General features: G+C 72.6%; 49 protein-coding genes and 1 pseudogene (1 of these 50 cut by a window edge). 30 read left to right on the top strand and 20 right to left on the bottom strand.

Annotation, left to right across the window (positions count from 1 at the left end; all coding sequences use genetic code 11):
* Positions 1-700, bottom strand: partial view of a LysR family transcriptional regulator gene (locus tag ACZ6Q9_RS20460; RefSeq protein WP_393262302.1) — the 5' portion only. The gene continues 296 nt to the left of window position 1, outside the view; only the first 700 of its 996 coding nucleotides appear in the window; it begins with the start codon at positions 698-700; the stop codon falls past the left edge of the window.
* Positions 701-809: 109 nt separating this feature from the next.
* Positions 810-1418 (bottom strand): hemerythrin domain-containing protein, encoded by a 609-nt coding sequence (locus ACZ6Q9_RS20455; protein WP_393449667.1) that lies wholly within the window; start codon positions 1416-1418, stop codon positions 810-812.
* A gap of 182 nt (positions 1419-1600) precedes the next feature.
* On the opposite strand from ACZ6Q9_RS20455, the gene ACZ6Q9_RS20450 reads away from it, so the two are divergent.
* The gene (locus ACZ6Q9_RS20450; protein ID WP_393262296.1) at positions 1601-2929 is read left to right on the top strand and encodes a M20/M25/M40 family metallo-hydrolase; all 1329 of its coding nucleotides are present in this window, start codon (positions 1601-1603) and stop codon (positions 2927-2929) included.
* Positions 2930-2991: 62 nt separating this feature from the next.
* Positions 2992-3642 carry a hypothetical protein gene (locus tag ACZ6Q9_RS20445; RefSeq protein WP_396829458.1) on the top strand — a complete coding sequence of 217 codons (651 nt, stop codon included), beginning with the start codon at positions 2992-2994 and terminating at the stop codon, positions 3640-3642.
* Positions 3643-3714: 72 nt separating this feature from the next.
* Here the strand turns inward: ACZ6Q9_RS20445 and ACZ6Q9_RS20440 are convergent, their stop codons facing one another.
* The 3 genes from ACZ6Q9_RS20440 to ACZ6Q9_RS20430 form a co-directional block, all read right to left on the bottom strand.
* Complete coding sequence (locus ACZ6Q9_RS20440; RefSeq protein ID WP_053655860.1) at positions 3715-3906, bottom strand: DUF5703 family protein; 192 nt, start codon at positions 3904-3906, stop codon at positions 3715-3717.
* 181 nt (positions 3907-4087) lie between these two features.
* A complete protein-coding gene (locus ACZ6Q9_RS20435) occupies positions 4088-5242 on the bottom strand; it encodes an SseB family protein (protein ID WP_396829371.1) in 1155 nt (384 codons plus the stop codon).
* Positions 5239-5709, bottom strand: coding sequence for a YbaB/EbfC family nucleoid-associated protein (locus ACZ6Q9_RS20430; protein WP_393262292.1), 471 nt, complete (start codon positions 5707-5709; stop codon positions 5239-5241). The genes ACZ6Q9_RS20435 and ACZ6Q9_RS20430 overlap by 4 nt, the downstream gene beginning before the upstream one ends.
* A gap of 41 nt (positions 5710-5750) precedes the next feature.
* Between ACZ6Q9_RS20430 and ACZ6Q9_RS20425 the strand changes: the two genes are divergently transcribed.
* Positions 5751-6311, top strand: a complete 561-nt coding sequence (locus tag ACZ6Q9_RS20425) for a hypothetical protein (RefSeq protein ID WP_396829370.1) — start codon at positions 5751-5753, stop codon at positions 6309-6311.
* Positions 6312-6360: 49 nt separating this feature from the next.
* Positions 6361-7263, top strand: coding sequence for a hypothetical protein (locus ACZ6Q9_RS20420; protein WP_396829369.1), 903 nt, complete (start codon positions 6361-6363; stop codon positions 7261-7263).
* 153 nt (positions 7264-7416) lie between these two features.
* Here ACZ6Q9_RS20420 and ACZ6Q9_RS20415 read toward each other — a convergent pair whose 3' ends face one another.
* The 3 genes from ACZ6Q9_RS20415 to ACZ6Q9_RS20405 form a co-directional block, all read right to left on the bottom strand.
* Positions 7417-7830 carry an SRPBCC domain-containing protein gene (locus ACZ6Q9_RS20415; RefSeq protein ID WP_396829368.1) on the bottom strand — a complete coding sequence of 138 codons (414 nt, stop codon included), beginning with the start codon at positions 7828-7830 and terminating at the stop codon, positions 7417-7419.
* On the bottom strand, positions 7827-8138 hold the full coding sequence (locus ACZ6Q9_RS20410) for an ArsR/SmtB family transcription factor (protein ID WP_393262285.1): 312 nt from the start codon (positions 8136-8138) through the stop codon (positions 7827-7829). Before ACZ6Q9_RS20410 ends, ACZ6Q9_RS20415 begins: the two co-directional genes overlap by 4 nt.
* Before the next feature lie 74 nt (positions 8139-8212).
* Complete coding sequence (locus tag ACZ6Q9_RS20405; RefSeq protein WP_357696938.1) at positions 8213-9184, bottom strand: aldo/keto reductase; 972 nt, start codon at positions 9182-9184, stop codon at positions 8213-8215.
* Positions 9185-9363: 179 nt separating this feature from the next.
* On the opposite strand from ACZ6Q9_RS20405, the gene ACZ6Q9_RS20400 reads away from it, so the two are divergent.
* Both ACZ6Q9_RS20400 and ACZ6Q9_RS20395 read left to right on the top strand, forming a co-directional pair.
* A complete protein-coding gene (locus tag ACZ6Q9_RS20400; protein WP_396829367.1) occupies positions 9364-10416 on the top strand; it encodes an LLM class F420-dependent oxidoreductase in 1053 nt (350 codons plus the stop codon).
* A complete protein-coding gene (locus ACZ6Q9_RS20395) occupies positions 10413-11249 on the top strand; it encodes an undecaprenyl-diphosphate phosphatase (protein ID WP_396829366.1) in 837 nt (278 codons plus the stop codon). The genes ACZ6Q9_RS20400 and ACZ6Q9_RS20395 overlap by 4 nt, the downstream gene beginning before the upstream one ends.
* Before the next feature lie 92 nt (positions 11250-11341).
* Here the strand turns inward: ACZ6Q9_RS20395 and ACZ6Q9_RS20390 are convergent, their stop codons facing one another.
* A complete protein-coding gene (locus tag ACZ6Q9_RS20390; RefSeq protein WP_396829365.1) occupies positions 11342-11950 on the bottom strand; it encodes a helix-turn-helix domain-containing protein in 609 nt (202 codons plus the stop codon).
* 121 nt (positions 11951-12071) lie between these two features.
* On the opposite strand from ACZ6Q9_RS20390, the gene ACZ6Q9_RS20385 reads away from it, so the two are divergent.
* The 4 genes from ACZ6Q9_RS20385 to mshC all read left to right on the top strand — a co-directional run bounded on the left by ACZ6Q9_RS20385 (position 12072) and on the right by mshC (position 15627).
* Positions 12072-12785 (top strand): histidine phosphatase family protein, encoded by a 714-nt coding sequence (locus tag ACZ6Q9_RS20385; RefSeq protein WP_396829364.1) that lies wholly within the window; start codon positions 12072-12074, stop codon positions 12783-12785.
* Positions 12786-12909: 124 nt separating this feature from the next.
* Positions 12910-13485, top strand: a complete 576-nt coding sequence (locus ACZ6Q9_RS20380) for a DUF3090 domain-containing protein (RefSeq protein WP_393262275.1) — start codon at positions 12910-12912, stop codon at positions 13483-13485.
* Positions 13482-14300, top strand: coding sequence for an SCO1664 family protein (locus ACZ6Q9_RS20375; RefSeq protein ID WP_393449695.1), 819 nt, complete (start codon positions 13482-13484; stop codon positions 14298-14300). Before ACZ6Q9_RS20380 ends, ACZ6Q9_RS20375 begins: the two co-directional genes overlap by 4 nt.
* An 88-nt stretch (positions 14301-14388) precedes the next feature.
* Positions 14389-15627, top strand: coding sequence for a cysteine--1-D-myo-inosityl 2-amino-2-deoxy-alpha-D-glucopyranoside ligase (gene mshC / locus ACZ6Q9_RS20370; protein WP_396829363.1), 1239 nt, complete (start codon positions 14389-14391; stop codon positions 15625-15627).
* 131 nt (positions 15628-15758) lie between these two features.
* Here mshC and ACZ6Q9_RS20365 read toward each other — a convergent pair whose 3' ends face one another.
* Together ACZ6Q9_RS20365 and ACZ6Q9_RS20360 are read right to left on the bottom strand one after the other, a co-directional pair.
* A complete protein-coding gene (locus ACZ6Q9_RS20365) occupies positions 15759-16550 on the bottom strand; it encodes a GntR family transcriptional regulator (protein WP_393262267.1) in 792 nt (263 codons plus the stop codon).
* A gap of 128 nt (positions 16551-16678) precedes the next feature.
* Positions 16679-17548, bottom strand: coding sequence for a PAC2 family protein (locus ACZ6Q9_RS20360; protein ID WP_357093678.1), 870 nt, complete (start codon positions 17546-17548; stop codon positions 16679-16681).
* A gap of 262 nt (positions 17549-17810) precedes the next feature.
* Here ACZ6Q9_RS20360 and metH point away from each other — a divergent pair, with 262 nt between their 5' ends.
* Positions 17811-21326, top strand: coding sequence for a methionine synthase (gene metH / locus ACZ6Q9_RS20355; protein ID WP_393449701.1), 3516 nt, complete (start codon positions 17811-17813; stop codon positions 21324-21326).
* A 53-nt stretch (positions 21327-21379) separates the two neighbouring features.
* Positions 21380-21535 (top strand): hypothetical protein, encoded by a 156-nt coding sequence (locus tag ACZ6Q9_RS20350; protein WP_396829362.1) that lies wholly within the window; start codon positions 21380-21382, stop codon positions 21533-21535.
* Here ACZ6Q9_RS20350 and ACZ6Q9_RS20345 read toward each other — a convergent pair whose 3' ends face one another.
* Positions 21536-21994, bottom strand: coding sequence for a GNAT family N-acetyltransferase (locus ACZ6Q9_RS20345; protein WP_396829361.1), 459 nt, complete (start codon positions 21992-21994; stop codon positions 21536-21538).
* A gap of 309 nt (positions 21995-22303) precedes the next feature.
* Between ACZ6Q9_RS20345 and ACZ6Q9_RS20340 the strand changes: the two genes are divergently transcribed.
* The 6 genes from ACZ6Q9_RS20340 (at position 22304) to ACZ6Q9_RS20315 (ending at position 29756) form a co-directional block, all read left to right on the top strand.
* On the top strand, positions 22304-22744 hold the full coding sequence (locus tag ACZ6Q9_RS20340; RefSeq protein ID WP_396829360.1) for a phage holin family protein: 441 nt from the start codon (positions 22304-22306) through the stop codon (positions 22742-22744).
* A 70-nt stretch (positions 22745-22814) separates the two neighbouring features.
* Entirely contained in the window at positions 22815-22994 is a 180-nt protein-coding gene (locus ACZ6Q9_RS20335) for a hypothetical protein (protein ID WP_396829359.1), read from the top strand.
* A 202-nt stretch (positions 22995-23196) separates the two neighbouring features.
* Positions 23197-24966 (top strand): thiamine pyrophosphate-dependent enzyme, encoded by a 1770-nt coding sequence (locus tag ACZ6Q9_RS20330; RefSeq protein ID WP_396829358.1) that lies wholly within the window; start codon positions 23197-23199, stop codon positions 24964-24966.
* A complete protein-coding gene (locus ACZ6Q9_RS20325; protein ID WP_396829357.1) occupies positions 24963-28091 on the top strand; it encodes an FAD-binding and (Fe-S)-binding domain-containing protein in 3129 nt (1042 codons plus the stop codon). The genes ACZ6Q9_RS20330 and ACZ6Q9_RS20325 overlap by 4 nt, the downstream gene beginning before the upstream one ends.
* A gap of 5 nt (positions 28092-28096) precedes the next feature.
* The gene (locus ACZ6Q9_RS20320; protein WP_396829356.1) at positions 28097-29176 is read left to right on the top strand and encodes an enolase C-terminal domain-like protein; all 1080 of its coding nucleotides are present in this window, start codon (positions 28097-28099) and stop codon (positions 29174-29176) included.
* A 136-nt stretch (positions 29177-29312) separates the two neighbouring features.
* Entirely contained in the window at positions 29313-29756 is a 444-nt protein-coding gene (locus ACZ6Q9_RS20315; protein WP_396829355.1) for a PPC domain-containing DNA-binding protein, read from the top strand.
* Between the two features lie 5 nt (positions 29757-29761).
* Here ACZ6Q9_RS20315 and ACZ6Q9_RS20310 read toward each other — a convergent pair whose 3' ends face one another.
* Positions 29762-31558: a glycoside hydrolase family 15 protein gene (locus ACZ6Q9_RS20310; protein WP_396829354.1), complete on the bottom strand. Its 1797-nt coding sequence runs from the start codon at positions 31556-31558 to the stop codon at positions 29762-29764.
* Positions 31559-31981: 423 nt separating this feature from the next.
* On the opposite strand from ACZ6Q9_RS20310, the gene ACZ6Q9_RS20305 reads away from it, so the two are divergent.
* Both ACZ6Q9_RS20305 and ACZ6Q9_RS20300 read left to right on the top strand, forming a co-directional pair.
* Positions 31982-32293: a hypothetical protein gene (locus ACZ6Q9_RS20305; RefSeq protein ID WP_396829353.1), complete on the top strand. Its 312-nt coding sequence runs from the start codon at positions 31982-31984 to the stop codon at positions 32291-32293.
* Positions 32294-33100: 807 nt separating this feature from the next.
* The gene (locus ACZ6Q9_RS20300) at positions 33101-33430 is read left to right on the top strand and encodes a hypothetical protein (protein WP_396829352.1); all 330 of its coding nucleotides are present in this window, start codon (positions 33101-33103) and stop codon (positions 33428-33430) included.
* Positions 33431-33582: 152 nt separating this feature from the next.
* On the opposite strand, the gene ACZ6Q9_RS20295 is transcribed toward ACZ6Q9_RS20300, so the two are convergent.
* Both ACZ6Q9_RS20295 and ACZ6Q9_RS20290 read right to left on the bottom strand, forming a co-directional pair.
* Complete coding sequence (locus ACZ6Q9_RS20295; protein WP_357696978.1) at positions 33583-33996, bottom strand: nuclear transport factor 2 family protein; 414 nt, start codon at positions 33994-33996, stop codon at positions 33583-33585.
* Between the two features lie 61 nt (positions 33997-34057).
* Positions 34058-35029 (bottom strand): NADP-dependent oxidoreductase, encoded by a 972-nt coding sequence (locus tag ACZ6Q9_RS20290; RefSeq protein WP_396829351.1) that lies wholly within the window; start codon positions 35027-35029, stop codon positions 34058-34060.
* Between the two features lie 95 nt (positions 35030-35124).
* Between ACZ6Q9_RS20290 and ACZ6Q9_RS20285 the strand changes: the two genes are divergently transcribed.
* Positions 35125-36150, top strand: coding sequence for a GlxA family transcriptional regulator (locus ACZ6Q9_RS20285; RefSeq protein ID WP_396829350.1), 1026 nt, complete (start codon positions 35125-35127; stop codon positions 36148-36150).
* On the opposite strand, the pseudogene ACZ6Q9_RS20280 reads toward ACZ6Q9_RS20285, so the two are convergent.
* Positions 36134-36923: pseudogene (locus tag ACZ6Q9_RS20280) on the bottom strand (IS5 family transposase); the annotation flags it as partial. The gene ACZ6Q9_RS20285 and the pseudogene ACZ6Q9_RS20280 sit on opposite strands and share 17 nt — an antisense overlap.
* A gap of 125 nt (positions 36924-37048) precedes the next feature.
* On the opposite strand from ACZ6Q9_RS20280, the gene ACZ6Q9_RS20275 reads away from it, so the two are divergent.
* Genes ACZ6Q9_RS20275 through ACZ6Q9_RS20260 form a run of 4 tightly spaced genes read left to right on the top strand, consistent with a single transcriptional unit; the run spans position 37049 to position 39322 of the window.
* Positions 37049-37228, top strand: a complete 180-nt coding sequence (locus tag ACZ6Q9_RS20275; protein ID WP_396829349.1) for a DUF4158 domain-containing protein — start codon at positions 37049-37051, stop codon at positions 37226-37228.
* The gene (locus tag ACZ6Q9_RS20270) at positions 37225-37596 is read left to right on the top strand and encodes a DUF4158 domain-containing protein (RefSeq protein WP_396829348.1); all 372 of its coding nucleotides are present in this window, start codon (positions 37225-37227) and stop codon (positions 37594-37596) included. The genes ACZ6Q9_RS20275 and ACZ6Q9_RS20270 overlap by 4 nt, the downstream gene beginning before the upstream one ends.
* A 14-nt stretch (positions 37597-37610) precedes the next feature.
* Entirely contained in the window at positions 37611-38855 is a 1245-nt protein-coding gene (locus ACZ6Q9_RS20265; RefSeq protein ID WP_396829457.1) for an SLC13 family permease, read from the top strand.
* A 5-nt stretch (positions 38856-38860) separates the two neighbouring features.
* Positions 38861-39322 carry a universal stress protein gene (locus ACZ6Q9_RS20260; RefSeq protein WP_393262223.1) on the top strand — a complete coding sequence of 154 codons (462 nt, stop codon included), beginning with the start codon at positions 38861-38863 and terminating at the stop codon, positions 39320-39322.
* A gap of 24 nt (positions 39323-39346) precedes the next feature.
* Here the strand turns inward: ACZ6Q9_RS20260 and ACZ6Q9_RS20255 are convergent, their stop codons facing one another.
* Entirely contained in the window at positions 39347-40042 is a 696-nt protein-coding gene (locus ACZ6Q9_RS20255; protein ID WP_393262220.1) for a class I SAM-dependent methyltransferase, read from the bottom strand.
* A 270-nt stretch (positions 40043-40312) separates the two neighbouring features.
* Entirely contained in the window at positions 40313-41146 is an 834-nt protein-coding gene (locus ACZ6Q9_RS20250) for an NAD(P)H-binding protein (RefSeq protein WP_396829347.1), read from the bottom strand.
* 88 nt (positions 41147-41234) lie between these two features.
* On the opposite strand from ACZ6Q9_RS20250, the gene ACZ6Q9_RS20245 reads away from it, so the two are divergent.
* On the top strand, positions 41235-42239 hold the full coding sequence (locus tag ACZ6Q9_RS20245; RefSeq protein WP_393262215.1) for an AraC family transcriptional regulator: 1005 nt from the start codon (positions 41235-41237) through the stop codon (positions 42237-42239).
* Between the two features lie 38 nt (positions 42240-42277).
* Positions 42278-43111 (top strand): hypothetical protein, encoded by an 834-nt coding sequence (locus ACZ6Q9_RS20240; RefSeq protein ID WP_396829346.1) that lies wholly within the window; start codon positions 42278-42280, stop codon positions 43109-43111.
* A 110-nt stretch (positions 43112-43221) separates the two neighbouring features.
* Here ACZ6Q9_RS20240 and ACZ6Q9_RS20235 read toward each other — a convergent pair whose 3' ends face one another.
* A complete protein-coding gene (locus tag ACZ6Q9_RS20235) occupies positions 43222-43557 on the bottom strand; it encodes a YnfA family protein (protein WP_393262209.1) in 336 nt (111 codons plus the stop codon).
* Positions 43558-43650: 93 nt separating this feature from the next.
* Positions 43651-44526, bottom strand: coding sequence for an alpha/beta fold hydrolase (locus ACZ6Q9_RS20230; protein ID WP_466021423.1), 876 nt, complete (start codon positions 44524-44526; stop codon positions 43651-43653).
* Between the two features lie 420 nt (positions 44527-44946).
* Between ACZ6Q9_RS20230 and ACZ6Q9_RS20225 the strand changes: the two genes are divergently transcribed.
* The 3 genes from ACZ6Q9_RS20225 (at position 44947) to ACZ6Q9_RS20215 (ending at position 56688) form a co-directional block, all read left to right on the top strand.
* Complete coding sequence (locus ACZ6Q9_RS20225; RefSeq protein ID WP_466021422.1) at positions 44947-54612, top strand: hypothetical protein; 9666 nt, start codon at positions 44947-44949, stop codon at positions 54610-54612.
* Between the two features lie 241 nt (positions 54613-54853).
* Positions 54854-55483 carry a DUF899 domain-containing protein gene (locus ACZ6Q9_RS20220; RefSeq protein ID WP_396829343.1) on the top strand — a complete coding sequence of 210 codons (630 nt, stop codon included), beginning with the start codon at positions 54854-54856 and terminating at the stop codon, positions 55481-55483.
* A 104-nt stretch (positions 55484-55587) separates the two neighbouring features.
* Positions 55588-56688: a calcium:cation antiporter gene (locus tag ACZ6Q9_RS20215; RefSeq protein ID WP_393262189.1), complete on the top strand. Its 1101-nt coding sequence runs from the start codon at positions 55588-55590 to the stop codon at positions 56686-56688.
* Positions 56689-56803: the final 115 nt, after the last annotated feature.

Here is a 56803-nt window from a genome sequence, read left to right as displayed (position 1 = left end):
TGCACACGCGCACGTCGGCCTCGTACAGCTTGCGGGGGGTGAAGCCGGCGCGGGCGCAGGCGGCGGCGAAGCAGTCCCCGAAGCAGCCATCGCCGGGCGCGGCGACCCACTGCTCGCGGCGTAGGTCGGCCAGGGGCACCTCGGCCCGGCCGGCCAGCGGGTGCTGCTCGGGCAGCATGACGAGCACCGGGTCGACGGCCACCTCCCGCCAGCTCAACCCGTACTCGGCCGGCGGGGCGGCATCGCCGCACACCCCGATCAGCGCGAAGTCCAGCCGGCCGCCCGCGACCAGGTGGGTCAGCTCCTCCGCCGACCAGGAGGCGTGGGTGGTGATCTGGGCCGGCGGGGGATCGGCGGCGAGCCGGTGCACCAGCCGACCGAGGATCGGGCTGTTCACCCCGCCGAACCGGTAGCGCCGGGGGGCATCCCCGGCACCGGCCAGCCGGGCCGCCTCGTCCTGCAGGCCCTTCATGGCCGGCAGCAGCACCCGGGCCCGGGCGAGGACCAGCTCGCCGAGGACGGTGGGCCGGGCGCCGCGACGGTCCCGTTCGAACAGCGGCCCGCCCAGTGTCCGCTCGATGCGCTGGAGCTGGGCGGTGAGCGCCGGCTGGGCCAGGCCGAGCGCCGAGGCCGCCTTGGTCACGCTCCCCGTCTCCGCGATCGCGCAGACCACCCTCAGGTGACGCAGCTCCAGATTCATAGAGTGACGGTATGACCCCGCAGCGGCTGGCGGAAGGCCCTGAACGTATCAACACCTTCCGATGTGTGCCGGGCCGGTGGCCGGGGCGCCCGGCGGGGAAGCCGGCGGCTCAGCTCGACGGCGGCTCGGCCAGGTCGGCGAGGTAGGTGGGGCGGCCGGTGACGGCGTCGCGCACCTTGTCGACCACGCCCACCGCCGGCTCGACGACCCGGTTCCAGGGCGGGGTCGCCGGCGTGCCCGGGTGCGGTCGGGTCGGGGCCGCCTCCTCGGCGATCTCCAGCCGGTTGCCCAGGCGGATCAGCTCCTCGGGGCTGGCCACCTCGCGCAGCGCCGCCACCAGGGCGCCGACCTCCTCGACGTGGCGGCGGACCCGTGCGTCGACCTCGGCCAGCCCGTCGTCGGCGAGCCCGCCCAGGGCGGTCAGCAGGGCCGTGTCGTCGGCGAGCACCCGGTCCACCCGGTCGGCGGCGTCGGGCAGCGCGGCCCGGACCGTGGGCAGCAGGTACTGCTCCTCGGCGGACAGGTGCCGGGACAGCGCCGCCGTCAGCACCTCCCACCCGCGTTCCGGTGCGGGCTCGGCGTCGGCGTCGGTGAGCCGGCGCAGCAGCTCCCGCAGTTGCCGGTGCTCGGCGTCGACGATGTCGGCGATGCTGCGCCCGCCCGGCCGGAAGGTCTCGTCCTCTCCGGTGGGCGGCAGCGGCGGCAGGGGAACGGTCATGGTGCCCTCCTCGGGCGGCGGGCGGAGCACGTGGTGGGGTGCGGTCGCGACCGGCGGTACCCGACCACGCCGGCGGCGAAACCGGGCGGCGGTACGCGCCCGCCCCGGCGGCCCCACCCCGCCGCGCCACAGGGGCGGGACGGGGCGACCGGAGCGGACCGGTCGGCTGGTATGAAGAAGCGATGACGAGCGACCCCGCCTCCGCCCTTCCCGACCCCACCGACGAGGTCGTCGGCCTGTGCCGCGACCTCCTGCGGATCGACACCACCAACACCGGGGACAACGACACCAGCGTCGGCGAACGCGTCGCCGCCGAGTACGTGGCGGAGAAGCTGGCCGAGGTGGGCGTCGAGTCCGCCATCCACGAGTCGGCGCCGGGCCGCGCCAACCTGGTCGCCCGCATCCCGGGCACCAACCCGAGCCGCGGCGCCCTGCTGGTGCACGGCCACCTCGACGTGGTCCCCGCCGACGCCGACGAGTGGTCGGTACACCCGTTCTCCGGGGAGCTGCGCGACGGCTACCTGTGGGGCCGCGGCGCGATCGACATGAAGGACTTCGACGCGATGGTGCTGGCCGTGGTGCGGCACTGGCAGCGCACCGGGGTGCGCCCGCCGCGCGACATCGTGCTCGCGTACACCGCCGACGAGGAGGCCGGCAGCGACTACGGCGCACACTTCCTCGTCCAGCGGCACCGCGATCTCCTCGACGGCTGCACCGAGGCCATCGGCGAGGTCGGCGGCTTCTCCTACTCGGTCAACGACGAGCAGCGGCTCTACCTGATCGAGACGGCCGAGAAGGGCATCGACTGGCTGCGCCTGCGCGCCAAGGGCCGGCCCGGGCACGGCTCGATGGTGCACGACGACAACGCCGTCACCGCGCTCGCCGAGGCGGTGGCCCGGGTCGGCCGGCACCGCTTCCCCGTGGTGGTGACCGACACCGTCCGGGCCTTCCTGGAGGAGGTCTCCGACCTGCTCGGGATCGAACTCGACCCGGAGGACCCGGAGACCGCCATCGCCAAGCTGGGGCCGATCGCCAACATCATCGGCGCGACGATCCGCAACACCGCCAACCCGACCCGGCTCGCCGCCGGCTACAAGGACAACGTCATCCCCGGCCGGGCCACCGCCACCATCGACTGCCGCAGCCTTCCCGGGCAGTCGGAGCTGCTGGAGCGGCAGCTGCGCGAGCTGGTCGGCCCGGACATCGTCATCGAGTACATCCAGCGCCAGCCCGCGCTGGAGACGACGTTCGACGGCGACCTGGTCGACGCGATGTCGGCGGCGCTGCGCGCGGAGGACCCGGGGGCCCGGCCGGTGCCGTACATGCTCTCCGGCGGCACCGACGCCAAGGCGTTCTCCCAGCTCGGCATCCGATGCTTCGGCTTCGCGCCGCTGCGGCTGCCCGCCGACCTGAACTTCTCCGCGCTGTTCCACGGCATCGACGAGCGCGTTCCGGTGGACGGACTACAGTTCGGCGTGCGGGTTCTCGACCGGTTCCTCCGCACCTGCTAGCCCCCGTCCGGAACGCCAGTGTTCCGCCGGGGAACCTCCCCATCGTGAAGGGACTGACCCACATGACCGACCAGCACGGTGAGCTGGACGCCGCCCTCGAGCGCGTGATCGATGCGGCCCGCCACCACCTGGCCGCCGTCCGAGCCGCGCAGGGCCGCGTCGACGACGACGACGTCTGGCAGGCGTACGTCGCCCTGAACAACGCCTCCTTCGCGTACGACGAGCAACTCCTGGACGCCTTCGGCGAGGTCACCCCCTGGGACGTCGAGTCGATCGACCCGGACGAGGCCGACGAGCGCTTCGGCGGGGAGGGCGTGGAGCCCACCGACCCGCACCCGCGGGTCATCTCGGTGCGCCAGCGGCGCGACTACCGGGTGCCGAGCGTGTCGGCGCTGATCCGGGTGGCCGAGGCGGCCCGCCGGGAGGGCACCCCGGCCGACGACGAGCCGGCACCCGTCGAGGGAGTCGGTGAGGCGGTGCTGGAGCTGCTCCAGAGCGGCGACGGCTCACTCGGCGCGCTGGACGTGCCGGAGCTGGAACCGCTGGACGGTGTGGTGATGGTCAGCGAGGTCGGCACCCCGGTGGACCTGGAGTCCTTCGACGACGACGACCCGGTCGGCCCGTTCCAGCCGGCGCCCGACGACCGGCTGGTGGGCCGGCTCGACGAGCACCCGTTCCTGGAGCTCTACGACGAGCACGACCACGCCCACTAGGGCGGCGACGCCCCGGGGCCCGGCGGTTCGGCCGGCCCCGGGGCGTCCGCGTACCGGCGGTGCCGCCGGTGATCAGTACGACAGGCCCGGCTGCGGCTGGTTGACCCGTCGGCGGCGCAGCACCACCTGGCGCGTGCCGTCGCGGAACAGCCGCACCCGGGCCAACTCCCACCCGGAGAACTCCGCCTGGATCGCCAACTGCGCCGCGGCGGTCAACCGGTCGACGTTCGGCGGCAACCGCAGCGGCGCGTACTCGTAGTCCATGAGCCCTATGCTGCCCAGCCCGGCGGCCGTCCGCCACCCCCTCGCCGGTGACCCGCGCCGCCGTCCGACGCCCGGGTGTGAGGTGGCCCACCCCGGGCCGGGGCCCGTCGTCGCCCCCGCACCGGGCCGGTCCACCCGACGTCGGCCGGTCCCGACACCTCCTAGTCGAGCGGCGCGCTGTCTAGTCGAGGGGCGCGCCGTCGACGGGCGGGTTCGCCGCCAGCAGGGCGGCCAGCGCCGGCGGTGCCAGCAGCAGCGTCCGCGGGGTGCCGGCGTCCACCGCCAGCCCCCACGCCGGCTCCGGCCAGTCGGCGAGCAGGTCCGCGCAGGGCATCGCGACAAACGGCACGCCCGAGCCGGCGAACGCGGCCAGGGCGTCCGGCGTGGTGAATACGGGCAGCAGCGGCGCGCCGGCCGCGTCGGCGACAACCGTCCAGGGCACGTCGCGGTCCGGGCCCGGCTCCGCCGCCAGCGGTACGCACACCATCGAGGCGGCCAGGACGCCGAGGTACGCCGGCAGGTCGCGCCGCGCGACGGCGTCGCCGAGAAGGTCCTGCACCGTCCGGCCGCCCTCCGCCGACCCGCCCCCGACGGTCGGCCCGGACCCGGTGAGGGCCGACCGGTCCCGGTCGTCGGCGGTCAGCCCGGTTCCGCTCGCGGCGGTCGGGAACAACCCGGCTCCTTCGTCGGCATGCGGTCCGGTCCCGGTCGCGGCGGCCCTGCCCGGCTCGTCCGGGGCGTCGGCGGTGGGCGCGGTGCCGTCGGCGGGCCGGTGGGCCGAGGTAGCGGCCGGTCCGCTTCGCTCCGGCCGGTCCCCGGCGGGCGGCTGCGGGACGGCCGGAACGGGCGGGGGCGGCGGTGCGGCGGGCGGGGCCACGGGCACGGCCGGGCCGGCGGGCGGCCGGGGGGCCGGCGCCGCCACCGGCCGGACGGGCGGCGCGGCCACCTGGGGCCGGGGTCGCGGCGAGCGCGGCAGCGTCGGCCTCGGCCGCACCCGGGGGCCGGTGGGCGGGAGGATCTGGCAGGACAGCGCGTCGGGTTCCGTGGTCAGCACGGCGGCAGCGGTCCGTGCCACGAACCCGCTCCACCAACGCAGGCCCTCGGGGGTGCGCGGCGTTTCGTGCCACCAGTCGCCGGCGCCCCGCGGCGCCTGCCAGCCGAGCTCCGCGAGGTGCCGCTCGTCGTAGGCCGGGCAGATTCCCCGGACCCGGTTCCGGCGCACCATGAGGTGCAGCCGGCGGGGACCGGCGGCGAGTTCAAGGTCGGTGTCGTGGTCGCAGCGGGACAGCGTGTCGTGCAGCCGGGCGACGACGTCGGGCCAGCCCAGCGAGGTCATGCCGTCGGCCCCGGGAGGCGCCCGTCGAGCCGCCCGAGCCGCCCCATGGCCTCCTCCAGCCGGCCCAGCGAGGCGAAGTCGCCGGGGGTGCCGAAGATTTCGCCCAGGCCCGCGCCGAGCGTGACGTCGAGGCCCTCGGTGCGCTCGCCGAGCTGCTCCGCCGCCGCCGTGCGGGCCTGCCGGTACGCCGCCAGCACCATCGCCGCGAGGTCCTCCGTGCCCACGCCCAGCGCGGTCGGCGCGAGGCTCAGGTCGGTCAGTTCGCCGGTGGCGTCGACGGTCGCGGACACCAGTCCACTGTCGTCGGTCGCGGTGCCGCTCAGCCCGTCCAGGTCGTCGCTGAGGCCGGCGAAGCGGCGTTCGATGTCGGCGAGCCGTCCGGCGAGGGCGTCGAACGCGGACAGCAGGTCGGACACGAGAACCTCCCGGACGCGGCGCCGGTCCGGGGTGGCGACCGGCAGCCCCATGATCGTATCGTCGTCCCGCCGGGCGACGGGGGAGGAACGGCATGGCGGACGTCGACGTCGACGTGCAGGCGGTACGGCGACTGGAAGCGGCGGCGAAACAGGTGGCCGCCTCGCTGACCGCACTGGAGAGCCGGATCGCGTCCGCGGGCGACGTTCCCGACGGGGCGTTCGGGCACCTGCCGTTCGTCAGCGACCTGCTCCGCGAGAAGTACGCCGAGCAGGTCAGCGGCGGCACCGGCCAGAAGTACGCCGACAAGCGCCGCGCCGCCGGCGACCCCGACAAGTGGTTCCACAAGTTCACGGATCCGGCGAAGGGCAGCTGGAAGCTCGGCAAGCCGGGCACGCCGTTCGACATGAGCACCTTCGAGCGCGTCGGGGCGCTGCGGGCGCACGGCATGGCCGACGGGGCGCGGATGATCGGCCGGGACTTCGTCTCCAACCTGCCGTGGAACGTCCCGAACGCGGTGGTGCACGGCGCGACCTGGGGCACCGTCGCGGTGGTCTCGGGGCTGTTTGTGCCCGGCACGGACCAGCTCGACGACAAGATCGACGGGGCGGTCGCGGGCGGCGCCGAGTGGATCGACCCGAATGTCTTCGGGTAGCCGGCGGAGCAACCAGCCGGCCGGTGAGGGCCGATCGAGGAGGTGGGGCGTGACCGGCGCCCGGCGTCGACTCGGCCGACTGACCGACGCGGTGCTCGGCGGGGCGCGGGCCGCCCGCGACAAGGCCCGCGAGCTGCGCGACGAGTTCCGCACCAGCGACGAGCCGGAGCGCGCCCTGGTCGCGCCGCTGCTGCCCGGCGAGGAGATCCGCTACGTCGGCCTGGCGCCGGTGCGGGCGCCCGAGAACCACCGGGCGGGCGGCCATCTCGCCGACCGGGTGAACGCCGAGCTGGCCGAGGCGCTCGACCCGCGCGCGCTGTTCGGGCTGCTCCACATCGTCAACCCGGTCGCGTGGGTCGACGCCGTGATGACGCCCGTGCGGGTCGTCGCGGGCGTCCTGCTGCTGCCGGGCAGGGCGGCCGTCCTCGCGGCGAGCAGCCCGGAGGCGGCCGAGGCGGACGAGCCGGGCCCGGCCGCCGAGCCCCGGCAGCCGCTGCCGCTCACCGCCGAACAGGAGGCGTTCCGGGCGCTGTTCCGGCTCAGCCGCTACCGGCCGCTGGCCGACCAGCTCGCGGAGATCGCCTATCGGCGGCGGTACGTCTTCAGCGGCGACCTCGCCACGCTCGCCGGCAGCCTGCTGCTGTTCCTGGAGCGCTACACCGGCACCCCGCTCGCCGTCACCGACACCCACCTGTACCTGCTGCGGATGGGCCGCCGCCCCGACCCCGACCGGGAGGACCGCCGCCGCCCCCAGGTGCTGTGGAGCGTGGACCGGGGGCGCATCGCCCGGATCGACTCCGACCACGGCGCCGCCCGCCTCGCGCAGTTCCCGTCCACCATCGTGTTCGACGACGGCTCCTGGATCCGGATCGTCAACCCGGCCACCCGCGACGACCAGGCGCGCTTCCTCGCGGCCGTACGCGACATCCCGGGTCGGCGCCCCACGGCCTGAGCCGGCGGCGTCCGCCGCAGCGGCGCGGACGCCGGTGTCCCGTCTCGCATGGAACGGAGGCGGACCGCGACCGAACCCGTGCCACGGCCACCGGGCGTGCCACCGGCGCCCCGAGCCGTGTCGGCCTCCGCCCCGGCGTGCCCTGACGGAACCTCAGTCGGTGGGTCGGCAGGCGGTCCGTGCGAGCTGCGGCAGCACCTTGTCCCGCCACCCGGGCCCCATCCGGTCGAAGGCGTTCCGTTCGGACTTCTGGTCGAGCTCGAACCCGCTGTGCTCGAACAACAGGCGCGTGCCGTTGCCCTCCGCGACCAGACGCCAGGTCAGTGTCCAGCTCTCGTTGAAGGTGTAGACGAGCTTCTCCTCGGGGACGACCTCGACGACTTCGCAGGCCACCGCTCCCCAGCCGGGCATCTGGAGGTGGAAGCGGTGCCCGAGGACGGCGGCGATGTCGCCGGGCACCCACCAGCGGGCGAGCAGCTCGGGTTCGGTGAGCGTGCGCCAGACCTTGCTCGGCGGGGCGGCGACGAACTGGTCGACGGCGATGCTGTCGGTGTTGGTCGCGGTCACTTGTCCTCCTCGGCGACGTCGGCGAGCGAGCGCAGTCGCTGGCGCCAGAATCGTTCGAACGGGTGGAGCCAGTCGCCGACCTGGGCGAGCGGCTCCGCGGTGAGGTGGTAGTGCCGTTGCCGGCCGCTGGGCTCGTCGTGCACCAGCGCGGCACGCCGCAGCACCTGCAGGTGCTCGGCGACCGCGGGCCGGCTCAGGTCGAACTGGCTGGCCAGGTCGCCGGCCGTACGGGGCCCCTCGGCGAGCAGCTGCAGGAGTCTGCGGCGGACCGGGCTCGCCAGCGCGAGGAACACGTCGTCGTCAGGCACCACCAGAAGTTATGTCGGGGATTGCCGACATGTCAAGGATTTCCGACACGTTGGCGCCGTCGCGGCGGGGCAGGTCAGCCGTCGCGCTCGGGGTAGCCGACCGGTACGGCCGACACGTCGTCCAGCGCGGTGATGATCTCCTCCGGCAGCGTCATCCGCTCGACCTGGAGCGCGCCGAGCAACTGCCCGACTGTCCGCGCGCCGAGGATCGGGGCCACCACCCCGGGCCGGTCGCGGATCCAGGCCAGCGCCACCTCCAGCGGCGAGACCCCCAGCCCGCCGGCCGCGGTGGCGACCGCCTCCACGATGCTGGAGCAGCGCGGCTCCAGGTAGGTGGCGACGAACCGCTCGAAGTGCGGCGAGGCCGCCCGCGAGTCGGCGGGGCGGCCGTGCCGGTACTTGCCGGTGAGCACCCCGCGGCCCAGCGGCGACCAGGGCAGCACCCCCAGCCCGAGGGCCTCGCACGCGGGCAGCACCTCCCGCTCCACGCCCCGCTCCAGCAGCGAGTACTCCACCTGCGCGGCCACCACCGGGGCGCGGCCCGGCCAGGCGGCCTGCCAGGCGGCCGCCCGCGCGGTCTGCCAACCGGAGAAGTTCGACACCCCGGCGTAGCGGACCCGGCCGCTGGCCACCGCGTGGTCCAGCGCCGCGAGGGTCTCCTCCAGCGGGGTGTCGGGGTCGTAGCCGTGCACCTGGAACAGGTCGACGTGGTCGGTGTTGAGGCGGCGCAGCGAGGCGTCCAACGTCCGCAGCAGGTGCCCCCGGGAGCCGTCGCGGCGCCGGCCGCTGCCCGGCCGCAGTCCCGCCTTGGTGGCGATCAGCAGTTCCTCGCGCGGCACCAGGGTGCCCAGCAGCGACCCGATGACCGACTCGGCGTCGCCGTCGCCGTAGACGTCGGCGGTGTCGATCAGGTTGCCGCCCGCGTCGAGGTAACTCTTCAGCTGGGCGGCCGCATCGTCGGCGTCGGTGTCCCGGCCCCACGTCATGGTGCCGAGCGCGAGCCGCGAAACCGCCAGCCCGCTTCGGCCGAGCGGTCGCTGTTGCATGGGTGAACCTTATTTCGAACCGGGCCGCGCGGACATCCTCGCTCCCGTCAAGTCTGCCGGGCGCGTCGTGTTTCCGACCGCTCGGGTCGCCCCCCCGGTTGCGGTGAGCCGGTGATCGGGGCGTTCTCCCGCATTGCGTAACCTGATGCGACCTGTGGTGCGGATGGGGGAGGACCTTAGTGCGACTCGGGCTCAGCCTCGGATACCAGACGGCGTGGAGCACGCCGGCCGATCACCTGGCTCTCGCCCAGGAGGCGGACCGGCTCGGCTACTCGGTGGTGTGGGCGGCGGAGGCCTACGGCTCCGACTCGCCGAGCATGCTCGCCTGGCTGGCGGGGCAGACGGAGCGGATCGACGTGGGCAGCGCGGTGATGCAGATCCCCGCCCGCACCCCGGCGATGACCGCGATGACTGCGGCCACCATCGACGCGCTCTCCGGCGGCCGGTTCCGGCTCGGGCTGGGGGTGTCCGGTCCGCAGGTCTCCGAGGGCTGGCACGGGGTGCGGTTCGGCAAGCCGCTGGCGCGGACCCGCGAGTTCGTGGACATCGTGAAGCTGGCCGTCGCCCGCAAGGAGGTCGCGTACGACGGTGAGTTCTACACGCTGCCGCTGCCGGACGGGCCCGGCAAGGCGCTGCGCCTCGGCTTCCACCCGCCGCGCGGACACATCCCGATCTACCTCGCCGCGGTCGGCCCGAAGAACCTGGAGCTGGCCGGGGAGATCGCCGACGGCTGGCTCGCCGTCTTCTACGCCCCCGAGTTCGCCGAGGAGCAGCTCGCGTCGGTCCGGGCCGGGCGGGCGAAGGCCGGCAAGGAACTCGCCGGCTTCGACGTGGTCCCGTCCGTGCCGGTGGTGGTCGGCGACGACGTCGCGTCCTGCGCCGAGCTGGTCCGCTTCTACGCGGCCCTCTACGTGGGCGGCATGGGTAGCCGGCAGCAGAACTTCTACAACCAGCTCGCCACCCGGATGGGTTACGGCGACGCCGCCCGCGAGGTGCAGGACCTCTACCTGGCCAAGCGGCAGCGTGACGCCGCCGCGGCGGTGCCGATGGAGTTCATCGACCGGACCTCGCTGCTGGGCCCGAAGGAGCGCATCGCCGAGCGGATGCGCGAGTACGCGGCCGCCGGCGTCACCACCCTGTCGGTGACCCTGTTCGCGGCGGACCGGGACAGCGGCGTGCAGACGCTGCGTACCGTCGCCGAGGCGCTGGAGCTCTCGGGAGTCGGCGAGTGACCTGGGTCGAGGCCATCGTCCTGGGCATCGTCCAGGGACTGACCGAGTTCCTGCCGGTCAGCTCGTCGGGGCACCTGCGGATCACCTCGGCGATCTTCTTCGACCGCGACGCCGGGGCGTCGTTCACCGCGGTCACCCAGTTGGGCACCGAGGCGGCGGTGCTGATCTACTTCGCCAAGGACATCTGGCGGATCACCCGGACGTGGCTGGTCGGCATCCGGGACAAGTCGGTCCGCTCCAGCCTCGACTACCGGATGGGCTGGTACGTGATCGTCGGCTCGATCCCGATCGGGCTGTTCGGCTTCCTGTTCAAGGACCAGATCCGCACCGCCGGCCGCAACCTCTGGGTGGTGTCCACCACGCTGATCGTCTTCGCGTTCGTGCTGGCGTTCGCCGAGTACTGGGGCCGGCAGACGCGCACGCTGGAGAACTTCCGGATGCGCGACGGCGTGGTGATGGGCTTCGCCCAGGCGATGGCGCTGATCCCCGGCGTGTCCCGCTCCGGCGGCACACTCACCGCCGGGCTGCTGCTCAACCTCACCCGGGAGGCGGCGGCGCGCTACTCGTTCCTGCTGGCCATCCCGGCGGTGGTGATGTCCGGGATCTTCAGCGTCGGCGACGTCTTCGAGCCGGCGGCCCCCGGCACCTCGGTGCCGAGCGTCGCCCAGATGGTCGTGGCCACGATCATCGCCTTCGGCGTCGGGTACGCGGCCATCGCCTGGCTGCTGCGCTACGTCGCGCACCACACCCTGTACGTCTTCGTGCTGTACCGGGTCGCGCTGGGCACCCTGGTGCTCGCCCTGCTGATGACCGGCACCATCAGCGCCACCTGACCCGCCCCGCAGCCCCGCCGGCCCCCGCCTCCGCCCCGTGCGGACGGGGGCCGGCCCGGGTCCGGGGCGGGCCGTGCAGACCGTCGGCGGGGTCAGCGCCCGTCCCGTTCCTCCGAGGGGGTGGCCCTGGGACGGGCGCGCAGGTGCGCCCGCTCGCCCTGCGTGCCGAACAGGCTGAGGAACTCGACCGGCTCGGCGTCGGCGGCCCCGAACCAGTGCGGCACCCGGGTGTCGAACTCGGCCGCCTCGCCGGGGGAGAGCACCAGGTCCCGCTCGCCGAGGACGAGCCGCAGCCGCCCGTTGAGGACGTAGAGCCACTCGTAGCCCTCGTGGGTCTGCGGATCGGGCTCCCGGCGGGAGCTGCTGGCCGGGATCACGAGCTTGTACGCCTGGATGCCGCCGGCCCGGCGGGTCAGGGGCAGCATCGTCATGCCGTGCCGGGTGACGGGCCGCAGGTGGATGCGCGGGTCGCCGGTGGGCGGAGCGCCGACCAGCTCGTCGAGCGTGACGCCGTGGGCCCGGGCCAGGGGGAGCAGCAGTTCGAGGGTCGGCCGGCGGGAGCCGGACTCCAGCCGGGACAGCGTGCTCACCGAGATGCCGGTCGCCCCCGACAGGTCGGCCAGCGTGGTCGCGCGCTGCCGGCGCAGCGCGCGCAGCCGGGGTCCCACCGCGCCGAGCGCCTGGTCGAGATCGTCGTCCATGCCGCCAGTTTGCCAGCCCGGCAACAATACTTGCCTGCATGGTCGGTGCGGGGCCGGATGCGGCGGCCACGACGGACGCCGCGTACGCCCGCCGCCGGGCGCAGGATCATAGGGTGTCACCGTGGCGACCCTTCTGCTTCTGCGACACGGCCGGACGACCGCGAACGCGGACGGCGGGCTGGCCGGCCGCCAGCCGGTCGAGCTGGACGACACCGGCCGGGCCCAGGCCGCCGCGGTGGGCGAGCGGCTGCGGCCGGTGCCGCTGGCGGCGGTGGTGACCAGCCCGCTCATCCGCTGCCGGCAGACCCTGGAGCTGGCGTTGCCCGGGGCCACCCCGACGGTGGAGGAGGGCCTGACCGAGTGCGGCTACGGCACCTGGGAGGGACAGCCGCTCAAGAAGCTGGCCAAGGAGCCGCTCTGGCCGGTGGTCCAGCAGCACCCGAGCGCGGCGGTCTTCCCGGAGGGGGAGGCGATGGCGACGATGGCGGCGCGGGCGGTCGCCGCGGTGCGCTCGTGGGACGCCCGGGTCACCGCGGAGCACGGCCCGGAGGCGGTGTGGCTGGCGTGCAGCCACGGCGACGTGATCAAGGCCATCGTGGCCGACGCGCTCGGCGTGCACCTGGACCTGTTCCAGCGGATCGTGGCCGATCCGGCGTCGGTGACGGCGATCCGCTACACCCCGCTGCGGCCGTTCCTGGTGCGGCTCAACGACACCGGCGGCGACCTGGCCGCCCTGGTGCCGCCGCCGCCCAGGCGACGCCGCCGGGCGGCCCGGGCCGCCGGCGCGGCCGACTCCGACGCGGCGGTGGGCGGCGGCGCGGGGGCAGGCCGGTGACGGCCCGGCGGCGGCCCACCGCCACGCCCGGGCCCGGCCGCCGCCCAGCCGGGCGCGGCGGGCGCGCGGCGATTCGCGTCGGTGGGGTACGCGGTGCCGTGGCGCGCCGGATAGGGTCGTGGGTATGACCCACCAGGTGCACGCCTTCGAGCCGCCGGAGCGGTTCGTCGCCGGGACCGTCGGGCCGCCCGGGGAGCGCACGTTCTTCCTCCAGGCGCGCGGCGGCGGCCGGCTGGTCAGCGTCGCGCTGGAGAAGGTCCAGGTGTCGCTGCTTGCCGAGAAGCTGGAGGAGCTGCTCTCCGAGGCGCAGCGCCGCTTCGGTGTGGAGCTGCCCGAGCCGGTGGCCGCCGTCGGCGACAACGACCCGCTGGACACGCCGGTCGACGAGGAGTTCCGGGTCGGCACGCTCGGGCTGGCCTTCGACGTCGACACCGTGACCGTGGTGATCGAGGCCATCGCCGCCGGCGAGGCGGAGGCCGAGGTCGAGCTGGGCGAGCCGGACGACGACGAGGACGTCGACGACGAGCCGGACGACGACCTCGACCGGCTCCGGGTGCGGCTGACCCCCGAGGCGACCCGCGCGTTCATCGAACGGGCCCGGCGGGTGGTCAACGCCGGCCGCCCGCCCTGCCCGCTGTGCGGCCAGCCGCTCGACCCGGCGGGTCACCTCTGCCCGCGCCACAACGGTTATCACCGGTGACCTCGTCGGAACTCCAGCCCCGACAGGACGGCGACGCCGCGCTCCGACTGCTCCGCGACGGCCGGCTCGACCTGGAGGGGCGACTCGTCGACGCCTCCAACACCACCCTGCGTGGCATCCTGACCCTCGACGGGGCGACCGCGCGGTGCGTCTACAAGCCCGTGCGGGGTGAGCGTCCGCTGTGGGACTTCCCCGAGGGCACCCTGGCCGGCCGGGAGGTCTCGGCTTACGTGGTCTCCCGAGCCACCGGGTGGGACCTGGTCCCGCCCACGGTGCTGCGGGACGGCCCGTTGGGGCCGGGGTCGTGCCAGCTCTGGATCGACGAGCCGGCGGAGGCCGAGCCGCTGGTCGGCTTCGTGCCGGCCGACGCGCTGCCGCCCCGCTGGTTCCCGATCGCCGCGGCCCGCGACGACGACGGCACGCCCTACGCGCTCGCCCACGCCGACGACCCGCGGCTGGCCCGCCTCGCGGTGCTCGACGCGGTGATCAACAACGCCGATCGCAAGGGCGGCCACGTGCTGGTCGGCCCGGACGACCGGATCTACGGCGTGGACCACGGGGTGAGCTTCCACGTCGAGGAGAAGCTGCGCACCGTGCTCTGGGGCTGGGCCGGCCGGCCGCTGCCGGGGGATGCCGTGGAGATGCTCGACGCGCTCGCCGGCCAGCTCGCCGGCGCGCTCGGCGCGGAACTGGCCGACCACCTCACCATCGGGGAGATCGCCGAGCTGGCCGCCCGGGTCGACCGGATGCGCCACACCGGCTGCTTCCCGCAGCCGCCGCAGGACTGGCCGGCGGTGCCCTGGCCCCCCATGTGACCGCCCGACACCGCTCCGGCGGGGCTGTCACGATGATCACTTGTGGGGTGGCCGTGTCCGGGTCCGGCGGCTGGTTAGGCTGACGGTCATGGACTCTTGGGTGGGGCACGAGGTGCCGCGGCTGCCGGGCAGGGGCGGGCCACTGGCGTTGTTCGACTCGGCGCGGCAGGGCGTCCGGCCGAGCGAGCCGTCCGGCACCGCGACCATGTACGTCTGCGGCATCACCCCGTACGACGCGACCCACCTCGGCCACGCCGCCACCATGATCGCGTTCGACCTCGTGCAGCGGATGTGGCGGGACGCGGGCCTCGACGTGCGGTACGTGCAGAACGTCACCGACATCGACGACCCGCTGCTGGAGCGGGCCGAGCGCGACGGCGAGGACTGGAAGGTCCTGGCGATGCGCGAGACGGCGCTGTTCCGGGAAGACATGGAGGCGCTGCGGATCATCCCGCCGGCGCACTACGTGGGCGCGGTCGAGTCCATTCCCGACATCGCCGAGAAGGTCCTCGTGCTGCTCAAGGAGGGGGCCGCGTACCGCCTGGAGGACGGCACCGGCGACGTCTACTTCGACATCGCCGCCGCGCCCCGGTTCGGCTACGAGTCCAACCTGTCCCGCGAGCAGATGCTGGAGATCTTCCCCGAGCGCGGGGGCGACCCCGACCGGGCCGGCAAGCGCGACCCGCTCGACCCGCTGCTGTGGCGCGGCGCCCGCGAGGGCGAGCCCTCCTGGCCGGGCGGCGACCTGGGTCCCGGCCGCCCCGGCTGGCACATCGAGTGCGCGGTGATCGCGCTCAACCTGCTGGGCGACCGGATCGACGTGCAGGGCGGCGGCAACGACCTGATCTTCCCGCACCACGAGTGCTCCGCCGCGCACGCCGAGCGGCTCACCGGCGCGGCGCCCTTCGCCGACCACTACGTGCACGCCGGCATGATCGGCCTGGACGGCGAGAAGATGTCGAAGTCCCGCGGCAACCTGGTCTTCGTCTCCAGGCTGCGCGCCGACCGGGTCGACCCGATGGCGGTCCGGCTGGCACTGCTGTCCGGGCACTACCGCGCCGACCGCACCTGGACCGACGAGCTGCTGGCGACCGCGCAGCAGCGGCTGGCCCGCTGGCGGCAGGCCGCCGCCGCGCCCGCCGGCCCGTCGGGGGAGGCGTTCCTGGCCGGCGTACGCGCCCGCCTCGCCGACGACCTCGATTCGCCGGGCGCCCTGGTACTGGCCGACGAGTGGGCCGTGGCTGCCCTCGCCGGCACCGCGACCGACCCGGCCGCCCCCACCCTCTTCGCCGACACCCTCGACGCCCTCCTGGGCATCCACCTCTAACCCAGCCCTCGCTCCCCACGCCCCGGTCCCGACCGCGATCTTGCACTTTCGGCCCTCGACGCGCGGCGTGTGTCCGCCTTCTCCCGGCGGTAAGTGCAAGATCGCGGTCGGGCGAGGCGGGAGGGGCGGCGTCAGCCCAGGACCAGCCCCGGGTCGGGGTCCGGGGCCGGGGTGGGGGAGGGGATCTTGTACTCCTCGGTCAGCGTGGTGACCGGGCCGGGCCAGGTCGCCTGGGCGACCTCGATCGGCTTGCGGTGGCCGTCGTACGCGACGTGCAGCAGGTGCAGCACGGGGGTGTCGGGACGGATCTGGAGGATCTCCGCCTCCTCCCGGCTGGGCTGGCGGGCACTGATCGTGTCGGTGGCCGAGACGTACCGCCGGCCGGTGGCCTCCTCGGCCTCCTGGTAGAGCGGCCGGCCGAACGCCTCGGCGCGCTCCAGCGACGTGCCGGCGGTGTCGGCGGGCAGGAACCACGAGGCGCCCACCTCGACCGGCGAGTCCTCGGTGCGGACGAGGTGGCGCCGGCAGAGCAGCTCGGTGCCGTCGGCCACGCCGAACGCGTCGGCCACCTCGGGCGGGGCGGGGGCCCGGCCGACCGAGACGAGCTGCTGCCGGTACCGGGCGGCCAGGTCGGTGTGGTAGCCGCGGAAGCCGCCGTACCGGCCCCGGGAGAGCCGGTTGAGCCGCCGCCGGGTGCCCCGCACGTACGTCCCGGAGCCGGGCTTGGTGATCAGGATGCCCTCGACCCGCAACTGGTCGACGGCCCGCTGCACGGTCTGCTTCGCCACGCCGAACATCTCGGCGATCGCCGGGATGGACGGCAGCCGCTCGCCCGGCCCCCAGTCGCCGCGGCGGATCTGCGCCTTGAGCTGCGCGGCGATCTGCCGGTGCGGGAACTCGGCCGCCCCCGGATTGATCTGCATGCCCGCCTCCTCGATCACAGCTAGGTTCCTAGGATGCCCTAGAGGTGGTGACGGCGCCACCCCGGACACGCAGAAAGAGGGCCCCGGACGACATACGTCCGGGGCCCGGGGCAGGCAGGGGAGAGGCGCTACCAGGAGCCGGCGGTCGGGCCGGCGGAGCCGCCGCGGCGGCGCAGGTACTTCTCGAACTCCTGGGCGATCTCGTCGCCCGTCAGCGGGGTGATGCCCGCGTCGCCGACGCGTTCCTCCAACTCGCGCACGTACTCGCCGAGCTCGGCGTCCTGCTCGGCGGCGCTGCGCACCCGCTGCTCCCACTCGGCGGCCTCCTCGGCGAGGTCGGCCATCGGCACCGGCAGGTCGAGCACCTCCTCGACCCGGTGCAGCAGGGCCAGGGTGGCCTTCGGGCAGGGCGGGTTGTTGGCGTAGTGCGGCACGTGCACCCAGAACGACACCGCGTCGACCTCGGCGCGGTTGCAGGCGTCGTGCAGCACGCCCACGATCCCGGTCGGGCCGTCGTAGCGGGTGGGGGTGAGCTGGTAGCGCTGCGCGGCCTCCGCGTCGGAGGCGCTGCCGCTGATCGGCAACGGTCGGGTGTACGGCACGTCGGCCAGCAGGGCACCGAGCACGACCACCCGCTCGACCTCCAGGCTGTGGCAGATCTCCAGCACCTGCTCGCAGAAGGTGCGCCACCGCATGCTCGGCTCGATGCCCCGGATCAGCACCACGTCCCGTTCGGTGCCCTCGGGGCTGGCCACCATGAAGCGCGTGGTGGGCCACTCCACCCGGCGGGTCTCGCCCTCGGCCATCGTGATGGTGGGGCGGCTGACCTGGAAGTCGTAGAAGTCCTCCGGGTCGAGCTCGGTGACCTGGCGGGCCTGCCACACCTGCTCCAGGTGCTCCACGGCGGCGGTGGACGCGTCGGCGGCGTCGTTCCAGCCCTCGAACGCGGCGATCGCCACGGGGGACCGCAGCACCGGCAGTCCGTCGAACTCGGTCACGCCGTCACCTCACCCTGCTCGTCGGGGGCGGTGCCGGGACCGTACCCGGTCGCCCGCCCGCCGGGCGTGGTGCTGTCGCTGTAGTCCTTCACGTCCGTCAGCCTACGTCCCGGCGCGGGAAGCGGCCCGTCGGCCGCGCCGGTCGGGCCCGACGTCGGGCGGTCATACCGCGATGAACCGGACGGCGTGATCCCGCTGACAGAATGTGGGAAGACAAGCACGGGGGAACCCATCGGGTCGCGGCGGCACTAACCTGAACCCCGTGCGGACCTCATTGCTCGACGTGCTGGCAGACCGGATCCTCATCGCCGACGGCGCCATGGGCACGATGCTGCAGGCGGCTGACCTCACCCTCGACGACTTCGAGGGCTTCGAGGGCTGCAACGAGATCCTCAACGTCACCAGGCCGGACGTGGTCCGTGGGGTGCACGAGGCCTACCTGGCCGCCGGCGCGGACTGCGTCGAGACCAACACCTTCGGGGCCAACCTGGCCAACCTCGGCGAGTACGACATCCCGCACCGCATCCGCGAGCTCTCCGAGGCGGGGGCGCGGATCGCCCGGGCGGCCGCCGACGCGTACGCCACGCCGGAGCGGCCCCGGTTCGTGCTCGGCTCGATCGGCCCGGGCACCAAGCTGCCCACCCTCGGGCACGCCGCCTACGCGACCCTGCGCGACGCCTACCAGGAGAACGCCGAGGGCCTGATCGACGGCGGTTCGGACGCGCTGATCGTGGAGACCTGCCAGGACCTGCTCCAGGTCAAGGCGGCGGTGGTCGGCTCGAAGCGGGCGATGGCCCGGCTCGGCCGGACGGTCCCGATCATCTGCCACGTCGCCGTGGAGACCACCGGCACCATGCTGGTGGGCAGCGAGATCGGGGCGGCGCTGGCGGCCATCGAGCCGTTGGGGGTCGACCTGATCGGGCTGAACTGCTCGACCGGGCCGGCCGAGATGAGCGAGCACCTGCGCTACCTCTCCCAGCACTCCCGCATCCCGCTGTCCGTGATGCCGAACGCGGGCCTGCCGGTGCTGACCGCGGACGGGGCGTACTTCCCGCTGAGCCCGGTGGAGCTGGCCGACGCCCTGGAGCGGTTCGTCACCGAGTACGGCGTGTCGCTGGTCGGCGGCTGCTGCGGCACCACCCCCGAGCACATCCGGGTCCTGGCCGAGCGCCTGCACGGCACGAGCCCCGTACCCCGCGAACCGCGGCACGAGGCGGGGGTCTCGTCGGTCTACCACCCGGTGCCGTTCGCCCAGGACGCCTCCCTGCTGATGGTGGGGGAGCGGACCAACGCCAACGGCTCCAAGGCGTTCCGCGAGGCCATGCTCGCCGGCGACTGGCGGGCCTGCGTGGAGATCGCCCGTAGCCAGGCCCGCGACGGCTCGCACCTGCTGGACCTGTGCGTCGACTACGTCGGCCGCGACGGCACGCAGGACATGCGGGAACTCGCCGGCCGCTTCGCCACCGCCTCCACCCTGCCGATCATGCTGGACTCGACCGAGCCGGCGGTGATCGAGGCGGGGCTGGAGATGCTCGGCGGGCGGTGCGTGGTCAACTCGGTCAACTTCGAGGACGGCGACGGCCCCGAATCCCGGTACGCACGGGTGATGCCCATCGTCAAGGAGCACGGAGCCGCCGTGGTGGCGCTGCTCATCGACGAGGAGGGGCAGGCGCGGACCGCCGACTGGAAGGTGCGGGTCGCGGGCCGGCTGATCGAGGACCTCACCGGGCGGTGGGGGATGGACCGCGCGGACATCCTGATCGACGCGCTGACCTTCCCGATCGCCACCGGCCAGGAGGAGACCCGGCGCGACGGCATCGAGACGATCGAGGCGATCCGGGAGATCGCCCGCCGCTGGCCGGGGGTCAACTTCACCCTCGGCATCTCCAACGTCTCCTTCGGGCTCAACCCGGCCGCCCGGCAGGTGCTCAACTCGGTCTTCCTGCACGAGTGCCGCCAGGCCGGCCTGACCAGCGCCATCGTGCACGCCAGCAAGATCCTGCCGTTCAACAAGATCCCCGACGAGCAGCGGGAGGTGGCGCTGGATCTCGTCTACGACCGGCGTCGCGAGGGCTACGACCCGGTGCAGAGGTTCATCGAGATCTTCGAGGGCGTGGACGCCGCGTCGGCGCGGGCCGGCCGGGCGGAGGAACTGGCCGCGCTGCCGCTGGAGGAGCGGCTCAAGCGGCGGATCATCGACGGCGAGCGCAACGGCCTGGAAGCCGACCTGGACGCGGCGATGGCGCAGGGGCGCAGCCCGCTGTCCATCATCAACGACATCCTGCTCGACGGCATGAAGGTCGTCGGCGAGTTGTTCGGCTCGGGCCAGATGCAGCTGCCGTTCGTGCTCCAGTCCGCCGAGGTGATGAAGACCGCGGTGGCGTACCTGGAGCCGCACATGGAGACCGCCGAGGACGGCGGCAAGGGCCGCATCGTGCTGGCCACCGTGCGGGGCGACGTGCACGACATCGGCAAGAACCTGGTCGACATCATCCTGTCCAACAACGGCTACGAGGTCGTCAACATCGGCATCAAGCAGCCGATCAACGCGATCCTGGAGGCCGCCGAGCAGCACCGGGCCGATGCCATCGGCATGTCCGGCCTGCTGGTCAAGAGCACCGTGATCATGAAGGAGAACCTGGCCGAGATGGCCTCGCGCGGGGTCGCGGAGCGCTGGCCGGTGCTGCTGGGCGGGGCGGCGCTGACCCGGGCGTACGTCGAGGACGACCTGCGGGCGATGTTCCCCGGCCAGGTGCACTACGCCCGGGACGCCTTCGAGGGGCTGTCCCTGATGGACCGGGTGATGACCGCCAAGCGTGGCGGGGCGCCCGTGGTCGACGCCGAGCGGGAGGCCGCCCTGGCGGCCCGCCGGGCCCGCCGCGAGCGGCAGCGGGCGATCGTCAGCGAGGCGCTGCCGGCGCTGGACGACGCCTCGGTCCGCTCCGACGTGGCCACCGACGTCGAGGTGCCCGCCCCGCCGTTCCTGGGCACCCGGGTCGTCAAGGGCGTGCCGCTCGCGGACTACGCGGCGCTGCTCGACGAGCGGGCCACCTTCCTCGGGCAGTGGGGGCTGCGCGGCGCGCGGGGCGGCAAGGGACCGTCCTACGAGGAGCTGGTGGAGACCGAGGGTCGGCCGCGGCTGCGCTACTGGCTGGACCGTCTCATCGCCGACCAGGTGCTCGAGGCCGCCGTCGTGTACGGCTACTTCCCGGCGTACGCCGAGGGCAACGACCTGGTGGTGCTGGACGAGAACGGGCACGCCGAGCGGGCCCGGTTCTCCTTCCCCCGGCAGCGCCAGGAGCGGCGGCTCTGCCTGGCCGACTTCTTCCGCCCGCGCGGCGACGAGCTGGACGTGGTGGCGTTGCAGTTGGTCACCGTGGGGCAGCCGGTCAGCGAGTATGCCGCCAAGCTGTTCGCGCGCAACGAGTACCGCGACTACCTGGAGGTGCACGGGCTCTCCGTGCAGCTCACCGAGGCCCTGGCGGAGTACTGGCACCGGCGGATCCGGTCCGAGCTGACCCTGCCGGGCGGCCGTACGGTGGCCGACGACGACCCGGCCGACCTGGCGGGGCTGCTGCGCACCGACTACCGGGGCTGCCGGTACGCGTTCGGCTACCCGGCCTGTCCGGACCTGGAGAACCGCGCGAAGATCGTGGAGCTGCTGGGCGCGGAGCGGATCGGCGTGCAGTTGTCGGAGGAGTTCCAGCTGATGCCGGAGCAGGCCACAGACGCGATCGTGGTGCACCACCCGGAGGCGAGCTACTTCAACGCCAAGTGACGACGACATGGGCTTGACCGGCATCCAGTGGGCGCTGGGAGGGCCGCTGGACCATGATCATGCTGGTTGGGGTAGGCCGCCACCGCCGTGATGCCCGCTTGGAGCAGTTCCGGGCGATCGCAACGCGGTTCGACAGGCTTGCCGTCCGCTATCACGCCGGGCTGGTCACGGCATCCCTGGTTCGCTGGTTCCGCGAACCGGCCAGTTGATCATTTGTTCTGCCCGGCCAAGGCCGGCTCGCGCACCATGAACACGTCCACCGGATCCTCGGTCTCGAGCGTGAATCCGTGCCGTTCGTACAGCCGCCGGGCCGGACTGCCCTGCAGCACGTTCAGCCGGACCAGGGTGTCATCGCGGTCGCACTGCTCCAGCAGCCGGCGTAGTACGGCCGTACCGATGCCGCTGCCCTGCAGGTGCGGGGCCAGGTAGAAGTGCTCCAGCCAGTGGGCGTCCTCGGCCGGCCGCAGCGACACACAGCCGGCGAACGCGCCGCCCACCTCGATCACCCAGGTGTGCGCCGGCGCGAAGGCGTTCCGCAGCCGCTGCCGCACCCGTTGCTCGTCGTACCGCCCGAGCCGTTCCAGATCCGCCCGCAGCACCACGGCTCGCAGTTCGGCCACCGCCTTGACGTCCGCCACCGAAGCCGGTCGCATCTCCCAGTCCGCCATGATTGCCAAGGCTAACGAGCCGAGATTCGCCCACTCTCGGCGATCCTCTGGCTCCGCGAACCCGCGATGGAGGACGGCTACTTCCACGCCGCCCGAGATCGGCGGCGGGCCCGGAATGCACGGTGCTGACGCAGCGCGAGCGGTCCCCGGCGCAGCGTTGAGTCGTCCGCCGCCGTCTCCGCCCGGTCCCTCCGGGAGGCAGCCCGGCTCGTGCCGCGCAGGTCCCCCAGCCGCCGCTGTAGACGGGAGCGAATGGGGGCGCTGTTTCGGGGTACCCGACCGCGCCGAGACGAGCGGAGGGGAGGCCCGATGGGCATGGCGAACCAGCCCGGGGATGGCGGCCGACCAGCCAGTCCCACCGACCGCCTGGCCGAGGACGTAGCCGAGGTGGTACGCGAGGAGGTTCGAGCGGTACGCACCCAGCTCGCGGACGCCGCCCGCCCGGCCGGGCTCGGCTTCGTGCTGCTGGCCGCCGCCGGAGGGTGTGCGGTGCTGGCGGTCGGGGCGGCCTCGGCGACCTCGCTGCGCATGTTGGAGGCGTTCCTGCCGCGACGGCTGGCGGCTGCCGGGATGACCGCCGGGTACGTGGCCGCTGCCGTGTTCCTCGGCGCCGCGGGCCTGGAGCGGCTGCGTTCGGCGGGCGGAAGGTCCGCCCGGCTGGCGGACGAGGTACGCGACGCGGTGACCAGCACCGCCGGCCGGGTGGTGCCGGCCGGTTCCTCGGCCGTCCGCGACGAGCTGGGGCGCTGAAACATCGTCGACATGGGCGGCCACGGCGGCCCGGGAACCTGCGGGGCCATACAGGAATGGACGGTGGGCGATGAAACGGAGCCGGATCGACGACGTGATCATCGGAAGGATTGGTGACGCCGCGGGCACTCTCGTCGACCCCAGGAGAGGACTCGGCCAGCTGAAGTCGTCGGTCTCCGGTAAGCAGATCGCCCTGCTCCTGGCGGGTCTGGTCCTCGGCCTGCTGATCTCGCGCCGCCGCCGCCGCTGAGCGGTCGCGGGCCGGAGCACCCGCAGCTTACGAGCGGGGGCGAGCAGCGGGTGGTCCGGCGGCATCGGCCCGGCATGTCACCGCCGCTCGGCCGAAAACGCCAGTTCGGACGTTTGCCGCGAATCGTCACGGGTAGCTCGCGACGGATCGGATGCCGGGTAGCCGTCCGGGACCGCGGGGGTACGGATTCAGGAGGCGTGACGTGCAGGAGATCGTAGGCGAAGGCCTTGCCCGACGACTGGTGGAGTGGGGCGTCGACACCGTCTTCGGCCTCCCTGGCGACGGCATCAACGGCCTGATGGAGGGCTTTCGCCGGCAGCGGGAGAAGCTGCGGTTCGTGCTGGTGCACCACGAGGAGGCGGCGGCCTTCATGGCCACCGGGTACGCCAAGGCCACCGGCCGGATCGGGGTGTGCGCCGCCACCTCCGGGCCGGGCGCCATCCACCTGCTCAACGGGCTGTACGACGCCAAGCTCGACCACGTCCCGGTGCTCGCCATCACCGGCATGCAGGAGACGTCCGTGCTCGGCTCCCACTACCAGCAGGAGGTGCACACGGCGCTGCTCTACCAGGACGTGGCGGACGCGTACAACCTGATGGTCACCAACCCCCAGCAGGTGCCCGGCGTGGTCGACATCGCCATCCGGCACGCCCTGGCGCGGCGCAGCGTCGCCCATCTGACCTTTCCCAACGACGTGCAGGTCGCCACCGCCGGCGAGGACCCCTACCGGCACGTCAGCCCGGGGGTGCCACCGGCGAGCAGCGCCGTGCTGTCGCAGCCGCCGGTGGCGCCGGCGCAGGCCGACCTGGCCCGGGCGGCGGAGGTGCTCAACGCCGGGAAGAGGGTGGCCATGCTGGTGGGCGTCGGCGCCCGCCACGCCCGGGACGAGGTGCTCGCGGTGGCCGAGGCACTGGCCAGCCCGATCGTCAAGACCCTGCCCGGCAAGCTGGTGGTGCCGGACGACCACCCGCTCACCACCGGCGGCCTCGGCCTGCTCGGCACGAAGCCGAGCGAGGAGCTGATGGAGGAGTGCGACACCCTGCTGATGGTGGGCACCTCTTTCCCGTACGGGAAGTACCTGCCCGCGCCGGGGCAGGCCAAGGTGGTCCAGATCGACATCGACGCGAGCCTGATCGGCATGCGCCTGCCGGTGCAGGCGGCGGTGACCGCGGACGCGAAGCTGGCGTTGCAGCAGTTGCTGCCGATGCTCCAGGCCCGCTCGGACCGGTCCTTCCTGACGAAGTACCAGCAGGCGCGGGACGCCTGGCGCACGGACATGATCGCCCTGCAGGACCCGGGGCGGGATCCGATCGCCCCGCAGTACCTGATCAGCTGCGTCGACGCGGCCGCCACCTCGGACGCCATCCTCACCTGCGACTCCGGCACGATCGCCACCTGGGCGGCGCGGCACTGGACCATCCGCGGCGGCCGCGAGTTCTACCTCTCCGGCAACCTGGCCACCATGGCGCCAGGCCTGCCGTACGCGATCGCCATGCAGCACGCGTTCCCCGGCCGGCAGGTCATCGCGTTCGTCGGCGACGGCGGCTTCGCCATGTTGATGGCCGAGTTCCTCACCGCCGTGCGGCACGAGCTGCCGATCAAGGTGGTGGTCAACAACAACAACTCGTACGGCCAGATCCTCTGGGAGCAGATCGTCCTCGGCTACCCGGAGTACGCGGTGCGGCACCGGCAGCCCGAGGCCGACTTCGGCGCGTGGGCACGGGCCTGCGGTGGGTACGGCGTGAAGGTCACCGACCCGAAGGCGGTGCCGGACGCGATCCGTGCGGCGTTGGCCCATCCGGGCCCGGCGCTGGTCGACTGTGACGTCAACCCAGACGAGCCGCCGATGCCCGGCAAGGTCCGGTACGAACAGGCCAAGCACTTCACCGAGGCGTTCCTGCGGGGCCAGCCGCACAAGGTCGCCACCCTCGCCACCGTGGCCCGAGACAAGATCAACGAGCTGCGGTCATGACCCGGCGAGTCACCGGCACGGCACGGAGGGCAGCTCCGGCCACGGAGCCGGTGTCCCTGCCCGCGCCCGTCCTGCGGCCGCCCGAGCCGGCGCACCACGCCGACCTGGCCGCGCTCGCCGCGGACCTGCGCGCCGAGGTGGACGGGGAGGTGCGCTTCGACGCCGGCTCACGGGCCGCGTACGCCACCGGTGGTTCCAACTACCGCCAGGTGCCGCTCGGCGTGGTGGTGCCCCGGACCGTCGAGGCGGCGGTGGCCGCGGTCGCCGTCTGCCGCCGCCACCGTGCGCCGGTGCTGTCCCGGGGCGGCGGTACCAGCCTGGGGGGACAGGTGACCAACGTGGCCGTGGTCATCGACTGGTCGAAGTACTGCAACCGGCTGCTGGAGGTCGACCCGCAGGCCGGCACCTGCCTGGTGGAGCCCGGCATCGTGCTCGACACGCTCAACGACTTGCTGGCACCGCACGGGCTGGAGTTCGGGCCGCTCCCGTCCACCCACAGCCACTGCGCCATCGGCGGGATGATCGGCAACAACTCCTGCGGCTCCACCGCGCAGCGCACCGGCAAGGTGGTCGACAACCTCGTCGAGATGGAGGTACTGCTCTACGACGGAACCCGGATGTGGGTCGGCGAGACCAGCGACGAGGAGTACGCCGAGATCGAGCGACGGGGCGGTCGGCAGGCCGAGATCTACCGCCAGCTGCGGGCGCTGCGGGACGAGTACCAGAGCGACATCCGTACCCGCTACCCGCACATCCCGCGCCGGGTCTCCGGATACAACCTGGACAGCCTGCTGCCGGAGAACAATTTTCACGTCGCACAGGCGCTGGTCGGCTCCGAGGGGACACTGGTCACCGTGCTGCGGGCCCGTTTGACGCTGGTGCCGGTGACACGGGCCAAGTCGATGGTGTTCCTGTCCTACCCGGACATCGCCGCCGCCGGAGACGACGTACCGCGGGTCCTGCCGTACGACCCGATCGCGTTGGAGGGGCTCGATGACAAGCTGATCAACTTCGAGAAGCGTAAGCACCTGCACCCGGAGGCGCTGCACAAGCTGCCCGCGGGCGGCGGCTGGCTGATGGTGCAGTTTGGTGGCGACACCCGCGAGGAGGCCGACGCTGCGGCCGAGCGGATGATCAACGATCTGTGCCGCGACGGCGGGCCGACCGCGCACCGGTTCGACAACGAGGCAGACGAGCACCAGATGTGGCTGGTCCGCGAGTCCGGACTCGGTGCCACCGCCCGGGTGCCGGGTGAACCCGACACCTGGGAGGGCTGGGAGGACTCGGCCGTCGCTCCCGAACGGCTCGGCGACTACCTGCGCGATCTCGACGCGCTGCTCCACGAGTACGGCTTCGAACAGGCCTCGCTCTACGGGCACTTCGGGCAGGGCTGCGTCCACACCCGCATCCCGTTCAGGATGACGACCGCCGAGGGGGTACGCCAGTTCCGCTCGTTCGTCGAGCGCGCCGCGGATCTGGTGGTCTCCTACGGGGGCTCCTTCTCCGGAGAGCACGGCGACGGGCAGTCCCGCGGCGAACTGCTGCCGAAGATGTTCGGCGACCGGCTTGTCCGCGCGTTCGGGCAGTTCAAAGCGATCTTCGATCCGGACGACCGGATGAACCCGGGCAAGGTGGCGCCTCCCTACCCGCTGGACAGCCACCTGCGGCTCGGCGTCGACTACAACCACGGCCAGGTGGCAACCCACTTCCACTATCCCGACGACGACGGCAGTTTCGGCCGGGCGGTGCTGCGCTGCGTGGGCGTCGGCCAGTGCCGGCGACAGCACGGCGGGGTGATGTGCCCGTCCTACATGGTCACCCGGGAGGAGGAGCACTCCACCCGGGGCCGGGCACGCCTGCTGTTCGAGATGCTCGACGGCACCGCCCGCGGCGGCACCATCGCCGACGGCTGGCGCTCCGAGGCGGTTCGCGACGCGCTCGACCTCTGCCTGGCCTGCAAGGGCTGCAAGTCCGACTGCCCGGTCAACGTGGACATGGCGACGTACAAGGCGGAGTTCCTGTCCCATCACTACCAGGGTCGGCTCCGACCCCGCCCGCACTACTCGATGGGCTGGCTGCCGGTGGTGGCCACGGTCGCCGCCCGGGCGCCCCGGGTGGTGAACGCGCTGGCCCAGGCGCCCGGGCTGGGCCGGCTCGCCAAGCTGGTCGGCGGCATCGACCAGCGCCGGGAGATCCCGGTCTTCGCTACCGAGACCTTCCAGCACTGGTTCGCGGACCGTTGGCCGACCGGCGACGGCCGGCGCGGCGAGGTGATGCTCTGGCCGGACACCTTCACCAACCACTTTCAGCCGGGCATCGCCCACGCGGCCGTCGAGGTGCTGGAGGCGGCGGGCTGGCGGGTCCGGGTGCCGGAGCAGCCGGTCTGCTGCGGGCTCACCTGGATCTCCACGGGACAGCTCGGCATGGCGAAGCAGGTGCTGCGGCGGACGGTGGAGGTGCTCCGACCCCACCTGCGGGCCGGCACCCCGATCGTGGGGCTGGAACCGAGCTGCACCGCGGTGTTCCGCGGCGACGCCCAGGAACTCTTCCCCGGTGACGAGGACGTACACCGCCTGCGGCAGCAGACCGTCACCCTGGCCGAGCTGCTGCACGACCACAGCCCCGGATGGCAGGCGCCGCAGCTGCCCGCGCACGCACTGATCCAGACCCACTGCCATCAGCACGCCATCCTCGGCACCACCGCGGACCAGGCGGTGCTCACCGAGGCGGGGGTCCAGGCCGAACTCCTCGACTCGGGCTGCTGCGGGCTGGCCGGCAACTTCGGCTTCGAGGCGGGGCACTACGAGGTCTCCGCGGCCTGCGCCGAGCGGGTCCTGCTGCCGGCCGTCCGGGGCGCCGCCGAGACCGACGTCATCCTGGCCGACGGCTTCAGCTGCCGTACGCAGGTCGAGCAGAGCGCCACCGGCGGCCGCTCCGCGATCCACCTCGCCGAACTGCTGCGGGCCGGCCTGCACGGTGAGCGGGTGACCGCCCGCCCCGAGCAGCGGTGGGGGCAACGCCCGGAGCGGCCCTCCCGGGCTGCCCGCGTACTCGCCACCAGCCTCGTCGGGCTGGCCGCGCTGGCGCCGGTCGCCGCGCTGGCCAGCCGCCGCCGGGGGCGGTGACGGCGGTGCGGCTGAGCGCGGCGGCGTACCGGGTGCCGACCGACGCGCCCGAGGGCGACGGCACCTTCGCCTGGGACAGCACCACCATGGTGCTGGTCCGCGCGGAGGCCGACGGCCAGGTGGGCACCGGCTGGACGTACGGGCCCGCAGCGGTGGTCCCGGTCGTCACGGACCTGCTCGCGCCCGTGGTGGCCGAGCTCGACCCGGACGACGCACCGGCTGCGTGGTCGGCCATGCGGCGGCGGCTGAGAAACGCCGGACGGCCCGGAATCGCCGGCTTGGCGCTCTCCGCAGCCGACTGCGCGATCTGGGACCTCAAGGCCCGCCGGCACGGCCTGCCGCTGGCCCGGCTGCTCGGCACTGCCCGCCGGCAGGTGCCGGTCTACGGCAGCGGCGGATTCACCACCTACGACGCCGAGCGGCAGCACCGGCAACTCTCCGGCTGGGTACACGACCAGGGCATCCCCCGGGTGAAGATCAAGATTGGCGAGTCCGGGGGCACCAACGCGCCGCAGGATCTGGCCCGGATGGTGGCCGCCCGACGCGCCATCGGCGACGACGCCGAGTTGTACGTCGACGCGAACGGCGGGTACCAGCGCAAGCAGGCGGTACGGATGGCCCGGGCCGCGGCCGACCTCGACGTGCGCTGGTACGAGGAACCGGTCAGCTCAGACGACCTGATCGGCCTCGGGCTGGTCCGCGACCAGGTGCTGCCCGACGTCGCGGCGGGGGAGTACGGCTTCGACCTCGTCTACTTCCATCGGATGGCCCCGTACGTCGACTGCCTGCAGATCGACGTCACCCGGTGCGGTGGCATCACCGAATTCCTTCGGGCGGCGGCGGTGGCCGCCGCCTCGGGCCTGGAGGTGTCCGCGCACTGCGCGCCCCACCAGCACCTGGCCGTGGCGGCAGCGACGCCGAACCTGCGCCACATCGAGTGGTTCCACGACCACGTCCGGATCGAGGCGATGCTCTTCGACGGTGCGGTGTCCGCGGCGGGAGGCGGCGCCCCGGTGCCGCTGGACCGGCCGGGCCACGGGCTGGAGCTGCGTGCCGCCGAGGCGGAGCGGTACCGGGTGGGCTGAGGCCGCGCCGGAGAGAGGAACAATGTGCGATGGACGCGACGACGGCGGTGCCGGCCTGGCACACCAGTGGCCGCCCGACCGGTCGGGGCAGCACGGTGACCGCACTGCCGGGCGGCTGGCGGCGAGACGGTCGGCGATGAGGGCGCACGAGCTGCACCACCAGACCGGACGGGTCCTCGTGGTCGTCTGCGACAAGGGAGAGGAGGCGGTCGAGGCCGTGGGGGCGGCGCTGCGCGAGCAGCGGATACACGCCGCCCGGGTGACCGCCGTCGGCGGCTTCGCCGACGCCGAGGTCGGGTGGTTCGACCGGGAGACCCGCGACTACCGCCGGATCCCGGTACGCGAGCAGGTCGAGGTGCTCTCCCTGCTCGGCGACGTCGCCGAGCGGGACGGGGCGCCGGCGCTGCACGTGCACGCGGTGCTCGGCCGCGCCGACGGCAGCACCATGGGCGGGCACCTGCTCCGAGGCCGGGTCTGGCCGACACTGGAAGTGATGATCTCCGAGGTGGCGCCTGAGTTGGCCAAGCGGGTGGACCCGGAGACCGGGCTGGCACTCATCTCGGGCACGGGCGGCGGGTAGACCGCTCAGCCGGGCGATGGGCAGGGTACCGCCTGCCCCAGGGTCACCGCCGTCTCCAACATCAGCGCGTGCACGAACGCCTGGGGTAGGTTCGCGCGCAACTGCCGCTGCTGCACGTCGTACTCCTCGGTGAAGAGGCCCGCCGGGCCGCAGGCGGCCCGGCTACGCTCGAACCACCGGTTCGCCTCCACGACGTCGCCGGCCTGCCAGGCGGCCATCGCGGCCGCGAAACCGCAGAGCAGGAACGCTCCCTCGGCGTCCCCCAGTGGGCGGCTGTCGGGACGGAACCGGTACAGGTATCCGTCGCATTCCAACTCCGCCAGGATCGCCCGCCGGGTCGCCTCGGTCCGCGCGTCCCCTGCCGGCGCCGCGCCCCGGATGCCGGGGAAGAGCAACGCGGCGTCGACCCGCCCGTCGTCGTACGCCCGCTGCCAGCGCCCGGACGGATGCTGCCCGTGGGCTGCCGCGTCGGCGAGGATCGCATCGGCCAGGGCAAGCCATCGTCCTGCCTGTCCGCCCGACGCGACCCCGGCCGCCGCGCGCAGCCCGGCCACACAGATCAGCTTCGAATGGGTCCACTGGCGGGGCGGCAGTTCCCAGATGCCGGAGTCCGGCTCGCGCCAGCGTTTCCCGATGATCCGGACCGTCAGCTCCAACGCCCGCCACGAGGCCTGGTCCAGCCGGTCGTGCCGCCCGGCGACGGCCAGCAGCAGCAACGTCTCGCCGAGGACATCGAGCTGGAACTGCCCGCGGACCCAGTTGCCGACCCGCGGCGGCGCCCCTGGATAGCCCGCCAGGTAACCCAGCTCCTCCTGGTCCGGGACCGGGTCGCCGTCAACGGTGTAGGCCGGGGAGAGCCGATCGCCGTCGGCCAGCACCCGTTCGGTGAGGAACGCGACTGCGTAGTCCAGCAGGTCGTACCGGCCGATCAGCGCCGACGCCCGGCCGGCGAAGGTCTGGTCCCGCAGCCAGGCGTACCGGTAGTCGAAGTTGCGCCCGGCCAGCGCCCGCTCCGGCAGTGCCGTGGTCGCCGCCGCCACCATCCCCCCGCCGGGCTGGGTGAGGCCGCGCAGCACGACGTACGCGAAAACCGCGTCCCGCTGGGCGGGGCCGCCGGCCAGCGGGGGCGCCAGTTGCCGCCAGGTGTATTCGGTCGTCCGCCACAGCTCGAAGGACTCGGGCGGCGCCTCGCCGAGCGGGCGGGTGGCGATCTCCAGCACCAGATCGTGCCGCCCGCCCGCCGGTACGGTGATCTCGCCGCAGAGCGGGCCGTCCTCGGTCCGGTCGAGCATCTCGCCACCGCTGTGCCGCAGGTGCAGGCTGCCCGAGCGGGCCAGCCAGTGGGGGCCCTCCCGCCGTACGTCGCGCATCGGCTCGCGGCCGAAGTCGGCCCGAGGATCCAGCCGGACCCGGACGACCGCCTCCCGGTCCACCGCGCGGATCTGGCGCAGCAGCACCACCCGATGCTTCTCGCCGGGAAAAAAGAGCGCCTCGCGGCACTCGATGATCCCGTTCGTGGTCACCCAGCGGCTCACCCACACCAGGGAGGCCGCTTCGTAGTGCCCTCCCCAGACGAACCGCGGGTTCGCCGGGGTCACAAGGTAGTCGCCCCGGCCGCCGATGAGCCGGCTGAAGAGGGGAGGGTCGGCCCAGCCCGGGGCGCAGAGCCAGCTCACGTTCCCGTCCGGACCGACGAGCGCGCCGCGGCGCCCGTCGGCGAGCAGCGCGTACTCCCGCAGCACATGGGGCCCACGATCGGCAGCGGCCTCCGGTCCGTTCGGCTCATCGTCGCCCCCGCGCACCGGCTGCACCTCCCACCTGCGTCGCGGGGCCTACCCGCCCCGCCCGCCCCTGCACCCTCCACTCAACTCCCGACTACCCGGTCGCGCAGCGGGTAGCCCTGGGTCTCCGTCGATGGCTACGTGCGGCTGCGGCACGGATCGGTCTCGACTACTCGTAGCCGCAGGCCGCCCTGAGGATGTCTGCTAGGTCGCTGCCGCGCCGACTCGCGGGTTGCCACCGGGTACCTGGGTCCAGGCGCGCGGAGAGCCGCCGACACGGCAAGGCGCCCCCGATTCGAAGGCCGGGGCGGTAGGCCGGACGCCGCCGGACAGCCGCGCGCCCGCCGCCCAGCCGTGCCGGCTACGTGCCAGTGAGGACGATTTCCAACTGGCGGTGCGGGGATCTTTCTTGTCCTGGCTGGTTCGGTGCGCCACTGTCGCAGTGTGGGCAAGAGCAGGAAACAAAAGCGCCTGGCGGAGACTGGGCGCCGTTTGCAGGAGGAGCGCGACGCGGACTGGGTGTCGCTGGCCTGGTCCGAGGACCAGGCCGCCGTAGTGGCTCAGGCATGGAGGCGCTTGGCTGACCTTGGCGTCGATCTGCCACCGCGACCGACTCGCCGAGATCTCTGGGCCGCTGGCATTGCGGACACGGACATCAAGATCGATCACTTCTACCTCGGTCCGGAGCGGGGTATCTGCGCGATCCAGATCAGTGTGCGTCGGGCAGCGCTGGATTCCGCGTGGCGTAGACCGTGATCGAGCATTCCGGTCGGTCCGCCGTCGCGGCTGTCGACGGAGTTGCCGAGATTTGGACGGTGCGCCGCCTTGCGGTTCCACCTGGTACTCCTCAGTACGGGTCACCGCTCTGTCTCGCGTGCGAAGAAGACTGCGGCTTTTCAAGATCTCCTTCTCCAGCTCCAGTTGCGCGACCTGACGCCGCAAGCGGATCAGCTCGGCTCGCTCGTCAGCGGCCAGGTCATCGGGCGGGCTGCCGTCGCGAGGTACTTGCTCTGTCGAGCCACAGCGGTTTTCTCCTCCTCGGCAGGATCCCAATTCAGGAGGTGTCCGGTCTCAGGCGGTCACTTCAGCCGAAAGCGATCTTCAAACTGACGCTGACAGGGACAGCCGGTGTTGGGAAGCGGTGCCTATCCTCTTGCCATGGGAGCAATCAAGCCGTGGCATCTGTTCGTCCTGACGCTTTGCTGCCTCTTGCCGACTGCTGCGGCGATCGTTGGCGGGGTCTGGGCGGCCCGCCGTAAGCGTCGCTGAGCCCTGACCGCAGTCGAAGCTGTCGGGCCTCCACGGGCCATAGCGGGTGCTACCAGGGGCCAAGTCAGGCCGTCCAGGACTGGACCGCCGTCTATGGCGCTTGCTCAGCAAGTTGGGCCGAACTCACGGACCATCCACGGACTGATCTTGGAAGAGCTGTCTTGTGCTCGGCCGTAGCAGCAGGTCATACGCCCAGCACGGGCCTAGCCGTACTTCAGTCCTAAACCGTGTGCCGCTGGCATGGACCTCCGACTCGGCGTTGGCCCAGCTGTTCCGGGCGTTAGCCTTCGGGCCGTGAGGTTCGCTGCCGGACCACCGACCCGCTGGGTCGTTGAGCTGCGTTCTGGCGCGGTCGTCGAGTTGGCGGCCGATGGGTACAGCCGGACGGACGGCGACCTCGTGTTCTCCATCCTGGCTGACGCAACCCTCGCCGAGCAGGCCGAAGTGCGCGTGCTCGGACGGGCACCGGCTGACCCCGAGCGGGTGATTGTTCTCGTGGCACGGATCCCGGAACGCGAGGTGGCCGGTCTTCATGGCGGAGAGCCCTGGCCGGCTGCGCAGCGGGGAAATGCGGCAACCGAGCCAGCCACAAGGGAGCAAACAGAGTCGGGTACTGCTGCTTGAGCGTGTATCGGATCGCTATTGGGCTGCGTCGATCGCATGACCACGGTTCTCGCTGCTCGGCAACGGGTGGTGAGGCACAGCGTGCGGTGATCGGATCCGGACAGCCGATTCCGATCACCGCACGGCTCAACCGTGGTCAGCTCGTCCGCGGCTCATGCGGCGAACGCGGCGTCGATCGCATAGGTGTCTTCGTACATGTGATAGGTCGTGATCTTGCCGTTCTTGACTCCGATGTGCAGCGCGAAGTGGTTGGTGAACGTCTTCCCCGTGGCGAGGACCTCGAACTTGTTGTGCCCGAGCACGACCGCGTTCTCCCCGTCGACGACCGTCGCCGTGACGTTGTACTCCTGAGCCGGTCCGAGTACGCGTCCGAACGAGCCGAAGAAGTCCGGCAGCTCGGCCGGGGTGGAGCGCTGCCCGGACCAGGGGATGTTGGGGGTCCCGTTGACCGCGAAGTCGAACGTGTCGGCGAAGAGGTCGACGAGTCCGGGTACATCACCGGCGCCGAATCGCGCGAAGAAGGATTCGACGACGGCGGCCGTGCTGGGAGGTGTCGCGTTGCTCATGCGGATGGAACTCCTTCAGTGAGTGACGTGGTGGGAGCAGCGTCGCGTGCGAGGGCGGGCCTCAGGCGACGACGGAGAGGACGATCTTCCCGGTGGTGCTGTTGGTCTCGCCGCGCTCGTGGGCCTGAGCCGCCTCCCTCAGCGGGAGAGTGGTGTCGACGAGTGGCCGCAGCTGCCCACGAGCGACGAGATCCGCGACCGCCTTCATGCCCGCATGGTCGGGTTCGACGAGGATTCGGGTGGCGCGGACGTCGAGTTCCTCGGCAAGGTCGGCGGGGAAGTCGGGGGCCATGGGCAGAAGCGAGATGAGGATCCCGCCCCTGCGCAGGGTCCGGAGTGAGCGCGGGGTGTAGTCCCCGCCGAGGGTGTCGAGCACGACATCGATGTCTCGGAGGACGCCGAAGTCCTCCGTGGTGTAGTCGATCAACTCGTCCGCGCCCAGCCCGCGAAGAAGGTCGTGCTTGCCGGCACTTGCGGTGCCGACGACCCGTGCGCCGCGCGCCTTGGCGATCTGCACCGCCAGGTGCCCGACTCCGCCGGCGGCGGCATGGACGAGGACGCGCTGGCCCGGCCGGACGTCGGCGGTGTCGACGAGAGCCTGCCACGCGGTCAGGGACGCCAGCGGCAACGCCGCGGCGGTCGTGTGGTCGATGTTTGTCGGTTTACGGCAGAAGTGCCGGGCGGGGGCGGTCACGAACTCCGCGTACGCGCCCGCCGGATGCGGGAAGCGCGGCATGCCGAACACCTCGTCGCCCGGCGCGAACAGGGTCACCCCGGGCCCCACCTCCTCGACCGCCCCGGAGACGTCGAACCCCAGGACGAACGGGGGGAGCGCGCCGGTGGCGAACTGGCCTCGAGCGCGGGTCTTCCAGTCGGTGGGGTTCACCCCAGCGGCGTGGACGCGGACGAGGATCTCGCCGAGTGTGGGGACCGGACGCTCCATCTCGATGATCTTCAGTACGTCGGGTGCCCCGGCCACGTCTTGGCTGACGGCGAGCATGCGGTCCGGCGCTCGCCCTGAGCTGGTTGTCACTGTGCTCCTCACCTGTCGTCCCGGCCGCATCGGGCGGCCGCGCCCGTCCAGCATCTCCGGAGGGGCAGGGCCGCTACAGTGGCCAGATGGACAATATGTGTCAGGATCTGGCCATGCATCGCGTCGTTGTGCTCGCGCTTCCCGGCGTCGTCCCGTTCGAGCTGGCCATCCCCTCGCGGCTCTTCGGCGCCGCCCTCGGCCCCGACGGCAAGCCGCTGTACTCGGTGACCACCTGTTCGCTCGATGGCGGCCCGGTCGGCACCTCGGCCGACTTCGCGATCGCCGTGGACCACGACCACACGGTGCTGGCCCAGGCGGACACCCTGGTGATCCCTCCCTCGGCCAGCGGGCGAGAATGGGGTGAACAGAAGGAACTTCCTGCGCCGCTGCGGGACGCGCTGGGGCTTGTCCGCCCCGACGCGCGCGTCATGGCGATCTGTACGGGTTCCTTCGTCCTGGCGGCGGCGGGCATCCTCGACGGACGCCGGGTGACCACTCACTGGCGTGAGTCCGACCACCTTCAGGGCCTCTACCCGGACCTCGTCGTCGACGCCGATGTTCTCTTCATCGACGACGGCAGTGTGCTCACCTCGGCGGGCGTCTCGGCGGGAATCGATCTGTGTCTGCACGTGATCCGACGGGACCACGGCAGTGAGATCGCCAACGAGGCGGCGCGTTCCTGCGTCGTCCCACCCTGGCGCGACGGGGGCCAGGCCCAGTACATCCGGCGGCCCGTGGTCGAAGCGGACACGACGACGACGGCACCGGCCCGAGCGTGGGCGCTCGAACACCTTGATCGGCCGCTGGTCCTGGCCGAGCTTGCCGCCCGGTCGAACATGAGCGTGCGGACATTCAGCAGGCGGTTCCAGGACGAAGTGGGGGTGAGCCCGATGACCTGGCTCACCCAGCAGCGGGTCGAACGCGCCCGGGAACTGCTCGAGAGCACGGACCTCCCGGTGGACAGGATCGCGGAGCAGGCCGGGTTCGGATCGGGTGGTTCGCTGCGGCAGCACCTGTTGGCCGCCACCGGGGTGTCGCCGCGTGCGTATCGGCGAACGTTCCGGGCGGCGCCGGTGGGCGACCAAGGCGTGTCTCATAAACCGGTCAGAGCCACTCGGTGATGATGGTGATGGTCTTGGAAGCGGACCGCCAGCTTGTCGTAGCGAGTGGCGACACCACGGTGGCGTTTGAGCCTGTTGATGCCGTTCTCGACGGCGTGGCGTAGCCGGTAGAGGTCCTTGTCGAACGTGGGTGGACGCCCGCCCTTGGAGCCTTTGGCCTTGCGGTAGGCGTCCTGGTCTGTCTTGCGGGGGATGCAGGACTTGATTCCGCGTGAGCGGAGATGGCTGCGATTGCCGCGGCTGGTGTAGGCCTTGTCTGCCAGGACCAGGTCGGGGCAGGTGCGGGGCCGGCCGACACCGAGGCGGGTCACGCGGATGCGGCGCAGGACGGGGATGAACTGCGGGCTGTCACCACGGTGCCCGGCGGTCACGATCAGGGCGAGGACTCTCTGTCCCTGCTCGCAGGCCAGATGAGTTTTGGTGGTCAGCCCGCCTCTCGATCGGCCCAGCGCGTGGTCGGCCGGCTCGTCGTGCACGCCGCCGGGTGGTTCCTTCTGCGGATGCCCGTAGGTGCGGGCGCCGGTGGCGTGCTGGTGGGCGCGGCTGGTCATCGAGTCCACGCTCACCGTCCAGGCGATCCGGTCGGTCGCGTCGCCGGCAGCCTGCAACGCGGACAGGATCCTGTCCCAGGTCCCGTCACGCTGCCAGCGACGGAACAGGCCGTAGACGGTAGGGTAGGGCGCGTACTCGGCCGGGACGTCACGCCAGGGGGCACCGTTCCGGATTCGCCACCGGATCCCGTCGATGAGTTGTCGTTTCTCCCACTTCGGCGGCCACGCCGTGACCTCGATGCCGTCAGCCTGGCTTACGAAACACGTTTAGCACAGGTGATCGGTCTTCTTCGGGGGTTCGCCGGAAGATCCTCGATCACTGGTGAGGAGTGGCTACCGTCCGCCGCATGCCGGTGGAATTTCTGACTGATAAGCAGGCTGAGGCGTACGGGAAGTTCGCTGAGGAGCCGGCGAGGCCCGAGCTGGAGCGATTCTTCTTTCTCGACGACGAGGACCGGAAGCTGATCGCGAACCGGCGCGGTGACCACAACCGTCTCGGCTTCGAGCTTGAGATGTGCACGGGGTGAGGTACATCGGGCTGTTCCTGGAGGACTCCCTGGCCGTTCCGTGGCCGGTGGTGGAGCGTCTGGCCGATCAGCTGGAGATTGAGGATGTCTCCTGCGTCAAGGAGTACACCGAGCGGCTGAAGACGGCGTATGAGCACGCGTGGGAGATCCGTGACGCGTACGGCAACCACCCGTACGAGGACCATGCCCAGGGCCGGCGGTTCAGGGCGTTTCTGCACGGCCGGGCGTGGACGGCGTACGCGGAGGGGCCGAAGGCGCTGTTCGATCACTCGGTGGGCTGGCTGCGCCGGAACCGGGTGCTGCAGCCGGGGGTGAGCGTGCTGGCCCGGCAGGTCTCCGAAGTCCGCACCATCGCGGAGAAGACCTGATCGTGAATTCCTCGCTGGCGGAGGCTGTCTCCGTCGTTCTGCTCCTGGCGGTGCTGGCGTGCGCCGTTGTCCGCCCGTTCGGCTGGCCGGAGGCGGTCGTCGCCGTCCCGGCCGCAGGCGTGGTCATTGCCACCGGAGCGATCTCGCTGGACCATGCCCGCGACGAGGCCGCGCGGCTCGGACCGGTGATCGGCTTCCTCGCCGCCGTCCTGGTCCTGGCCCAGCTGTGCGACGACGAGGGCCTGTTTCACGCGTGCGGAGCATGGATGGCCCGTACCGCGGCAGGTCGCCCGCGCCGCCTGCTGGTCCAGGTGTTCGCAGCCGCATCAGTGATCACCGCGGTGCTCAGCCTGGACGCCACCATCGTGCTCCTCACCCCGGTGGTCTTCGCCACCGCCGCCAGGCTCGGTGCCCGGCCCAAACCGCACGTCTACGCCTGCACCCACCTGTCGAACACCGCCTCGCTGCTGCTGCCGGTCTCCAACCTCACGAACCTGCTCGCGTTCGCTGCCAGCGGACTGAGCTTCACCCGCTTCGCCGCCCTGATGGTCCTGCCCTGGCTGGCCGCCATCGGTACCGAGTACGTGGTCTTCCGCCGGTTCTTCGCCACCGACCTGGACGCCGGAGCCCAGGCCCCACCCACCGCCGAACCCCGTGAGCTGCCGGTGTTCGCCCTGGCCACCGTGGCCTGCACACTGGCCGGGTTCGTCCTGACCTCCGCGCTCGGAGTCAATCCTGCCTGGGCGGCCTTCGCCGGTGCCGTCGTACTGGCCGTGCGTGCTCTGGCGCAGCGCCGCACCAGTCCCACCGCCATCGTGCGCGCCGCCGCGGTCCCGTTCCTCGCCTTCGTTCTGGCCCTGGGCATCGTGGTCCGCGCGGTCGTCGACAACGGCCTTGCCACCGGCCTGGGCCATCTGGTCCCCGGCGGCACCGGCTTTGCGGCCCTGCTCGCTATCGCGGTGCTGGCCGCGGTGCTGGCGAACGTCATCAACAACCTGCCCGCCGTGCTGGTGCTGCTGCCGCTGACCGCACCGTCCGGGCCCGGTGCCGTCCTCGCGGTGCTGCTCGGGGTGAACATCGGACCCAACCTCACCTACGCCGGTTCCCTAGCCACCCTGCTGTGGCGGCGCATCGTGCACGAACACGACAGTGACGTCGAGTTCGGTGAGTTCACCCGGCTCGGCCTGTTCACCGTGCCTGCCGCCCTGCTGCTCGCGGTGGTGGCACTGTGGGCCTCGCTCACCGTTATCGGAGGCTGATCACCGTGAGAGTCATCGCCTGGATCACCGAGGGCACCTGGCCCTCCTGCATCGACGCCGCCCGCAGCCACGCACCCGAGGCCGCCGACATCGTGCTGCTGCATGTCACCGGCCCCGAAGCCCCCGGCGCCGCGCACGGCGCCTTTGCCGGGCTGCTCGGCCGCGGCCATCCCGAACGCGACCCCGGCACCGCGGTCGAGCACCTGGCCACCGCCTCCGCCGAACGACTCCTCGCCGAAGCCGCGCAGCGCCTGGGGCGCCCCTGTAAGCGTGTTGAGCGCACCGGCCGCGTCGAGCGGGAGGTCGTGGCCGCCGCCGAGGGCGCCGACCTGCTCATCCTCGCCCGCGATGGCGGCCGTAACCACCTCGGGCCTCGCAGTATCGGCCCCGCCAGCCGCTTCATCGTCGACCATGCCCCCTGTCCCGTCCTGCTCGTCTGGCCCGAAGCCGCCCCCGGCGTTTCATAACCGAGCGGCTTATGAAACACGCCTTTAGGCGGACTCGAGGACGAAGAAGAGAAAGCACATGAAGGACCCGGAGCCCTTGACGGGTGGAAGCAGCTCTGCAGGAGTGTCCGGAGAAGGGGGCGGCTCGCTGATCGTCGCGATGCGGAACCCAGCAGCAGCAAAAGCATCTGCCATGGCGTGCAGCGGCCGGTGCCAGAAGGTCAGCCACACAGTCTGGCCGTCCAGGATGTAGTCCTCGGAGTACTTCGTAAGCGCGAAGTAGTCGGCCTCGGGATACTCGATCGCATAGCCGGCGGGGTGGTTGACCGAGAGCATCAGGCGACCGCCTGGCTTCAGCACGCGACGCAGCTCGGCGAGAGGGCCGGACCAGTCCTCCAGGTAGTGCAGGACCAGGGACGCGACGACGTCGTCGAACTCGGCGTCTGCGAACGGCAGCGGCGCGCTCAGGTCCGCCACGTGCAAGTCGGCGTCTTCACCCAGCCTCTGACGGGCCAGGTCGACCATGGCCGCACTCACGTCGAAGCCGGTGACCACGGCTCCCTTGGCGCGCAGCGCAGCTGACAACGGGCCGGAACCGCACCCCGCGTCGAGGATTCGGCGGCCCGAGACGTTGCCGGCGAGGCGAAGCATTGCGGGTCGCTCGTAGTAGGCGTTGAAGAGGCCGGACTCGTTCTCCGCCGAGTAGGCGTCCGCAAAGTTGTCGTAGTCGGTTGTTGTCACCGTGACCCCGTTCCGACGAGAGGCAAGAGTGCATTCCTACCAAAGCCGCGTGGGTGCGACAAACAAGCACCGGCTCGTGCGCGTGGGCCAGGATCCGATCCCACGTCCCGGTCAGCAGCTTCCACAGATCCCGTTGATCACCTGCCGGTGATCCCGCCACCGGACCCGAACGCCGACCCGGCGCGGGCAGCAACGCCTCAACCACCGTCCACGGCTCATCCGTCGACTCACCCGGGCTGGGTTACTGGATCGGCTGCTGTCCCGGCTGCGTCACGACCATCCGCCGGCCGCGGCAGCCCTCGCGGCGTAGGCGTCGAAGTCGATCGGGTCGCGTCCGAGGAGTCGCCGCACCGCGTCGGTCGGCTCGGCGAGATACCCGGCGCGCATCCCCGCGAACATGGCGTTGAGCGCCGTCGCGTCGGCCGTCGAGTAACCCTCGGCGAGCAGTTCGGTCCGGTACTCCTCCGGCGTCAACTCCACGTACCGGATGGATCGACCGGCCGCCCTGGCGATCGTCGTCACCGCCTCGGCGAAGGTGAGCGCGTGGCGGCCTGACAGCTCGTACACCTGCCCGTGATGGCCGTCCTCGGTCAGCAGGGTCGCGGCGACGTCGGCGACGTCCTGGGCGTCGATGAAGGGCTCCGGCGTGGCGCCCATCGGCAGGGCCAGGCGGCCGTCGGCCAGCGGCTGGCGCCACACGTCCTCGTCGAAGTTCTGGTTGAAGTTGTTCGGGCGGATGATCGTCCACTCCGCGCCGGAGTCGCGCACGGCCTGCTCCGCGGCCACCATGCTCGGCGAGAAATCCCCGTCGATCTTGTCGATTCCGCGTCCGGAGAGCGCCACGAACCGGCCGACGCCCGCCTTCACCGCCCGCGACACGAAGTCGTCAGCCGTCTCGGGGTCCGCCGGAGCGATGAGATAGACCGCCGACGCTCCCTCCACGGCCGGCCGCCAGGTGGTCGGCTGCGTCCAGTCGAATCGCACCTCGCCCGAGCGGGAAGCCGCCCGGACGCGCGCGCCCGCCGCCCGCAGCACGCGCATCAGCCGGCGTCCGGTCTTCCCGCTTGCCCCGATGACGAGGATCTCGGTCGTTTCTTTCGTCATGGCCACGAGTCAACCGGCCCGACCGCCGGCCGGACATGGCTGGTCGTACGCCGGGCATGTGTGATCGTCCGCGCCCTATCGTGAAGGAATGGACCCGTTCGACAGTCTGCTGCGGGACGTACGCGCGGAGGGTGCCGCCTTCGGCCGGTCGGTGCTGTCACCGTCGTGGGCGCTGCGGTTCACCGACGGCGCGCCCCTGACGCTCTGCGTGCCGCTGCGTGGCGAGGGCTGGATCGTCCACCCCGAGAGCGACAAGCCACTTCTGGTACGGGTCGGCGAGGCCGTCGTGGTGCGGGGACCGGAACCGTTCGTCTTCTCCGCCGAGCCCCGGTCGAGCTTCCGGCCGGACGAGCTGCGGGACGTCAGCTGTGGCCAGTCACTGGTGGCCCAGCCACCGGACACCGGCCCGGCCGAGCAGATGGTGCTGCTGGCCGGGGCGTACCACGTCCGGAGCCAGACGCCGCAGCGGCTGCTCGGAGTGCTCCCGCCGGTGCTGGTCGTACCGGATGAACACGACTGTTCATCGCTCCGCGACTATCTGGACTTCCAGCTCGGCGGGTGCCGCCCGGGTCGGCAGATCGTGCTGGACCGTCTGCTGGACTGGCTGCTGGTCTGCACGATCCGGGACTGGTTCGACCAGCCGGGCGCCGAGGCACCCCGTTGGTATCGGGCGCTGAGCGACGGCACGGTGGGCCCGGCGTTGCGCGCCATGCACGACGCGCCGGGTGAGCCGTGGACGCTCGCCTCCCTGGCCGCCCGGGCCGGGGTGTCCCGCACGACGCTGGCCAAACGGTTCACCGAACTGGTGGGCGAGCCACCGCTGACCTACCTGACCGACTGGCGAATGACACTCGCCGCCGACATGCTGGCCGAGACCACCGAGACGGTCGCGGCCGTGGCGCGCCGGCTCGGGTACGCGGACGCCTTCGGCTTCAGCGCGGCCTTCAAACGGATCCACGGCGTGAGCCCCGGCAAGCACCGCACGCTCGCACGATCCCCGGTGGCGAGCGGTCAGCCGCCCCCGGGACAGGTCCCTCGACAGACCTCTCCCGCTGGCGCGCACGACCAGCCGCCCCCTTATGGCAGCCGCTGACCTGTCTCTGGACCAGCGTCCAGTCTCAGGGTGTGCCCATGGCAGAGGCCCACCACGCCGCTGGCCCCGTTCGGGATGCCGCTCGTGCGGTCCCTATAGTTCTCGTGGTGGCGGCTCCATCAGTGTTGCAAGAGTCATTGCGTGATCCGGTGTTCTGGGCGCGGTACACCTTCGCCCACGAGGAGGGACCGGGGGCGGATCGGCTCGGTGACCTCGAAGACCTGCTGGACGACGACGATGACGACGATGCGGATGAGGATTCCGACGACTCGTCGCTCGACGTGGCCTTCGAGGTCGGCGACGGCCACCACGTCGTCCTGAGCATGGACGCCTCGGTCGACTCCTACAGCCTGGAGGTCACCACCCCTGACTCGGCCGAGCCGGCCGAGCTCGGATGGGACGATCTCGCACACTGGCACCCGTACGCGTTGCGCTGGTCCGAGCTCGACCTGATCTGCCGGGCGATCGCCGCGCGGGATCCGCAGCTACAGCACCCCGGGGCGCCGCTGGCCCTGCTGTGCCGATTCGCGGCCGTCTTTGACGATGACGACGTGGACCAGGCCGTCGCCGCCGTCGACGAGGCATACGCCGCACTGCGCCCTCCGCAGTGGGAGGGTTACTGGCCGTGCGGCGCCGACTGGCTCGAACGCGCCGACTTCCGTGGTCAGAACGTCATCTGGCAGCGGGACGAGGCCGGCAACCTGTGGGCCCGTCAGGACGACCGCCACGACGAGCCCTTCTACAGCACCCGGCTGGGGCCGGACACCGGCACGGGCGACGGGTTCCCACACGCGCCGCTCCGGGCCGTGCTGAACGCTGCCACGGCGACGGTGGGCGACGCGCGGCCCGACGGTGCCAGACGCACCCGTTGATCTAGCCGGTCACGGGCAGGGGCCGAGCAGGTGCCGACCACCGTTGCCGCTGGTCGCGGGATAGCGACTCGTGGTTCCGCTTCAAGGTCTGGGTCGCGGAGTACCAGGGATCAGCCGCTGCGAGGGGCGTACATGATGACGGCGACGCCGACGAGGCAGATGGCTGCGCCGATGATGTCGTAGCGGTCGGGGCGGAACTTGTCGACGACCATGCCCCAGGCGAGGGAGCCGGCGACGAAGACGCCGCCGTAGGCGGCGAGGACGCGGCCGAAGTTCGGGTCGGGTTGGAAGGTGGCGACGAAGCCGTAGCACCCGAGCGCGATGACTCCGGCCGCGATCCACAGCAGCCCTCGGTGCTCGCGCCAGCCCTGCCACACCAGCCACGCGCCACCGATCTCGGCGAGCGCGGCGAGCAGGAACAGCAGGATCGAGCGGGCGACCGTCATGCGTCGGAACCTAGCGGAAGCACCTCCCGGCCAGCAGGACGACCCACTCCGCCGAGCCGGCCGGGCGGGGGTGCGGCGTGCGGCCGCGGGTGGTCAGGGATGGACCCGCCCGAGGAAGTCGCGGACGAGTGGGACCACCTCGTCGAGGTGCGTCTCCAGCAGCCAGTGCCCGCCGTCGAGCAGGTGCAGTTCCGCGTCGGGCAGGTCGCGCAGATAGGCGCGCGCGGCACCCTCGGGCATGTAGCCGTCGTGCGGTCCCCAGACGATCAGCGTCGGCGGTTGATGGTCGCGCAGGTACGCCTGCTGCCGGGGGAACCAGGCGACGGTGCTGCCCTGGTCGGCGAGGAGGCGGACCAGATTGGCGCGGCGCTGCGGGGTGGCGGCGGCAGCCGCGGCGAGCCGCCACAGGTCGGGGCTCACCCGGTCCCTGAGCCGGTCGGGCAGTTCGCCCAGGAACTCGCTGCGGAAGCCCCCCTCGCCGACCGCCGCGGCGAGGCGCTCCCGGCCCTCGTCGGTGGGGCTGCGCCAGAACTGCTTGAGCGGCTCGTACTTGGGGCCGTGCTGGTCGGGATAGATGTCGCCGTTCTGGATGACCAGGCCGGCGACCCGCTCCGGCGCGGACATCGCGAGGCGCAGCCCGAACTGGCTGCCGTAGTCCTGGAGGTAGATGACGTACCGGGTCAGGCCCAGTGTCTCGGCGAACCGGCGGAGCAGTTCGGCGTGGGCGTCGAAGGTGTACGCGAACCGGGCCCGGTCCGGTGCGTCGCTGTATCCGAAGCCGGGCTGGTCGGGCGCGATCGCCCGCCACCTGTCGCCGAGGGCAGGCAGGAGGTGACGGAACTGGAACGACGACGCGGGATAGCCGTGCGGCAGCAGCACCGCCGGGGCCTCCGCCGGCCCGGCCTCCCGGTAGAAGATCCTGATCCCGTCGACGTCGACGGTCCGGTGGTGCACGGCGGCGTGGCCCACGATCGTCTCCTCACCGGGCGCGGTACGGGCGGCTCCTCTGACGGTGCCAGAAAACGATTCCGCGCGCAGGCGAGCCGGCGTCGGTAGGGCGCGCCGGGTCGCCTTGGCGCTCGCGGCAGGCGCTCCGCTGGCCGGTGCGGAGGTGGCGGGCGGGGCCGCGCCGGCGAGCGCGGTGACGACGGCGGGGATCCGACGTGGCACAGGGCCTCCCCCAGTGGGGGCGGGGACGGGCGCGACATGGCCGGGCGGTACGGCCCGCAGCACAGTCTTCTCGGGCCACCCGGTCCGGAGGTGCCGACCGTTCGGTCTGACGCACTGTCACCATGCCGACACACGAGTTGTGAGCATTTCCCGCGATCGATGTGCTGGCGCGGACCAGCGCCGTCGGTGACGGCCATCGGAAGAACGAGGTGGCTCATGGTGGCTCTACGACGGCTGCTAGCCGTGGCGATCGCGACGGCGGTGACCGCCGCGATGGGGTTGGTGTGGACGGCGGCCCCAGCCCAGGCCGACGAGGCGTGGGAGAGCGGGTTCAAGAACCTGATGTCCCGCACGGCCGCCTGGGCCGACGGCGGACTCTCCCAGCTGGGGCTGCTCGGCCAGCCGCTGCCTCTGCTCGGCGTCAGCCCCGGCGCGCTCGTCGACGCCGACACCCTCGTGGACAGGGCGTCCGACGCGTTGGCCAGCGGCCTGACCAAGGACGACGTCGACCTCGGCGGCGGCACCCGGCTCACCAGCTCGGTGAGCACCAGCGGCGGCGACCACCTGCTGGACGTGCTGCTGACCACGAAGCGCGAAGTGGTCGACAAGGACCTCACCCTGGCCGGGGTGACGCTGGACAAGGCGGTCAGCGTCACCGGCTGGGCGACCCTCCACCTGCGGGCCCGGCACACCGCCGCCGGGGAGACCTACCTGGTGCGCGACGGGGACACCCCGCGCATCGACATCGACGCGGCGGCGCGGCTGCGCGCCGACCTCGACCAGGCCACCGCCTCGGTCGGCATCCTCGGGGTCACGCTGACCGCCGGCAGCACCCTCACCGCGCGGACCCACCTCAAGGTCACCGTGACCGACCCCAACGGCGACGGCCGGCTCGCCTTCGACACGGCCGCCGGCGCGAACACCGGCGAACTCGGCGCGGCGGGCTCTCTCGCCGGCCTGTTGCAGGTGGCCCTCGACAACTCCGGTGGTGGGAAGATCTCCGACACCGAGACCGAGCCCGGCCCCGGCTCGGTGCACGGCGTGGTCAAGCTCGGCGCGGCCGTCTCCGGCGCGCCCTTCGCGCTGCCCGCCGTGGCGGCGACCGTGAACGTCGACTGGAACGACATCTCCGTCGGCACCCCCACGGTGACCACCACCGGCCTGGACGAGACGATCGCCAAGTTCCGCAACATGAGCCCGCTGGACCTGGCCTCCGGGCTCGCGCAGCTCGCCACCCTGCTCAGCGGCGTGCAACAGAGCGGCCCGGCCGGCAACCTCAACCTGCCCTTCCTGCGCGGCACGTTCGCCGACGCGGTGAAGGTCAACGAGAAGCTCACCGACTTCCTCCGCAAGTACGTCCACCCGCGGCCGGACGACCCGCAGTTCGACCCGGACACTGACGACCCGGCCCTGGCCGGGCAGCCGAAGTTCAGCTCCATCCAGCAGTTGCTCGCCCTGCTCGCCGCCGAGGGGCTGCCGGTGGACAACCTCTCCTTCGAGAACGACAAGCTGGTGTTCCGGGTCAAGCTGGAGCGGGAGTCCACGGTGGAGGTTCCGCTCGACCCCGGCGCCGCGGAGCTGTCCGGGCGCGGGGCGACCTTCGCCGCCAAGGGCTTCAGCGTCAGCGGCGACCGGTTCACGCCCGGCCAGCTCGTCGGCCAGCGGGTGGTGGCCGGCACCTCCGCCGGCACCGTCGCCGCCAACACCGCCAACTCCGTCACCCTCACCCAGGACTGGATCGGCGGGCAGCCGCCGAACGACAGCGTGTGGGTGATCAGCGGCTCCAGCCCGAACATCGGCGCCGTCGAGCTGGCCGGCACGCTCGCCAAGCCCGTCGGCGACGACAAGAAGGTCGGCCTGCGGGCGGCGAACGCGCAGGCCAGCTTCGCCAAGGTGAAGCCCCGCTACAGCGCGTCCGTGACGCTCGTGCTCGACCTGCGCGACGGCATCACCGACCCGAAGGCCAACGTCGACCGGGTGCTGCTGCGCACGGACCCGGCGACGCCGCTGTTCGCCGCTGACTTCCCGATCACCACCGGGGTGGACTTCTTCGCCACCGCCGGCTTCCTCAAGGTCAAGCTGGCCGGCGACCTCGCCGTCGGCCCGGCCGCCGCCGGCGAGCGGATGCTCCAGGTCAGCTTCAAGCAGGCGCAGGAGATCAGCCTCGGCACGCTCTTCGCGCGGTTGAAGTCCGACCCGGGGAACCTGCTGGCCGTGTCGTCGTCGGTGAAGACCACCGGCCGGGTCACGGTCAGCGTGCCCGGCGCCACCGGCGCCCTCGGCGAGGGCATCGGCGTCGACGTGAGCTGGACGGCAGGTGGGCAGCCGGTGGTGGACACCTCGGCGCTGTCCGGGTTGTTCGCCGTCGACTTCAACCCCGACGACCCGAAGGCGCTCTTCGCGGTGGTCGTCGAGGCGCTGCGGCTGATCAACGTCGCGCTGTCCCAGCCCGGCGGCAGCGGCCCGCTGGACAAGGAGATCCCGCTGCTCGGCCGCTCCGCGCGGCAGCTGCTCGGCGCCGACGAGAGCGGCGTCGGCAAGGACGTCACGTTCGTCGCCGACGGGGCGAACTTCCTGCTCAAGGACGCCTCCCGCGACGGCGACTCCGGTTTCGACGCCCGGCTCGAGGGCCGTACCGTCGTGATCGGCAGCAAGGCGTACCGGGTACTGAAGCAGATCGACGGGCAGACGCTGCGCGTCGAGGCGGCCGGTACGCCGAAGCCGGCCGACGGCAGCGCGTACGCCCTGCGCCCGGAGTTGGCCGACGCACTGGACAAGCTGCTCGCCTCGCCCCCCGACAACCTCCAGGACGCCCTCGACAAGCTCAACGCGGCGATCGGCGAGGACAGCGGGATCAGCTTCACCCTGGACCAGCGCGAGGGCGGGCCGTTCCTGCGGCTCGGGCTGGACTGGAAGCGCAAGTTCCACACCGGCGGGCCGCTCAACTTCGCCTGGGACGCCCACCGCGAGCTGATCACCCTGGACAGCTCCGGCACGTTCGCGGTCGACGTCGACGCCCGGGCCCAGCTCGGCCTGCTGCTGCCCCTGCGACTGAACGCCGCGCCGCTGCTGGACCGCAGCTCCTCGGCCAGCGTCACCGTCGCGGGCGGGGTCACCGACGCGGCGATCGCCGCGCGCGTCGGTCCGCTCGCCCTCGACCTCGGCAAGGCTCCGGACTTCGCCACCGTGAAGGCCAACCTGAGCGTCGGCCTGAACGGACTGACGGAGGACGGGCCGATCAGCGGGCTGCTCGGGCTGACGCCGAAGTTCACGACCGCGGGCGTCGACTGCGGCGACGGGATCGGCGGCGCGGACGTGCCGCTCTGCGCGAAGGCGCCGCTGTTCGTCAACAACTGCGACCCGGACGACGACACCAACCTGCTCACCTTCACCGTCGGCCTGGACCTGACGCCCACGGCCGGCATCCCGAACCTCGACTCCTGCTTCGCCAACCTGTCGCTCAAGCTCACCGACTTCAACGTCGGAATCGACGGGTACCTGGCCAAGGTCGAGGAGGCGCTGCGGCTGGCCAGCTTCGACGGCAAGCTGCCCCTGGTCGGCGACGACCTGCAGCAGGGCCAGCGCTTCGTCGCGCAACTGCGCGAGGACGTCAAGGCCGCGATCGGGCCGGTGCTGGCCAACGCCACGCTCGACAGCGCGGGTGTGCAGGCGGCCCTCAACGAGGTGCTCGCCGACCTGGACCCGGGCGTGAGCGCGGTGGTCAGCTGCCGCAGCGGCGTCACGGCGCCCTGCGCGCCCGAGGACTTCCAGGCGATCCGGATCAAGCTCACCACCTCCAAGGGCGCGCCCTCCGCGGCCGACGGGTGTAAGGACGCGAGCGCGTCCGACGAGTGCCTCAAGCTCAACGTGCCGCTCGACCTGGGCATCCCCGGCCTGTCGCTGAAGGCGAAGAAGGGTGCCCCGGACGGCATCCAGGCCAAGCTGGGCTGGAAGCTGCACCTGGACCTGGTCCTGGACCGGGACGAGGGCTTCTACGTCCCCACCCACGACGGGGACACCTCGCCAGAGGTGCAGGTCGGCGCCCAGTTCGACATGACCGGCGACCTCGCCGCCCAGCTCGCCTTCATCCAGGTGAAGGCGACGAAGCGGGCCACCGACCCGCTGGTGAAGGCGTACTTCGGCATCGACCTGAAGGGCTCGCCGGGGGAGAAGAGCTGCTTCGACCCCGCCGTCACCGCCGACTGCACGGCCAACCCGGACGACCGGCTGACCCTGGCCGAGTTCGCCGACCTGGGTTCGCTGCTCGCCACCGACCTCACCGCCGAGGTCAAGATCGACTGGAAGCTGGCGGCGGCGGTGGACACCGGTGGCGAGGACTCCGCGCTGCCCGGCATCAGCGCCACCTTCGGCCTGCAGTGGGGCCTGAAGCACAAGCGGGGCGGGCTCACCGCCACGGGCGACGGCGTCACCACGCCGCTGAAGGTGACGTTCACCGACATCGCCCTGGACGCCGGCGCCTTCTTCGACAAGATCCTCAAGCCGGTGGTGGAGAAGCTCAAGGCCGTCACCGGGCCGCTGCAGCCGGTCATCGACACCCTGTACGCGCCGATCCCGGTGCTGTCGGACCTGTCGAAGGCCACCGGCGGCCCCGACATCACCCTGGTCTGGCTCGCCAAGACCTTCAGCACCCTCAACGGTGGTCCGAAGCTCGACTTCATCGACACCGTCCGCGCCGTGGTCACGTTCATCAACCGGATACCCGACTGCGACTCCGGCTGCTCCATCCCGCTCGGCGGGTTCAAGATGGACAGCGCCAAGGCGCTGACCACGGAGGTCTCGCCGGCCTCGGCCGAGAGCCTGATCGACCGCACCTCCGAGTACAACCCGGCCTCCGGCGCCCAGGTGAAGGCGCGCGTCGACGACGCCGCGGGTGACGACGGCGAGAAGCTGTTCACCCCGGCCGCCGACGGCAAGAGCAACGCTCAGAAGACGGGCTTCAGCTTCCCGATCTTCGACAACCCGGGCTCGCTGTTCGGGCTCCTGCTCGGCCAGGACGTCGAGCTGATCAGCTTCGACTCGGGCCCGCTGGAGCTGGGCTTCAGCTGGCGGCAGTCGTTCGGCCCGGTCTACGCCCCGCCGCCGGTCTTCGTCACGCTGTCCGGCAGCGCCTCGGTGACCGCCCGGTTCATCGCCGGCCTGGACACCGCCGGCATCCGGCACGCGATCGAGGCGGCCACCGACGGCACGTCCGTCGACGCGGTGAGCCTGCTCGACGGGCTGTACTTCAAGACCGCCGACAGCAGCGGCAAGGCCGTCCCGGTGGTCACCCTGCGCGGTGAGATCGCCGCCGGGGCCGAGGTGAGCGTGCTGATCGTCAAGGTCGGCATCGAGGGCGGCATCCAGCTCACCGTCGGCTTCAGCTGGAACGACCCGAACAACGACGGGAAGTTCCGCACCAGCGAGTTCCTCCAGGCGCTCCTGGTCAACCCGATCTGCCTGTTCACCACCAGCGGGCGGCTCTCGGTCTTCCTGCGGGTCTACGTCACCATCGACCTGTTCCTGTTCAAGAAGAAATTCGCCTTCACCCTGGTCGACGCGACCCTGCTCGACTTCCGGGCGCAACCGGACTGCTCCCCGCCGCCACCGGAACTCGCCGGCACCGCCGGGGACACCCTGGTCGTCTTCGCCGGCAAGTTCGGCACCAAGGACCAGCGCGGCGACAAGGCGTGGGACAACGGCGCCGACACCTACGCCGGTGACGTGGTGAAGGTGTACGCGCTGCACTACGCCGACGCGGACACCCCGGGCGCCACGGACGACTTCGACGGCTTCGCGGTGGAGGCCCTGGGCCGCCGGCAGGAGTTCCTCGACCCGGCCCTGACCCGGGTGGTCGTCGACGGGCGCGGCTACGAGGTCGCCGACCCGGACAAGACGTCCCTGTCGGTGCTGCTCCTCGGCGACGGCGACACCAGCGGCGACGGCACGAGGACCTCGGCGTTCGACAAGACCGCGGTGGTGCTCGGCTCCGACGGCAAGGACCGGATCCGCACCGGGACCGGGCCGGCGTACGTGGACGGCCGCGGCGGCGACGACGTGATCGTCACCGCCGAGGCGGCCGGCACGGTCAGCCGGGTCGCCGGCGGCGCCGGGCAGGACAGCATCACCACCGGCGACGGGGACAACGTGGTCGCCGGCGACAGCGGCCTCGGCGGCACCGACCGGGGCGCCACCACCGTGCGCACCGGGGCCGGCGACAAGACCCTCAACGGGCTGGTCGACTGGACGACCCTGGACGCCCCCACCGGCGACCACGCCGGCGCGGACGACCACGTCACCGTCGGGCACGGCGCCAGCACCGTCTACGGCAACGGCGGCGACGACGTGCTCGGCGTGCTCGTCGACGACCGGCCCAACGGCGCGAACACGCTGGTCGGCGGAGCCGGCGCGGACACCGTCAACGGCGGTAGGGGCGACGACACCATCCACACGTACGACACCGACGTCCCCGCCGACGCGGACCAGGCCGGCACCGGCGACGCCGGGCTGGTCAACCAGGTCGACACCGGCGCCGGCCAGGACGTCGTGCACGGCAGCGCCGGCGTGGACCTGGTCGTCTCGCACTCGGCCAACGGCCAGACCGGCCGCGTCTACGGCTACGGCGGCGACGACGTGCTGGTCGGCGGCTACGGCACCGACGAGCTCTTCGGCGGCCCCGACGACGACTACGTGATCGCCGAGCCCGCCCAGGTCGGCGAGCCGGACGGGTCGGACGGCTACGGTCCGTTCCGCCAGGTCACCCACGAGCCGCTGCCCGCGGGCACGCAGTCGCAGACCAAACTGCTCGTCGGCGGACTCGGTAGCGACCACGTGATCGGCGGCGACGGCGGCGCGACGGTCTTCGGCGACCGGCACCTGCCCGCCGAGACCTGCGCCGACGCCACCCTCGCCGACGCCCAGCCGGCCCCCGCCGACCAGGGCGCCGCCGACCTCGTCCTCGGCGGCGCCGGGGTCGAGGTGGTCTCGGCCGGTGGCGGCAACGACCGGGCCGACCTCGGCGGCGGCGACGACCGCGCCTGCGGCCAGCTCGGCGACGACACCCTGCACCTCGGCGGCGGCGCTGACCGGGCCTGGGGCGCGGCGGGCGTCGACCAGCTGCACGGCGACGACGGCGACGACCTGCTCTTCGGCAACGCCGGCGACGACGGCCTCTTCGGCGGCACCGGCGCGGACACCGCCGAGGGCAACGCCGGCGGCGACCAGGTCTTCGGCGGCCGGGACGGCGACGTGCTCTACGGCGGTGGGCGCACCGCCGGCGCGGCCGACGGTGGAGACCGCCTCTACGGCGAGGAGGGGACGGACCGGATCGTCGGCGACAACGGCACCCCGCGCGTCAGCGACGTCGGGCCGTACCCGCTGGACCTGGCCGGCGACGCGGCCGGGGCCGGCGCCGGGGACGTGATCTCCGGCGGCGGGGACGACGACCTCGCCTACGGTGGGCTCGGCGACGACCGGATCAACGGTGACGTCGGGCACGACCGGCTGGAGGGCAACAACGGCGCCGACCTCATCCACGGCGACCACGGCCGGGACGAGATCGTCGGCGGCTCCGGCCAGGAGCCGACCGCCGGCACGGGCCGGCCCGACGTCGGCGACCAGCTCCACGGTGACGGCGACAGCGACCTGATCGCCGGGGACAACGCCCGCTTCGCGCCGGCGGACGCCGACGCGACCCGGGTGACCCAGGGCCGGGCCGGCCCGCCGCGCAAGGTCACCCTGCTCGACCTCGGGTTCACCCCGGCGGCCGGCACCAGCGGCGGCGACCTGATCTTCGGTGGGGACTCCGACGACGTCATCTTCGGCCAGGGCGGGCCCGACCGGGTGCACGCCGACGGCGGCGCCGACTTCGCCGAGGGCGGCCCCGGCACCGACTGGGTCGAGGGCAACCACGGCGACGACGACCTCGTGGGTGGTTCCAGCACCGCGTACGACGGAACCGGAGCGGCCACCACGGGCCAGCCGGACACCGCGGACGCCGTCTTCGGCGGCCCCGGGTCCGACGCCGTCATCGGCGACAACGGCGCGGTGCTGCGCCCGCTCGCCGGCGAGCAGCCGACCTCGGCGACCGTCCGGGTCGGTGCCGGCGGCACCCTCTTCGGCCCGCGGATCGTGGTGCTGCTGGACCGGGCGGCGGCCACCGCCGGCCGGTACGGCGACGACCGGATCAGCGGCGGCGACGGCGTCGACACGCTCTGGGGTCAGGACGGCGACGACGCCCTGACCGGTGACGGCGACGGTGACTACCTGGAGGGCAACGGCGGGGCGGACGTCCTGCGTGGGGACAGCGCCCTCGGGGCGGCGGGACGGGCCACGATCGTCCCGCTGCCCGACCCGGGCTGGCCGGGCGACCCGGCGGCCGTGGCCGACCTCGTCGGCGACGGCACGCCGGCCGGGCAGGACGACCTGATCGGCGGCAGCTCGACCCCGGGCTTCCGGGACACCGGGGACGTGATCGAGGGCAACGGCGCCGACGACGTGCTCCTCGGCGACAACGGGTCGCTGCTGCGGACCGTGACCGTGGTCCAGGGCAGCCCGACCGAGCGGGTCTACACCGAGCGGTACCCGACCGGCGCCGTGCCGGCCGACGCCACCCGGGCCCGTACCCACGATCCGGCCCTGCCCGGCCCGTCCACCCGGTTCTGCACCACCGCCCAGGCCACCTGCGAGCCGGCCGGCGCGTTCGGCGGCGACCAGCTCTACGGCGACGCCGGCAACGACGGCGTCTGGGGCCAGGACGGCGACGACACGATCCGCGGCGGCGACGGCGACGACGACCTCCTCGGTGAGCTCGGCGCCGACACCCTGTACGGCGACGACGGCCGGGACGCCATCCTCGGCGACCGGGGCGGCGTGGTGAGCCAGTACCTCAACCCCGACGACGTGGCGGCGCTGGGCTTCACCACCACGCTGTCGTCGGTGCCGCAGGAGACGTACACCGGATTCCGGGCCGGTGCCTACGACCGGCGCGTGGATCTGCTGCACGACACCGACGGGGACGCCTGGATCGGCAGCTCCACCTCGGCGCCGATGCCGCACTCGGGGTTGACCGCCGGCTCGGGGGACCGCGTCCGGGGCGGTGCCGGGGCGGACAACATCCACACCGGGTTCGGTGACGACGTCGCCAACGGCGACAGCGGCGGCGACCAGCTGTTCGGGTCGGAGGGGTCGGACGTGCTGTGGGGCGGCAAGGGCTGCGACCCGGTGCTCGACGCGGCCAACCCGCAGTGCCAGGTGGACGGCGTCTTCAGCGCCGCCGCCCGAGGTGACAGCGACCAGTACGTCGACCACCTCTTCGGCGGCGCCGGGGCGACCGACGGCCCGGCCGTGACCGCGGTGCTCAGTTCCGACCTGCTGGACTTCCGTCCCCGCGGGTCGTACCCGGACAACTGCGCGGCCGGGGCCTGGCCCGTGGACCTGGCCTCGGGCACGGTCGACCCGTGCCTGTGGTTCGAGATGACGAACCTGGACAACGACGCCGTGGCCGACAACCAGCACCACCACGGCACCGACTGGATGTACGGCGGCTGGGACCGGGACGTGTTGCAGGGTGACGTGACGGCGAACGGCCCGAACAACGGTGACCGGCTCTTCGACTGGAACGGCGCCTACAACCTGTTCACCCACTGCAACTCGGCCTACGGCGGGTTCAACGACGTCCGCCAGCACAGCCCGGCCATGCAGGAGTTCCTGACCAGCCTGGCCTGGGCCTCCGGCGCCGGTCGGAGCGCGACCGACGTGACCACGGCCGGCACCTCGGCGTTCCTCGAGTTGTCGTACGTCTACCCGCGCGACAACCGCGAGCAGGGCGCCGGGGTGGCGTTCCCCGGCACCCCGGGGCACTTCGACCAGCCGTCCTGCACGGACTGACCGTCCGACCGGATCGGGGCCCGGCTCTCCCGTGGGAGGGTCGGGCCCCGCCCGGCGCCGTCCAGGTGGGACGCGGCGCGCCTCCGACGAGCGGGTGCCGCCCGTCGACCGCCCGCCCTGGCAGCAGGCGGCCACGCCCCGTTCCCGCCGGCGCCATGCCCCGTCCCCGCCGGCGCCATGCCCCGTCCCCGCCGGCGCGTCGCACCGGCATGTCGTCGGGCCCCCTGGGCACAATCGCCTCATGGAGAAGCCCCGGACAGTGTCGGCCGACGAGTGGCAGCAGGCCCGTGACGACCTGCTGAAGGCCGAGAAGGAGCTGACCCGCGCGCAGGACGCGCTCGCCGCCCGGCGTCGTCGCCTCCCGATGGTCAGGTTCGACAGTGGCCACCGCTTCCACACGCCCACCGGCCCGGCCACCCTGCTCGACCTGTTCGAGGGCCGCAGCCAGCTCGTGGTCTACCAGTTCATGGACAACGGCCCCGACCACCACTGCCCCGGGTGCACCTGGTTCACCGACAGCGTCCCCGTGACCGGGCTGGCGCGGCTGGCGGAGCGGGGGATCAGCTGGGCGACCGTGTCGGACATGCCGCTGGCGCAGATCGAGGCGTACAAGGCGCGTCGCGGCTGGACCCTGCCGTTCGTGTCGTCGCACGGCACGTCGTTCGCGGCGGACTGCGGGGCGGAGCGCGGCTTCATGCTCAGCGTCTTCCTGCGCGACGGCGCGGACGTCTACCGGACGTACAACACGACGGCGCGCGGCGTCGACCGGCTCGTCTTCGTCAACAGCATCCTCGACCTCACCCCGTACGGCCGCCAGGAGGACTGGGAGGACTCCCCGCCCGGCTGGCCGCAGCAGCCCACCTACGGCTGACGGCTCGGGCCGGCGGCGCACCTGGACAGCGTGGCGGTGGGCCGATCGCCACTGCGTACACCGGTCGGTGGTCACATGATCGTGAATCCTGGCAGGGTTGGGGCATGGCCGCGCTGCTCCGCTCACGTCTGACCGACTGGACCGTCTCCGTACCGCTGCTCGCGGTCGTGGCGTTGATCCTCACCTGGGGACGCGACCTACCCGGTCCTGTCGTCGTGGTGGTGGCCGCGTTCCTGGCCGGAGCGGTGCTGGCAGCCGTCCACCACGCCGAGGTGGTCGCGCACCGGGTGGGGGAGCCGTACGGCTCGCTGCTCCTCGCCGTGGCCGTCACCGTCATCGAGGTCGCGCTGATCGTCACCCTCATGATCAGCGGCGGCGAGAAGACGCAGTCCCTCGCGCGGGACACCGTCTTCGCCGCCGTCATGATCACGTGCAACGGCATCCTCGGGTTGTCGCTGCTGATCGGCGCGCTGCGCCGCAAAGTGGCGGTGTTCAACTCCGAGGGCACCGGTGGCGCGCTGGCCACCGTGACCACCCTCGCGGCCCTGAGCCTCGTGGTGCCGACCTTCACCACCAGCCGGCCGGGTCCACAGTTCAGCCCCGCCCAGCTGGCCTTCGCCGCCGTGGCGTCGCTCGCGCTCTACGGCCTGTTCGTGATGGTGCAGACCGGCCGCCACCGCGACTACTTCCTGCCGGTCACCACCGAGGGGCGGGTGGTGGATGCCGACGGGCACGCCGCGCCGCCGTCGAACCGGGCCGCCCTGCTCAGCCTCGGCCTGCTGCTGGTGGCGCTGGTCGCCGTGGTCGGTGACGCCAAGGCGGTGTCCCCGGCGATCGAGTCCGCCGTCGCCGGGGCGAACCTGCCGCAGTCCTTCGTCGGCGTAGTCATCGCGCTGCTGGTGCTGCTGCCCGAGACGATCGCCGCCGCCCGGGCGGCCCGCCGCGACCGGGTGCAGATCAGCCTGAACCTGGCGCTGGGCTCGGCCATGGCCAGCATCGGGCTGACCATCCCGGCGATAGCGCTGGCCTCGATCTGGCTGGAGGGGCCGCTCCTGCTCGGCCTCGGCGGCACCCAGCTCACCCTGCTCGCCCTCACCGTCGTCACGGGTGTGCTGACCGTGGTGCCGGGGCGGGCCACCGTGCTCCAGGGCGGCGTGCACCTGGTGCTGCTCGCCGCGTTCGTGTTTTTGGCCGCCAGCCCCTGACCACCCCGGCCCCGGCGGTGGGGCTCATGTAAAGGACTCCGGTGCTTGATCAGCCCGGTGGTCCTGGGGTTGCATGAGCATCCCGGCTGGTCCGGTGGGTGGCGTCGAGCACGGC

The sequence above is a fragment of the Micromonospora sp. NPDC049139 genome, from assembly GCF_055586845.1.
Note: the sequence above shows the minus strand (reverse complement) of the source record. Positions and strands in the feature narration are given on the sequence as shown.

Bases quoted from the DNA above. Each gene is read 5' to 3' on its own strand.
- ACZ6Q9_RS20285 (WP_396829350.1), top strand. From the start codon at position 35,125: ATGTGTCAGGATCTGGCCATGCATCGCGTCGTTGTGCTCGCGCTTCCC.
- ACZ6Q9_RS20235 (WP_393262209.1), bottom strand. From the start codon at position 43,557: ATGACGGTCGCCCGCTCGATCCTGCTGTTCCTGCTCGCCGCGCTCGCC.
- ACZ6Q9_RS20350 (WP_396829362.1), top strand. From the start codon at position 21,380: ATGATCATGCTGGTTGGGGTAGGCCGCCACCGCCGTGATGCCCGCTTG.
- ACZ6Q9_RS20405 (WP_357696938.1), bottom strand. From the start codon at position 9,184: ATGCAACAGCGACCGCTCGGCCGAAGCGGGCTGGCGGTTTCGCGGCTC.
- ACZ6Q9_RS20450 (WP_393262296.1), top strand. From the start codon at position 1,601: ATGACGAGCGACCCCGCCTCCGCCCTTCCCGACCCCACCGACGAGGTC.
- ACZ6Q9_RS20245 (WP_393262215.1), top strand. From the start codon at position 41,235: ATGGACCCGTTCGACAGTCTGCTGCGGGACGTACGCGCGGAGGGTGCC.
- ACZ6Q9_RS20240 (WP_396829346.1), top strand. From the start codon at position 42,278: ATGGCAGAGGCCCACCACGCCGCTGGCCCCGTTCGGGATGCCGCTCGT.
- ACZ6Q9_RS20315 (WP_396829355.1), top strand. From the start codon at position 29,313: ATGAGGGCGCACGAGCTGCACCACCAGACCGGACGGGTCCTCGTGGTC.
- ACZ6Q9_RS20325 (WP_396829357.1), top strand. From the start codon at position 24,963: ATGACCCGGCGAGTCACCGGCACGGCACGGAGGGCAGCTCCGGCCACG.
- ACZ6Q9_RS20335 (WP_396829359.1), top strand. From the start codon at position 22,815: ATGAAACGGAGCCGGATCGACGACGTGATCATCGGAAGGATTGGTGAC.
- mshC (WP_396829363.1), top strand. From the start codon at position 14,389: ATGGACTCTTGGGTGGGGCACGAGGTGCCGCGGCTGCCGGGCAGGGGC.
- ACZ6Q9_RS20430 (WP_393262292.1), bottom strand. From the start codon at position 5,709: ATGGGGCTGCCGGTCGCCACCCCGGACCGGCGCCGCGTCCGGGAGGTT.
- ACZ6Q9_RS20440 (WP_053655860.1), bottom strand. From the start codon at position 3,906: ATGGACTACGAGTACGCGCCGCTGCGGTTGCCGCCGAACGTCGACCGG.
- ACZ6Q9_RS20215 (WP_393262189.1), top strand. From the start codon at position 55,588: ATGGCCGCGCTGCTCCGCTCACGTCTGACCGACTGGACCGTCTCCGTA.
- ACZ6Q9_RS20455 (WP_393449667.1), bottom strand. From the start codon at position 1,418: ATGACCGTTCCCCTGCCGCCGCTGCCGCCCACCGGAGAGGACGAGACC.
- ACZ6Q9_RS20250 (WP_396829347.1), bottom strand. From the start codon at position 41,146: ATGACGAAAGAAACGACCGAGATCCTCGTCATCGGGGCAAGCGGGAAG.
- ACZ6Q9_RS20380 (WP_393262275.1), top strand. From the start codon at position 12,910: ATGACCCACCAGGTGCACGCCTTCGAGCCGCCGGAGCGGTTCGTCGCC.
- ACZ6Q9_RS20445 (WP_396829458.1), top strand. From the start codon at position 2,992: ATGACCGACCAGCACGGTGAGCTGGACGCCGCCCTCGAGCGCGTGATC.
- ACZ6Q9_RS20365 (WP_393262267.1), bottom strand. From the start codon at position 16,550: ATGCAGATCAATCCGGGGGCGGCCGAGTTCCCGCACCGGCAGATCGCC.
- ACZ6Q9_RS20345 (WP_396829361.1), bottom strand. From the start codon at position 21,994: ATGGCGGACTGGGAGATGCGACCGGCTTCGGTGGCGGACGTCAAGGCG.
- ACZ6Q9_RS20220 (WP_396829343.1), top strand. From the start codon at position 54,854: ATGGAGAAGCCCCGGACAGTGTCGGCCGACGAGTGGCAGCAGGCCCGT.
- ACZ6Q9_RS20390 (WP_396829365.1), bottom strand. From the start codon at position 11,950: ATGGACGACGATCTCGACCAGGCGCTCGGCGCGGTGGGACCCCGGCTG.
- ACZ6Q9_RS20425 (WP_396829370.1), top strand. From the start codon at position 5,751: ATGGCGGACGTCGACGTCGACGTGCAGGCGGTACGGCGACTGGAAGCG.
- ACZ6Q9_RS20275 (WP_396829349.1), top strand. From the start codon at position 37,049: ATGCCGGTGGAATTTCTGACTGATAAGCAGGCTGAGGCGTACGGGAAG.
- ACZ6Q9_RS20295 (WP_357696978.1), bottom strand. From the start codon at position 33,996: ATGAGCAACGCGACACCTCCCAGCACGGCCGCCGTCGTCGAATCCTTC.
- ACZ6Q9_RS20340 (WP_396829360.1), top strand. From the start codon at position 22,304: ATGGGCATGGCGAACCAGCCCGGGGATGGCGGCCGACCAGCCAGTCCC.
- ACZ6Q9_RS20435 (WP_396829371.1), bottom strand. From the start codon at position 5,242: ATGACCTCGCTGGGCTGGCCCGACGTCGTCGCCCGGCTGCACGACACG.